Genomic DNA, 57671 nt, shown 5'->3' on the forward strand with positions numbered 1-57671 from the left:
TCTGACTCACCAACCCTGCTTGTGTTTCCTGAGAGACAGTTGCTTGATTAGTGCGAGTCGCCACTTGAGAAACGATTGAGCCATATTGATCATTGAATGAGCGAGAAATCACTGGAGGGCCGGGATTGAGTATCACGGTGGTCTTATCGGTTTGCAAGGCCGCCATGGCCAGTGCATTTTCATTATTACCTACGCCCGGATTGGTGGTAGAGGATGCGGCAATTAATCGCGTATCCGTAATGTTCATACTTATAGTAGCGGCTGTCGTACCAGCAGCATCAAAGAAATCTGTGCCGGCATTGCCGTTTAGATCGATACCATTACCGTGAGCAGTATTAAATGCGGTCACGATCGATTCAGCTAATATGTCCAGTTCGGCACGCGTACTATCCACGACATCCGTTCTTGCCAGTATCGCACCACCTATTTCACCACCACTAAGCTGCTGGGTAATATTAATTTGTGAGGGACCATAACCTATAGCAGTACGGGGGGGATTGGTACTATTGTCGGCAATCGTTGACAGTTCAACCCGACTATTCCCGACCACAAGCCCTTGTCCATTTCCGATAAAAACATTTACTGCTCCATTATCCTGCTCGACTACATTCACCGAGACCAATTCCGACAAGTCGCCAATCAATTTATCGCGTTTATCCAGTAAATCATTGGGATTGTAACCAGCAGCCAAGGACTCGGAAATAGATAGGTTTAAATCCTTTATCCCCTGAGAAAGCACATTGATGTCCTTGATTGACGCCGAGAGAGTGTTATCAATCTGTCTGTCCAACTCGCCCAGTTGACTGTCCATCGTATTAAACCGGTTGGCCAGCAAGTCACCTTGTGTAAGCATCACCTGTCTGGCGGCAATCGACGTTGGATCATTGGCAACTTCCTGAACAGAATTGAAAAACGCTTCCAATCCACCACTGATGCTCAGTGAAGAAGAGCCAAGCAGATCATCAACCTGTTTGGAAAATGTCAAAAAACCGTCTTGCTGAGATTCAGCAGAGGTATAGGTGCGTAGTTGATTGACCAGAAATTGATTGAAGATACGATCAACTCCGGTGACGCCAACACCATTGCCAATGTAGTAACCACCTTCAAAATTGGCTGGCTGTGTACCTTGATCGGTACGCTGACGCGAATACCCCGCCGTATTAACGTTACTGATGTTATGACTGGTGGTCGCTAATGCATTTTGGGCGGCTAATAAAGCCGAACTACCGATATTCAGCATGCTCATTTAGATAATCCTCTGCGAGCTGTTTTCTAGGTTAATACCCCAGGTTCTGAATATTTTTATGCGAAATCTGTGCCAGTGTATCGCCATTCATAATGCGTTTAATCTTGTCAGCATATTGCGGATCGGTTGCATAGCCGGCTTCATGCAATTTTTCTACAAAAGTTTCCGGATCGCCAACATGTTTTAATGCTTCTCGGTAGCGGGGTTGCGACTGGAGGAAGCTGACGTAATCCTCAAAACTTTGAGCATAATCATCGTAAGAACGAAACCGCGATTGCTCAGCTATGGGTTTACCATCACGATATTCAAGCGCATTTTTAGCAACGAATTCCCCATCCCATCGGCTATCCGCTTTAATGTTAAAAAGATTAAAACTGGACTGTCCCTCACCATCTTTTAAGACATATCGTCCCCAGCCGGTTTCAAGTGCCGCCTGAGACAAAATAACTTCAGGTGTCGTCCCCATTTTGTCGGCTGCCTGTTGTGCCAGTGGCCACAGATAGTTAACAAACTCTTCAGGCGTTTTAAAGCGCTGGGGAAATTTTTTGTGTTCCGTGTCGGATAAGAGCTCTTTGCTATCTGCATCCAGAGCATTTTCATGGATTTCTTTCACTGCACGTCGTAAATCCTGACGAATAGTCACCGTATCAATGCTGAACGTTTGCCCGGGCAAGGGCATATTCGCATTAGTATTTGTCTGACCACCTAATTGCCGAACAATGACATCCTGTAATCCAAGTCCCCCGCGTTGTGATAAATCCATTGCCAGTTGCTGATCGGCCATTTCACGATAGGTTTTGCTATGATTGGAATCGAAAATACCTTCTGCCAAACTCGCCTGACGCATACTTTTCAACATCATCGTCGTGAAAAGCGCTTCAAACTGCGCCGCCACCTGCTGCAAAGTATTCGCTTTATTCTCGGATTTTAGGGCCGATTCACGCAGTTGATTCAAACCATGAAAGTCAACTGCATTTTGCGAAATATTAGAAGGAATCGTCATGTCGGATTAGATGATTACCAATTCAGCACGCAAGGCACCAGCCTGTTTCAATGCTTCAAGAATTGCCACTAAATCACCAGGTGCAGCCCCAACCTGATTCACTGCACGGACAATTTCATCCAGCGACACGCCGGGGTTAAACACGAACATCCTGCTGTTTTCTTCGGATATTTCAATATCATAGTTGGGTGTGATAACAGTCTGCCCAGCTGATAAAGCATTGGGTTGGGACACTTCAGGATCTGCTGAAATGGTGACCGATAAACTGCCATGGGTTACCGCAGCAGGACTGACACGAACATTCTGACCAATCACCACGGTACCACTACGAGAGTTGACGACGACTCTAGCTGGAGCCTCACCCGGGCTCAGTTCGAGGTTTTCAATTAAAGATAAAAATGGAATACGTTGATTGGGATCTCTCGGCGCATTGACCCTGACGGATGCTGCATCCATAGAACTGGCTGTGCCTCGTCCCAACGTCTGATTGATAGCATCCGATAATCTGCTCGCTGTGGTGAAATCAGCCCGGTGCAAATTCAGGATAATATGATCACCAACATTTAAGGCATTCTGAACGGTACGCTCGACTGTTGCTCCATTGGGAATCCGCCCTGCAGTAGGTATATTGACGGTGACCCGAGAACCATCCCCCGCTTCAGCACCAAAGCCCCCCACCACCAGGTTACCTTGTGCCATAGCATATATCTCACCATCAGCACCTTTTAACGGCGTCATGATCAAGCTGCCGCCACGCAGACTTTTGGAATCGCCCAGTGATGACACAGTAACATCAATGTTTTGGCCAGGTTTAGCAAAAGGCGGCAAATCAGCATGGACAGAAACTGCCGCTATATTTTTACTTTTCGGATTAACACCAGCGGGTAAGGTCACCCCCATTTCACGCAACATACTCCTCAGCGTCTGCCCGGTAAAAGCAGTCTTGTCACCGGTTCCACTGAGACCAACGACCAAACCATATCCCACCAGCTGGTTATCCCGTACTCCGCCGATAGAGGCCAAGTCCTTAATTCGCTCAGCCTGGGCAGTTGACATTATCAACAGCAAAAAAGCGGCAAAAATTGCATTTAGAAGAGTTTTCATTTTGCTAACCTCAGAAAGGCATTAACGCGCTGATAAAGAACCGGCTAAGCCAGCCCATCGCATTGGAATCATTAGCCGGTCCATCGCCCACATAAGTGATTTGAGCATCGGCAATTCGAATAGACGAAATGGTATTGGTGGCATCAATATCCCGGGGGCTAATCATGCCGGTTAACCGAACATACTCATTGCCCTGGTTAATGGTGACCACTTTTTCACCACGTACAATCATATTGCCGTTTGACAGCACCTCCACCACAGACACACTGATATCACCGGTTAGGAAGTTGTTCTGTTCACTTTCACCCTCCCCTTCAAAACTGCTATTAGCACCGGTACTAAAAGCAAGATTATTGTCATCCGTATTGGCCAAAGGAAGGCCGCTGGGCAGACTGAATTGAGGGGTCGTACCAAATATAGTTGGATTATTAATATTGTTTGAGCTGGTTTTATCAACTGTCGTGGTGGCTTCTTTTTCGGCATCAGTCCGCTCTTGTAAACGTACTGTCAAAATATCGCCTACCCGACGGGCTTTATAATCTTGATACAAGGTAATATTGCTACGCGTGTCAAAGATAGCACCATCGTTTCGTTCTACTGGAGCAGTAGCCACCGGCCGCACTGCAGCATAGGCGGGGTCACGTTTTACTTCATTACTGACGCATGCGGAAAGCAAAATCAGTGAAGTGATTCCCAACAGTCGGTAAATGAATTTCATATGGATCTCCGAAACAAACATATCTATAAAATTGAGCTTGCAGAGTCCATGCCACAATCGTGTTTTAATCCAAGAAAACTGGATCTTCCTACCAGACATAAAAAAGCCCCGAAACATATCAGACGCGTTATCGGGGCACTGTGAATATTTCTATAAATTTTGGCTAGCGTACTGCAGCATTTGATCGGCTGTGGAAATGGCTTTTGAATTCATTTCATACGCCCGTTGGGTTTCGATCATGTTAATCAGTTCGGTCACTACATTGACGTTTGAGGTTTCCAGAGCCCCGCCAATGACTCGTCCCAAACCATCCAGTGTGGGCGTACCGACGATAGGCACACCACTGGCACCGGTTTCTTTAAACAGATTTTCACCAACGGGTTGCAAACCGGCAGGATTCACAAAGTCAGCCAATTCAATTTCGCCAATGACAGTTGGTTCATTATCTCCGGGCTGCGTTACGCTGACAGTACCATCGGCACCAATGGTAATGCTTTGCACGTCATCTGGAATATTAATGCCGGGATCCAGAAGATAGCCGTTAGACATCACCATATCGCCATCGGAATTAATCTGGAATGTCCCATCACGGGTATAGGCGAGATCGCCATCAGGCATCAGGATCTGAAAATAGCCCCGACCATCAATTGCCACATCCAGGGCATTATCTGTTTGGATAATGTTGCCTTGAGTATGCAATTTTTCAGTGGCTACTGTGCGAACACCTGTACCAATCATTAAACCGGAAGGTAGTTGATTATCGGTAGTCGTTTGCGCGCCAGGTTGGCGAATTGTCTGATACAACAAATCTTCAAATACTGCACGATCCTGTTTAAACCCTGTGGTGTTCACGTTCGCCAGATTATTTGAAATCACCGACATCCGTGTTTGCTGAGCATCAAGCCCGGTTTTCGCAATCCATAATGCCTGGTTCATAAAGTTTCTCCTAAAAACACTATTGCTCTGTTACTAACCATTTAACTGCAACAAGCGTGCCGATGCGGCACTGTTTTCTTCTGCAGTGCTCATCATTTTGACTTGCATTTCATATTTACGCTGAAGTTCAATCATATTGACCAAAGCACCCACAGCATTCACATTGCTGCCTTCAATGGTTCCAGAGGCAACCTTAACTGTGGCATCCAACGGTGCTTCGGTGCCATCCGACATACGCAGCAAACCATCCTGATCTTTAAAAACGTTTTGCAGGTCAGGCTTGACCAGCTTGATTCGATCGATAACTGCCAACTCATTTTCAGCACCGCCAATCGGGCGAATGGAAATTGTGCCATCAGCACCGATATCAATTTTTTCTGCCGGAGGAATGGCAACAGGTCCACCCTCGCCCATTACCGGCAAACCCGTGCCGGTAACTAATTGTCCCAGCTCGGTAACATGTAAGTCCCCTGCACGGGTATAACCTTCACGACCATCTTTGCCCATGACAGAAATAAAGCCTTCACCTTGTACAGAAATATCCAGTTCACGACCGGTTGACTGTACGCTGCCTTGCTGATAATCAGTCGCTGGACGCTCTGTCATTGAATAAACACGGGTGGGTAACCCCTCGCCAAACACCGGCATGGAACGGAACTGTTCCAAGTCAGCACGAAAGCCCGTGGTATTAACGTTAGCCAGATTATTGGCATTGGTCGCCTGCGCCAGCATGGTTTGCTGAGCCGCATTCATAGAGATAAACAGCATGCGATCCATAGTTAGCCTCTTTTTTCTATATGCATATCAAACAACTCCGCGAAATTAACGCAGGTTGATAATGGTCTGGGTAATGGCATTATTGGTTTCTATCGCTTTCGAGTTCGCCTGGAAATTACGCTGTGCAGTAATCAAGCCAACCAGCTCTTTAGTCAAATCAACATTTGAGGTTTCCAGTGCACCTGACTGAATCAAACCAAAGCTGCCTGTGCCTGCTTCACCAATCCGCACATCGCCTGAATCCAATGTCGCTTCCCAGGCAGTATTACCAATCTGTTTTAACCCTTGAGGGTTAGGAAAGTCCGCCAATACAATTTTGGCAACGTTAGTGGTTTGACCATTTGAATATTGGGCCTGTACCAAGCCGGTATCATCAATATCCAAGCCTGTCAGCCGGCCGGTAGGAAAACCATTCTGATCGGTATCCAACACGGTAAAGGCCGCTGAGTTCTGTGTAGAACCGGCAAAATTAATTTCAAAACTCAAATCAACTGCACCACTACTCAACCCGGAAAACGTATACGTTTCAGTTGGAGTTACCCCGGCATCCAAAGCCCCACCTAAAGCCGGGTCAAAGGTCAGTGTTTTGGTCGTTTGCCCAGCCCCAAATTCAACTAAAGTCTGACTGCCGGTAGGTTCGTTAATGTACACCTGGACATTCCACTCATTCGGAACATTGGTTTTCTGATAGTAATAGGTCAATGTACTTTCGTTACCCAGCGAATCAAAAATATTACTGGAAGTTGAATTGGTATAGGTCAATGGATCGTTCGGATCGATCGGCGTTGCGACGGGATCAATGTCGGTAGCTGTAGAGGGAAGATTGGCAGCAATATCAACCTCTGTTGTGGCTTGAGGCACACCCGCTGCAACTGGCAAACGAATCGGATTTGTCCCACCCAAAGCAGTAGAAGATACACTGCCATCTGCATTGACGGGAAAACCAAGTAAATATTGCCCAGAACTATTGGTGATGTAGCCATCGCGGTCAATATTAAAAGCACCGGCTCTACTATATAAAACCTGCTCAGTATCCAGAGCGGGTGCCAATGCGTAAAACCCCTGCCCATTGCCACTAATCGCCAAATCCAGCGAATTATTGGTCACTTCCAGGTTTCCCTGATTAAATTGCTGAGCCACATTGTTCAATACAACACCAGTACCAATAGCAGTATTGCTGTTTCCAAAGGTAGACAGGGCGTAAACATCACCGAATTCTGCTCGTGAACCTTTAAAACCAATGGTATTGATATTGGCGATGTTGTTTGATTTCACATTCAAATCGGCAGTGGCGGCATTGAGGCCTGTTAATGCGGTATTAAATGACATGATGTTTACCCCTTAAATAATTTCCTGAACTTCACTAAATGGTACCGAACCGATACCGGCCAGATTCATGGTCAAACCTTGTCCACCAGAGCCAACCAAAACGCTATCTACTTTGGCTATCACCGCGGTAGCAAAGGCGGTGTTTTGCCCATCGACACTACCTGTTGCCATAAACTGATAGGCCCCTTCTGGCATCGCCTCACCCTCATTATTCAATCCATCCCATTCAAAGTTGGTATACCCCGAGGCAGCCCCCATTGGAATGGTTCTTACCAATTCACCAGTGTCGTTATAAATCTTAAGTTCCAGATTAGACACGGGATCTGCTACGTTAATCTGGCCGCGCATTGGGGCATCAGCTGTCATCACACCTATTGAAGAGGGAACCAGTACTGAACGACCAACTAATGACGATCCTTGCAGAGCCTGATCGGACTGCATGGCCTTAGCAAAGCTGCCAAAGGAATCCTGTAAATCACTGATACCACTCACCGTACTGAAGGAGGCAATCTGTCCGAGAAAGTCTCCGCTTTCCATTGGCTTAAGCGGATCTTGATTCATCAGTTGCGTGGTCATCAAGGACATAAAATCCTCCATTTGCAACTTACCAGGATCATTTTTCTCTTCTGTAGTACTTGTTGTACTTTTACTGTTGAGAAAAGCATAGGGATTGTCGCTCACACCATTTATTGCCATTTCTATGACTCCCTGCGGTTATTTGCCAAGCTGCAATGTGGCTAGCAGCAATTGTTTGGAAGTGTTGGCAATCTCAACATTGTTCTGATATGAACGAGAAGCCGACATCATATTTGCCATTTCTGCAATGGCGTCTACGTTTGAGTGATAAACATAACCGTTGTCATCTGCCAGAGGATGTGAAGGGTTGTATTCCTGGCGAACCGGAGCCTGACTTTCTGTTATGCCTAATACTTGAACAGACCCTGATTTATATCCTTGCTGTGCATCGTCCAACACCGTAGAAAACACCGGTTGCCGTGTGCGGTAGGTCTCGTTCACGCTACTACTGACGCTGTCTGCGTTGGCCAGATTACTGGCTGTGGTATTGAGTCGCAGTGATTGCGCACTCATTCCACTGCCTGCAATATCAAAAATATTAAATAAAGACATGGCAGATTATTCCCCTTTGATCGCTTTGGTCAGACCTTTGAAGCGTGAACCTAAAAATTCGAGACTGGCTTGGTACTGAACGGCATTTTGCATAAACTGTGCCTGCTCCACTTGCTCATCCACAGTATTACCGTCCAAAGAGTCTTGCATCGTGGTCCGATACTGGGTGACAGCCTCAAATGGGTTTCCGTTGTTACCGGCAATATGTTTCTGATGAGTCATATTCAAAGCGGCAGATTTTTGTCCTGCTGCCGCCATTTGCAATGCCGATTGAAAATCCATATCTTTCGCTTTGAAGTTTGGCGTGTCTGCATTGGCCAGATTCGTCGCCAGCATTTCTGCCCGCTGCGTCCTGATACGCAAAGCATCGGCATGAATCCCAAGAGCAGAATCAAAATTTATCGGCATGCTGTTTCTCCACAACAATCATTTACTTGAAGTCACCTAAGCATCTTGCATGCCACAATTTATTATCAATATTAATCAATCACTTAAACGTACTGCGGCAAGCTATAAAAACCAAAGCGGCAAGCTGTTGCCACTCCACTGAACCAGCGGAATACTGCTGATATAATCCATGGCTTGTTTAGGTATTAATTGAAGAAAAACCTGTCAGGGACGATACATTTGCCAACTGGCTCACGTATTTAAAAAATAGATGGCGGGCAAGCAGCATAAGTGCTTGACCCACAATAGTTTTAGCGTTAAAAACAAAGACCTACAAGGAGCGTCAACAAGTGAAAAAGTTTGCAGCAAATAATGGTTTCACACTGATCGAATTAATGATCACACTGGTTGTTGTCATTATTTTGATTTCAATTGCTGCCCCAAGTTTTAATGCAATGATTCGTGATAATCGTCTGGCCACTGAAGCCAATAATTTTTTAGGTTCATTACAGCTCGCCAAAAGCGAAGCAATACGTCGGGGAGTTCAGGTCACCATGCTCCGTGATGGCAATGCTGCTGGTGAATGGCACGGTGGCTGGAGAATTTTCACTGACTGGAATCGAAATGAAACATTTGATGGTAACGCAAATGCTACCGACTGCAGTGTAGAGGGACAAGATTGCTACCTGAGAATTTATGATTCTTTGGGAAACAATCTCACCCTTACCGGAGACGCTAAATATCAGGATTGGATAGCCTTCAGCCCCTCTGGAGAGGTTTTAAGCTCTGGTGGAGGATTACCAATGGGAACTTTTACGCTGTGTACTCCAAACGCAAATCAGCGAAATATTGTTTTCAATAATGCGGGCCGCATGCAAGTGCGGGAGGGAGCAGCATGCTGAAAATAAAACAATCTGGCTTTACTTTGTTGGAAGTAATGGTTGCCGTATTTGTGCTATCTGTGGGATTGCTGGGTTTGGCCCATTTACAGATAACCGCTTTAAAAACCAATCAAAGTGCTGATCTTCGTACCCAGGCATCCTTATATGCATCTGATATTCTGAATCGTATGCGAGCAAATCGAGTAGCGAGTCAAAATGGTCTTTATGTCATTGCCACTACAGATGGTATACCCAACGCTGGAGGTAATGTTTCTAACCAGGATCTTCATGAATGGAGAACAAGTCTCTCCAATGCTTTACCTGGAGGTACAGGCGGCATTAACTGTCCAGCATTTAATAACTTAAATGAGTTCATTTGTACTATCACAATTGAGTGGCGTGACATACATCTAGGAGACAACGCCAACAATATCAACTATAACGAATTAGCAACTAAAACATTAACGATGGAAGGGGCTTTATGAATAATCAACGCGGCCTTTCTCTGGTTGAATTAATGGTAGCTATCGTTCTGGGACTGATCTTGGTTGCGGGCGTAATTGAATTGTTCGTTAATAACCGTCAGGTATATCGTGTTCAGGAAGCAAAAGCGCGAATGCAGGAAGATGGACGTTTTGCACTGCACCATATAAGCCGAATAATGCTAAATTCAGGCTATAGGGGATGTGATTCCTTACAAAATCAAAATGCCAATGTGGAACAGGACAAACGCCCCTTAGAAAATGTATTAAATAGTGCTAACGCTTATTTATGGCGTTTGGATATACCCATCGAAGGTAGTGAAGGTACAAGCGGCGCATTTAATCCCGCTCTTGATGCAACGATCAGTGCTAATGCCCTAGCAGGGTCAGATGTCATTACAATTCGCACTGTAAGTTCTGGTCATGCAAATATTATCGATCATGACAGCACTGACTTTACTGCACCACTTGAAACCGGTACCGACAATACTTTTACACCATGTGACCCTGATCCTGCCAGTCCAGACTATGAAGCTACTTGCAGCAATATTGCTTTGGTTACGACCTGTGATAGTGCCGCCATCTTTCAAATTACCAATGATCCTTCTTCAGGAACAATAGAACATGCAGCTGGTGTGGGTTCACCCGGCAATTCTTCAGCTAATTTAGGTGATAACTTTGGTGGTGGTTGGCTAAATACTTATTCTGCAAATACTTTTTATATTCGACAAGGCGTTTCGGGTCCTTCTCTTTATCAAAAAGTGCTGGATAACGCATCTCAGGAGCTTATTGAAGGCGTTGAGAGAATGGAAATTCTCTACGGTGTTGATACTAATCAGGATTTTTCTGTAGATGCATACAGAACAGCAAATGCAGTAGGAAATTGGGCAAACGTAATCAGTGTTCGTATAAGTCTTTTAATGGTGAGTCTGGAAAACAATCTGGTAGTGGATGGACCCCAGGATTATTACTTCAATGGTGCCACTATTACTCCTGCTGCTAATGACCGCCGACTGAGACGCGTCTTTACTCAAACTATTGTTCTACGCAATCGCACATCATGAATAAACTAATGGCAACCAATCAAAAAGGTGCGGCGTTAATCGTCAGCTTAATTATTCTGGTGTTAATGACCTTGTTAGGTCTATCCAGTATTAGCACCAGCTCACTTGAAGAGAAAATGACCGCCAACCTTCGGGATCATGAATTAGCTTTCCAGGCAGCTGAAATTGCACTACGTGATGCTGAGAAAAGAATCTCTGCATTTGTCACTGAACCGATTGCAACCCAAGACGGCAGTAATGAAAACACTTGGAATACAAATGCCATGGATCCTACTCCAACGAATGCAGCACCATGGTGGCTGGAGCGCGATGCAGCCTGGTGGAGCGCCAATGGAGTTGCTTCAGTAAACGTCGCTAACGTAGCTACACCTCCCAGATATATTATTGAAGAATTAGTTTTTGACAATGATGATGAAAACAAAGGAACAGGTTCCCCAGTTGACGGCATTGTCCATTATCGTATTACAGCTCGCGGTACCGGTGGTTCTGACCAGGCCAGAGTTTTATTGCAAAGCACTGTTATTAAGAGGTACTGATAATGAGAAATTTCATCTTAAAATACGCAGTGGGATTTATTTTATTAATAAGTAATGGTGCTTTTGCTACAACATTAAATATCAGCAATGTTCCACTTTATCTGGGTGGTAGTATTGAGCCGAATATCATGTTTACACTTGATGATTCGGGATCTATGCAATGGGAAGTAATGCCTGATGAAAATCGAAATTTCAGCAGCTATATTTTCCCACGACCTAGCAATTTATATGGTGGGGTAACCTACGCAAATCAAATTGCAAATTTTGATGATGATAACGTTCATAACTTTTTTACACGATCGTCAGCTAATAATGCGGTTTTTTATAATCCCGATGTAACCTATGTACCATGGAGTAATGCCGACGGTACCAGCATGGGAAACGCAAATGTCAACAATGCTTTATATAACCCTGCTATTCCAGCCCTTGGGGGCATTGATTTAGTAAATCAACAAACCCAGTTTGCTTGTTGGTTTAGGAATACCAGTGACCTCACACAGGCATTCGGGGATCCATGTAACGGTAATCACAGCTTCTGGCCAATCACTTATTACAAATATAATGGTGGCAGCCGCACAGCTAGAAGCAGCTATACCAGAGTTCAAATTACTACTTCAACCTCATCCTCTACTACTTTCACCAGCCCTAGTGGCATTGTTAGAACCAAAGCAGAAGAAATTCAAAACTTTGCTAATTGGTTCCAATACTATCGCTCGCGAGTTTTGACTGCGAGAGCGGGCGTCGGCAGAGCTTTTGCCAAACAAGGTTCGAATCTACGTGTCGGTTTCGCAGCAATTAATCAGGGCAGCAAAACGATTGACGGTGTTACTAGTAATCGGGCGGTTATTGAAGGGTTGAGACAATTTTCCGGTTCAAACCGAGCAGATTTTTTTGACAACCTTTACGAGCGCGTAATTAACAACTCAGGAACTCCTCTTCGCTCCGCCACCAATAGTGTTGGCCAATATTTCGAAAGAACTGATAACTCCGGTCCGTGGGGAAATACACCGGGTACTAACAATGATGCAGAACATCTTTCATGCCGTCAGAGCTATCATATTTTAACAACTGATGGTTACTGGAATGGCTCTAGCCCAGGGGTTGGCAATACTGATGGTACGAGTGGAGAAGTGATATCAGGTCCAGATAATGATGATTATCAATATACTCCAGTAAATCCATATACAGATGCGTGGGATAACACCTTGGCGGATGTTGCAATGGAATATTGGAAACGCGATCTTCGGGAAGATTTAACTAATAATGTCCCTACAAATCAGGAAGATCCTGCGTTCTGGCAGCATTTAGTGAATTTTACAGTAGGACTAGGGGTTAATGGTACGTTAGATCCTGATACAGATTTCGAAGCATTAGCGTCTGGAAGTATAGGTTGGCCAGAACCCTCGGCAGATGCAGAGGAAAATATCGATGATCTTTGGCACGCTGCTGTTAACAGCCGTGGTTCCTTCTTTAGCGCGACAGACCCTGATACTTTTGCTGATTCTTTAGCAGCTATTCTGTCAAATATTTCATCAAGGACTTCTTCGGCTGCCTCTGTTGCATTAAATTCTGGTTCCGTATCTGGTGACAGTAAAATTTATCAAGCACGATTTGATAGTGGAGACTGGAGCGGTCAGTTGTTAGCCTTTAGCATTAACGATGATGCCACACTTGGGGGCGTTGCTTGGGATGCTGGAACACTGATACCCGCTGCGAATGATCGTGTTATTGCAACTTATGATGGAAATTCTGGACAGCCTTTCCGTTGGGCATCAATTTCAGCTAGCCAACAAACTCAACTTGGTAGTCAATCAATTTTAAATTATATCCGTGGTGACCAATCCAATGAAGCCAGTAATGAAGGTGGTACGCTTAGAAATAGAAATCGTTTACTTGGCGATATTATAAATTCTGCCCCAACTTATGCAGCAGCCCCAGGTTCACGTTATCAAGATAACTGGGGAAATTCTCAACCTGAAACAGCAAGTCCTTATTCAGCTTATGTGGTGGCAAATATTAATCGGCAAGGATTAGTTTTTGTAGGTGCAAATGATGGAATGCTTCATGCTTTTGATGCCGATACTGGGGTTGAAAAATTTGCCTATGTTCCCAATGCGGTTTACAACAATTTAAATAATTTGAGCAATACCAGTTATACACACAAATACTATGTGGATGGCAGCCCGACAATAGTAGATGCCTTTATCAATGGTAGTTGGCGCACCGTGCTCGTTTCAGGACTAGGTGCAGGCGGACAAGGTATGTTTGCATTAGATATAACTGATCCAACAAGCCTTAATACAGAGGCAAATGTTGCTAGTAAAGTTTTATGGGAATTTACAGATCAGGATGAAAGAGATCTTGGGTTTACATTTGGACAAGCAAGTATTGTTCGACTAAATAATGGCGAATGGGCAGCTCTAGTTGGCGGTGGCTATAACAATACTGCAGACAATAATTTAGACAGTAATGATGCTCAAGACAGCCAGACTGGTAATGGAGTCATTTATCTTATAAATCTTGCAGATGGTAGTTTGATTAAGAAGTTTGACACATTGGTTGGTACTAATGATGATCCAACCGGTGCTCAACGACCAAATGGTATCGCTTCCCCAACAGCAATTGATATTAATAATGACAATATAGTAGACGCTATTTATGCTGGGGATTTATTCGGAAACGTTTGGAGTATAAATGTAACCGGCCAGGATGAGGATAATTGGGACTTTACCTATCTTGATTCCGATAATCCTGAACCACTCTACACGGCTTGTGCAGGAGAAACTTGTACAGGGGCGAATATTCAACCTATAACAACTCGCATTCAAGTTGTAAAACACCCTAGGGAAAATGGCTATTTGTTATTATTTGGTACGGGTAAATACTTTGAAGTAGGGGATAATTCTAGTGAAAATCAAGTCACTCAGAGTTTTTATAGTATTTGGGATAAAAGACTGTCAGAGCTGATAGCTTTTGACCGAAGCGATCTTTTACAACAACAAATTCTGCAACAGGTATCTGTAGATGGCTTCAATTATCGTATTACTTCTGATGAGCTGATTAATTGGACAGAACATTCTGGTTGGTACATTGATCTTGTTAATCAGGATGTAAATTCAGGTAACCTGGGAGAAAGACAAGTAAGTAATGCCATTATTCGTAATGGGCGGATTATATTTACTACTTTAATTCCATCAGATGATCCTTGTGCATTCGGTGGATCTGGTTGGTTAATGGAAATGAATTATGCTACGGGTGCAAGATTATCCTATTCGCCCTTTGATGTTAATGGAGATGGCGTTTTTACATCTGAAGACTTCTTTATGATTGATACAGATGGGGATGGTGACCCAGATACTGAAGTTCCATACAGCGGAAAAGAATCAAAAGTAGGTATTATTCCAACGCCAAGTATCGTCAATCAACCCGGTGGACAACAGGAAATTAAATATACCAGTGGTGCTGATGGCAATATTGAAGTAACGATTGAAAATCCTGGTCCAGGATATGAGGGACGTCAATCATGGCGTCAATTGCAGTAATTTACTAAGGTTACCTGTATGAAAATATTTTCTATTCTGGTTTTTATGTTATTTAGTGCAAATGCATTTTCTGGTGCTAACACCAGTTTTACCCAGACTGGAGTTATCAGTGAAGAATCAGGCCATTCAAATACTATAATAATTAATGACACCGCCTATCGGATAGATAGTAATACAAATGTTCATGCATTGGTTCGTCATGGTGAGTTAGGTCCTCAGCTTCCTGCAGGCGAACTAATCGGTTTCAATACAAAAAATGAAGAAAATAGTGAGCTGCCATATGTCACTGAAATTTGGTTACTCAATGCTAATTAACAGGAACTGAGAACATGAACACTACTCCTCAGAGAGGTTTTACGCTAATTGAGTTGATGATAACGGTTGCGATCATTGCTATTATTGCTGCAATTGCTTACCCATCCTACCTGGAGCAAGTTAGAGAGACTCGTAGATCGAATGCACAGGCTGATTTACTTGAACTGGTAAGTTTTATGGAAAGATATTATGGGGAAAACTTCACTTATGCAGGTGCCAATTTACCTTTCATAAATTCACCAAAGCAAGGTAACAGTTTTTATAACTTAAGTTTCACGGCCGCACCATCCGCCACAGCTTATACAATCCAGGCAGCTCCTACAGGGGGGCAAGCAGCTGATCGTTGCGGAACAATGACGATTAACCATAATAATCAAAGAACACCAGCTAATGATTGTTGGTAACTTAGTAAGTTAGCAAGAAGTTTAACCCCATAAAAAAACCCGCGTTATGCGGGTCTTTTATGTATAGAGTTAACTAGTTAACTATCAACATTCACATGACCATCCTGTACGAGCTTGTTAATAATCTCAGCCTGTTGCGTTGAAGTATCAAATCCACCAAGCCCCATATCAGCAAGAGTCGTACCTTGCAAAGTAATAGTTTGTTTGACGTCGCCACCAGCACCCTCGGGCTTGAGCTCGATAACGGTATCAACACCATTATCTTCAATATGAATATAATCAGCTAAATCCCCGGACTCTTCACCAACAAGAATATCTGCAAAATCAAGTACATCACCTTGCTCAACATTAAAATCAGTAACGGTATCCTGGGCGGAGATATTGGAAAGATTAAACTCATCCCCTGCCTGCCATACAAATAAATCAGCCCCATCTCCACCTGTCAGAATATCATTACCAGCTCCACCAATAATGACATCATCTTGATCGGTACCAATCAATTCATTATTTCCACGTCCATCTTTGATAATATTAGGTTCGCCAGAATCAGGGTTTTCCAAAACCGCATCACCTGAAGTAATAACCGCCTTAACAGTATCACTTTCATTGCCAGCCGCATCAGTCACGGAATATTGGAATTCACTATCAGGAATTTCACTTACGGTCACTTTTTGGATGTAGTAATCACTACTGTCTGATGTAGACTTTTTACCATCAACATAATTAGTAGCAGTAAATTCAAGTGAATCAAATATTACACCATCAGGCAGGGTAAAAGTCGCATTACCTGAGGATCCAGCAGGATCAACGGTCAAATTATTCTTTGCCAGAGAAAAATCTACCGGTTCTCCGTTCAGTAATGGATTACCGTTCGCTGTGGTAAATGTCCAAACACCAACTGACTCACCATTCAAAAAAGCTTCGACTTGCCCAACCTCTTTTTCATTGGCAATAAGTCTACTGACAGTTATGGTGGCTGCTAATGATGGATTCTCAAATCTCATTGTTATTTTTTCTGAGGCTCCACCTCGGTGTTCCAGCTGATTTGGTACAATTGTCCCTCCAGCAACGCCAATGCCATCTGAATCAAATGCAATTTTAGCAGACTGACCATTAAGATTAGTCGCTTCAAGAGTAACCCCCTCCCAGGCTGAACTCCCTGTTTTAATACCGCCATAGGATTTCGATGTTAGTTCTGAGTTAAACTCAGCAAGAGTTGCACTCCAAACAATCGAATCGCTTGAATTAAATGTATTGCCTTCATTCAATTCAACCCAATTATCACCATTTTTTATAAAAAGCTGACCGAAACTAGGCGGTGCCTTTAACGTAAAAAGCAATCCTGCCAAGTCGGTTTCATTATCATTCCCCCCCAGGGATGCAATATCCTCAAACGTACTAGGATTGGACTTATCTTCACCGCTATCAACAAAACCATCCACAGAAAATTGTTTAAATACATAAGCATCTTGGGGTAATTCTATTTCAGTCTGACTTGCAAACTCATAACTGGTTAAAACAGGATCCGCAACTGGCTTAAGATCATCTGGCTGATTAGGATCTGTTGGATCTGTTGGATCTGTTGGAATAATGGGATCCAAATCATCCGACTCATCAACTAAAAACTCAAACGGTGGAGGATCAGGGAAAGCAATACCCGGCCCTGTTGTTTCAAAACCTGAATCAGGTGTAATTCGTGGAGCAAGGTAATCTACAACAACCGCTTCGCTGCCACCTTCACTGGTGGGCTGTGCGCCTGGACCAGCAGCAGTAGGATCAGCAACTTGTGTTGGATCTTCACCTGCGAGTAAAGCCTGTTGAATGGCGTCTATATCATCGACCACATCAGCTGCCGGTGGTGTATCAGCTTCTGCAACATCCAATTCAAATGCTTCACTGTCGAGAACAGCTTGAGAATTACGTCCCAGATCCATTACCCCGCCATCTGGAAATTCAATTTCGATAGCACCGGCAATACCCGTGGTAATAATTTCGTTGGGATAAACTTTGTCACCAACTTGTAAATTTCTCACAGTACCGTCGACTGCTGTGGCAGTTGCAGTGCCAATTAAGGCTGAAATAATTCCGGCTTCTGTGGCCATAAAATTCTTCTCCGATGAAATGCTGCTTCCCAAGGCCAACAAAAACCACTTGTGACCATATTTGCAGATAGTCTCCCATGACTACACAAAGCTATCTACTGTACATTGGTACTAAAAAAACAAATATTTTAAAAAATTTATTTTTTTGTTAAGCAAAATTCCAGCCAGATAAAATTAATTCTTGTCCAGGTTTGATTATTGCCCCATATCACCTGCAGCGAAATGATTCAGCATATCGGCGACCAGACGTCTTGGTAACCATGCCTCACCATCATGTACGGCTCGAATAGCTTTGACTAACTTGTCATGCTGTGATGGTGTGATGTAACCCCGTGCTCTGAAGCCAGTTGCTTTGAGTTGATTAAAATCCGGTGTTTTATCCGACATAATCAGGGTCTGATTATGTTCGTAATTTGTCGCCAGAACCAAACATAGAATATCGGCATTAATCCGTTCATTGTTTTGTTCCAACACGGTAATATCAGCTTCAGCAGCGATTATTGCCAAAACTGCTGTATCAACAGTTTCTGGGTCGATAACGGTAATCTTTAAGTCATCATGTTCAGCCAGATTAATTAAACTGGCTATTGTTCGACCAATCAAAACTACGTTAATCACGCGTAGACCTTCAGAATCGTATTGATGAGTTGCCATTGTTGTTCCCATCCCTGAAGCGGTGACTGACGAAATCCACTACGAACAAACTGTTGAAGTCTTCCTTCAACAATACTGAGTAATAAGTTAGCCGTTTCATTCACTGGCCGTCCGCCAGCTTGAGTCAAGGTTAACTCGCGTTCCCGCAGAATTTGTCGGAATTGCGTCTCCAATCGGTCAAAAAATTGACTCACGCGATGACGAAGCCGTTCTGTTTCACCAGTTAACGCTGTTCCAACGAGGACACTGCTAATACCTGGATTTTTGGCACTAAACCCCAGCATTAATGCCATAATTTTTTCACATCGAGAGACCGCATTATCATCTTCATCAACAATTCTACGGATCAAGCCAAAAACGGTATCTTCGGAAAATTCGATAAGCCCCTCAAACATTCTCGCCTTACTGGGAAAATGGCGGTACAAAGCCGCTTCAGATACTCCGAGGCTTTCAGCCAATTGCGCTGTTGTGATTCGCTGTCCGGGATGTTTTTCAAGTTGCGTCGCCAAAGCTTCCAATATCGCTTGATGACGCGACTGTTTATTCTGCGCGCGCGTTGATTGTTGCTCAGTCATCGACCGCCTCCACGAATAAGCGTACCAACGCCCTCATCCGTAAACATTTCCAGTAATACCGCATGCTGTACACGACCATCGATGATGTGTGAGCTGGTCACCCCCGCCTGAACGGCATCTAACGCGCAGCCAATTTTAGGTAACATTCCGCCATAAATGACACCCGAGGCAATCAAATCATTGACTTGTTTCGCATTCAGACCAGTAAGCAACGTCCCGTCAGCATCTAGCAGTCCGGGCGTGTTTGTCAATAGGATCAGTTTTTCTGCCTGCAACACTTCAGCAATTTTACCAGCAACAAGATCGGCATTAATGTTGTAGGACTGTCCATCCTGCCCCACCCCGATAGGTGCAATTACAGGAATGAAGTCACTGTGAATCAACATATCAATCACGCTGGTATCAATACTGGTTACGCGGCCTACATAGCCCAAATCAATCATTTCCGGTGCATCAACGCCAAGTTCTTCCTGTGAAGCAAATTTCATCTTTTCAGCAAATATCAGACTACCGTCTTTCCCCGTCAAGCCGACAGCTCGTCCACCATGGTTATTGATCAGATTAACAATGCTTTTGTTCACTTGGCCGCCGAGCACCATTTCAACAATATCCATGGTCTCGTTGTCTGTGACCCGCATACCATTAATAAATTCGGACTCTTTTCCGATCTTTGCCAAAAGCTGGCCTATTTGCGGACCACCACCATGAACAATGACAGGATTAATACCAACAGCTTTCAACAACACAACATCGCGGGCAAAACTGTTTTTCAACGTTTCATCAATCATGGCATTACCACCATATTTGATGACCAGTGTCTTACCGGAAAAACGTTGGATATAAGGCAACGCTTCAGTCAGAACCTGAGCAATATGTGACGCTTTTTGTGTATTCAAACTCATTAAAAATTTCTTCCTTGTCCCGCACAGTCTGTTTAGTGCAAGCTTTTTTTATTGTTTTTGCTTATGCAAAATAACGACCAACTATAATTCGTTTTTGTCGTTAACAGCGTAAGATTAAAAATTAAGACTTAGATTAGGTTTCACCTGCAGCATCTGCTGAATAAATTGCTGTTTTATCTGTTCCAGATCTTCTTCAGTTTCTGCTTCAAATCGCAACGTGAGACCGGGAACAGTATTTGATGCTCTAACAAGTCCCCAGCCATTGCTAAAATTCACCCGCACACCATCAATGGTGATAACTTCGCCATCATCGAACTGTGCATTTTGTGTAAATTGTGTCATAAACCGACGGCATTCTGCTGTATCTAAATCAATTAAAATTTCTGGAGTGCTAACACTTTGCGGTTGTGCAGCAAAGATTTCTGTTGCGCCACGACGTTGTGGATCATCGGCAATCAGCGCCAGCAGGCGGCAGGCGGCAAATAAAGCATCATCAAAACCATACCAGTTATCGGCAAAAAAGATATGTCCACTCAGCTCACCCGCTAATTTTGCCTCATGTTTGAGCATTTCGGCCCGTATTAATGAATGGCCCGAAGCGCACATCATTGCCTTACCACCTGTCTTGGTAATAACCTGCCTCAACAAGCCCGTACTTTTGACATCATAAACAATGGTCGAACCTTTATGGCGTTTCAGAATATCGCTGGCAAACAACATCAGCAAACGATCCGGCCAGATAATTTCACCCTCTCCGTCAACCACTCCCAGTCTATCGCCATCTCCATCAAACGCCAGTCCAATATCAAGATGTTTCTCACGAACCAGTTTAGAAATATCCTGCATATTTTGCGGTTGGGCCGGGTTGGGATGATGATTGGGAAAGTGACCATCAACTTTGCAAAACAGTTCATGCACCTCACAGCCTAATGCGGTTAGCAACTGCGGAACCACTTTACCAGCAATACCATTTCCACAATCCACACCGACTTTTAGCGGGCGGGATAAAGGAACAGTCTGTTTTACTTTTTCAATATAACTAGCAATGATATCTGCCTGTCGTAACTGGCCCTCCCCACTATAAAGTCGAGAATGCTGTATACGATGATAAATGCCCTGAATAGCATCACCAGACAATGTTTTGTCATTGATAACAATTTTCAGACCATTGTAGCCCTGTGGATTATGACTGCCCGTCACTACTACGCCACAATGTGTCCGCATGTGCTGCGAGGCAAAATAAACAAGAGGGGTTGGTACCGCTCCAATATCAGTAACATCACAACCACTGGCCAGAATACCTTCGATTAATGCATCACTGAAACTCTCACTGGAAAGCCGACCATCCCGCCCGACGATAATCCGGGTCTGCTCCTGATGCTGTGCCTCCGTACCTATGGCAAGCCCCAAGACCCGCATAATGGGTTCACTTAATTGGGTGCCGACAATACCCCGAATATCATAGGCCTTAAAAATAACCGGTTTAATATCTACTGGCCTGACTCTATCTACTGACTCGGTTTTACTCACTTTGGGAGCGGCTGCGCGTATTACCGCAGGAGGCGGCGTATTATCGATATTAACTTCATTTTCTGTATATTCTACTGGCCGTGGGCGTGCTCCAATTTGCGCCTGTTTTTTTGGTTTTAACGTACTGAACCGGTTTATCACCAGCCAGCATAAGGCACAAACAATAATGGCTAACATGAGCAATGCAGGCCAGGCTGCTGTTTTAGCCACCCCTTCAGCAGGCCAGAATGCCAGGCGCCAGTAAGCTCCGGGTAATGCCTGAGTAAAAACAGGACTGGAATGCTGAGCTTTACCATCGCCTTGTTCGATCAAAGTCAGCCAGTTTTGGGCCCCTTGCTGTAATGCCAGACTACCTGTACCAATCGATAAATAACGTTCACGCAGCTTATCCTCCAGCTCAGTCATTTGCAGGCTAAGCACCAGATAGCCTGCTGCATCCAGCTTCTTGGTCAGTAAAATATGCGCCTGGGGCGTATTTGGCTGCATAACAGCAATATCAGCCATACCTTGCATGTCTGCCTGGCGCAGACTATTAATAGTGCCAAAACTGACCGGAATACACGCGTCGGATGTTGGAGCAGCAGGTATAAAGGAAATAACACATGAGGTTGATGCATCAGGCCAGCCAAAAGCTACCGGGTCCTGTGCATTTTCCGCCGACATCTCGTTAAAACGTTGCTGCCAGTCTTGTAGCATATCGATCATACCGGATGCAGCGAGCGCCAGCTTTTCCGTTTGTGTCTGGTTGAATGCTTCTGAAGCTGACTGCTGTTGGTAATCATTAATCCGGATTGCTGCTGCCACCCCGGAAAGAACAATCAAAATCAACAGCAGAATGGCCAGCGAACTCAGCCTTCGGCGAAATAGCTTCAGATTTTGCAGTTTCAGCAGCACGGTTGTGCTCAGCTTCTGCCAGTATGGCCGAAGCCGCCGCTACCACGTTCACTGGCAGTAAACTCGGTGACCTGCTCAAATCCTACTTGCACTACTGGGACGAACAGCATTTGTGCAATACGCTCCCCCACTACGATTTCAAAGGGCGTATCCCCCCGATTCCAACAGGATACAAAAATTTGTCCCTGATAGTCGCTGTCGATAAGGCCCACCAGATTACCTAATACAATGCCGTGTTTATGTCCAAGGCCTGAGCGCGGCAAAATCATCGCAGCCAGAGCGGGATCATCAATATGAATGGCAATTCCGGTCGGTATTAGAATGGTTTCGCCAGGACGTAATATCAGATTTTCATCCAGGCAGGCCCTCAGGTCCATTCCGGCAGAACCCTCGGTGGCATAGTCCGGCAGTTCAATCGATTTGCCCAGTCTCGGATCGAGAATCTTAAATTGAATTTTTTGCATGATAACGCTCTGTTATTAATGTTATGAGTTCGCGTGCAATTTCAAGTTTCGGAGCTTCAGCCAAGGACTTATGCCCACCTTCCCAGAAAATTTCCAGCGCATTGTTATCCTGACCAAAAGCCAGTCCATCCCCCACTTGGTTCGCTGCGATCAAATCCAAACGTTTTTGCTGTAATTTATGTTGTGCATATTGTTGCAAATCATCTGTCTCAGCAGCAAAACCAACGACCAGCTCCGGCCGCTCATCGGCATTGGCAACCGATGTAATAATATCGGGATTCAAACGAAGTTGCAGTGATAAATCATCATCAGCCGTTTTTTTTAATTTAGCTGAAGCAGGATGCGTGGGACGATAATCTGCTACTGCTGCACAACCGATATAAATTGCCGTACCAGCTAAGTTTTGCATAACAGCGTCAAACATTTGTTGAGCCGTTTCAACCATTATACGGCTGCAACCAGACGGGGCTTCCAAAGCCACCGGCCCAGATATCAGGGTGACCTTTGCACCCATCTCAACGGCTGCTTGCGCCAGGGAATAGCCCATTTTCCCTGAGCTGCGATTAGCAATAAAGCGAACCGGATCAATTGGTTCATGCGTAGGTCCTGCAGTAATGACTACCTGTTTTCCTGTCAGAGGACCGGTCTGCAACTTGCGGCTCAGATGCATCACAATATTTTCAACAGCCATTAAGCGACCTTCGCCCTGTTCCCCACAGGCCTGATCACCGCTTTCAGGACCAATAAATTCCACACCGCGTTGTTTTAGCCGTTGGCAGTTTTGCTGGGTTGCGATATGTGACCACATCTTATTATTCATTGCCGGTGCCACCATCAACGGTGCTTCAGAGGCAAGACATACCGTGGAAATCAAATCATCCGCCAGGCCATGAGCCAGTTTCGCCAGACAGTCAGCGGTTGCGGGAGCAATCAGGATCCAGTCTGCCCAACGCGCCAATTTAATATGACCCATTGCAGCTTCTTCATCAGCATCAAAGAAATTCAATGACACGGGATTACCACTGACCGTTTGCAGCGTAAGTGGCGTAATAAACTGCGTTCCACCATCACTCATCATTACCCTTACTTCAGCACCGTATTCTTTTAATCTTCGAATTAAATCTGCTGACTTATAGGCTGCAATACTGCCGGTAACGCCAAGAAGAATACGTTTTCCCTGAAAAGCATTTGTCTCAATCATGCTGTATTTTTGCCTATGGCTAAATCACGTAAACTTAAGTCATCCAACACAGCATTCTGTGCTTCATTAATTTCAGAAAAGAATGCTTCAATACTGGGCTCAGTGTGTTGCTGTAATGTTGAAATACCCACTTCCTCGGCACTACGTAAACAAAACAAAATTTCACTGACTAAAATTTTGCTGACATCGCCGGCCATAGTAAAGGAATCTTTATCTCCAGCCACCTCTACGATAAAGCCACCTTCCTCCAAAATGTCCAATAATTCCTCTAAATTTTCACTACTTAACGTGGTGAGCTTCTCCAGTTCCGAAAGGCTGTATGCCGGCTTTTTTTCACAAAAGCGACGGGCAATAATAGTCATTAACCACAAGCCCTTTTTCTCACGTAATCGTGGACTCAAAACCAGGGTTTTTCCGCCCATCAATACAAATCTTGGATGCTGAAGATAAAAAGCTACCTGAGATCCGGTCAATAAAATATACCAGCCAAGATAAAGCCAGATCATAAAGAAAAATAAAATCGCAAAACTGGAATAGATTGCCGTGTAATTGGATGATGAAGCTACAAAAGTCGCAAACAAAGTTCCCAGTCCAATCCATAGTGCTCCGGCCACCATTGCACCACCCAGAGCCGGCCCAAGTTTCACTTTGGTATTAGGAATGAAGGTATAGAGAAAGGTAAAGGCGAGCACAATCATAAAATAGGGTAACAATTTGCTGAGTATCAGTAGCAATGTTCCAAATGGTTCGATTGATTGTAAGGTCGAGACCACATCATTATCCATCACCGTTGCGGCAATTCCTAAAGCGGAGAAGACCAATACCGGCCCGATCATCACAACGCTCATGTAATCAGTGAATCGACGTGCAAACGACCTTGATCTTTTGACCCGCCACACAAAATTAAAAGCACTTTCAACTTTCTGTACCAAAGCAATAATTGTGTAAAACAACATGCCTAAACCAATCGAACCCAGCACGCCGACTTTGACGTTTTCTACAAACCCAATAATGCTGGAAGTCATTTCCCCGGCTTTTTCACCCAGGGGTGCCATGAAGTTCAGCAGTACGGGTTCTATTTGGTTATGTACTCCAAAAGCCTTGAGCACTGAAAAAGCAACTGCAATTAACGGGACTAAAGATAACAAGGTGGTAAACACCAGACTCATTGCCCGCAGGTTTAATTCTCCGGTCGACAGTTGCCTCGCCATCACATAAACCACACGGCCCGCGTGCCGTGTCAAACGTTTTAGTTTGCTGGCACTTTCAGTCGTTTCCTGCCAAAGCTGAACCTGGAAAAAATGTTTTAACTTGTCTATATAGTCTTTCATGTTGGTTATCATCCTGATGACAGGTTTGTCCATTAAACTGGATTATCAATGTCAATGAAATAGTGTTGCAGGCCGAATTTCAGAGCAACATGCTCTCCCAAGGCTTTAACCCCATAACGCTCAGTGGCATGGTGTCCTGCTGCAATGTAATGAATTCCAAGTTCTCTGGCCAAATGTGTTGTCTGCTCTGAAGCTTCTCCACTAATAAAGGCATCCAGACCTGACTCTGCTGCCTGCTGAATATAACCTTGTGCAGCACCTGTGCACCAGCCAACTGTTTTTATTAAACGATCATGACCGGCAATAATGGTCGGTTTTCGATCCAGTTGACAGGCAATATGGGATGAAAATTCTTCTAAGGTTTGGGGTGTTGTTAGCTTCCCTCGGAAACCGATGGCGGGTTCTCCGGTACCGGCAATAAAACCATCCATTTCTATATTCAGTATTTTTGCCAGTTGTACATTATTGCCAAACTCGGCATGGGCGTCCAAGGGCAGATGATAGCCTATAAGATTGATGCCATTATTGATTAACATTTTCAAACGTTGATATTTAATGCCGGTCACTGCGGGAGCTTCACCACGCCAGAAATACCCATGATGCACTATAAGTGCATCAGCATTATGCTCCACAGCCGCCTCTAACAAAGCCTGACTTGCCGTTACGCCGGTCACCAGAATATTCACCTCTGGTTTACCTTCAACCTGTAAACCATTCGGACAATAGTCCTGAAATCTCGATACTTCCAATTGCTCATCAATATAGGCGATCAGCTCTGTTCGGGTTATCATCCAAATTACTCCACAAAAACTCCAGGGTCTGATGATCTTTCAGACCCACCACTATAACAAACAGGAGTCACTAAATGGATGCTGTGAGTATTATTGCACTGAGTATGGGTGCCGCCTGGGCCAGTGGAATCAATTTATATGCTGCCGTATTTATGCTGGGTTATATGGGCACAACAGGCCATATGGTTTTGCCGACAGAGTTGCAGGTTCTCAGTGACCCGCTGGTGATGACAGCCGCAGCAGTAATGTATTGTGTGGAATTTTTCGCTGATAAAGTGCCAGGCGTCGATACCGGCTGGGATACTCTGCATACCTTTATCCGTATTCCGGCTGGTGCCATGTTGGCGGCAAGTGCAGTTGGAGATGTCAGCCCGGCAATCGAATTAACAGCAGGTCTGCTGGGCGGAAGCCTTGCTGCCGCAACTCATGCCACTAAAGCCGGCAGTCGATTAATGATCAATACCTCACCAGAACCTTTCAGCAACTGGACAGCCTCAATAACCGAAGACTTGCTGGTGATTGCCGGTTTGTGGACGGCCCTCACTCATCCACTGTGGTTTCTTGCGGCACTGTTTATTTTCATCGTGTTAATGATTTGGTTGCTACCGCGTTTATGGCGTTTAATCAAAACGGTCTTACAATACATTGGAAGCTGGCTGGGGTGGTGTGAAAAACCGCAAACGGCGAAAACAGCAACAAGTGACCAATCCGCTGAATCCATAGAGATTAAATCTGTATCCGATAAATCCGAACACTAACGACGGCGATAGACCACACCATGCGGCGTGCGTTGCAAATCAAATGCATCGGTATAACCACTAATCGTTTCCGAGGCACCTAAAAACAGATAGCCACCCGGGTTTAATGCCTGGGCCAGGCGGGTAAGTATGTCTGTCTTGCGTTGCATCGAAAAATAAATCAACACATTACGGCACAGGATGACATCAAACCGACCCAATCCGGTATAGCTTTGCAACAGATTCTGTTCCCTGAACTGCACCCGTTGTTTAACTTCATCGACAATTTGCCAGCGACCTTCAAACGGTTTGAAAAACTGCTGTCGTCTTGCAGGGGAAATACCTCTTATCAGCGCATGTTCTTCATAAACACCGCGCCTTGCCAGTGCCAGCATGCTGTTGGAAATATCTGTGGCAATGATTTGGGTGCTTTTAAGTTTGCTATCCGGCTTTTTACGAATATATTCATTGAGGATCATACTGATGGTATAAGGTTCCTGCCCCGAAGAGCAGGCTGCTGACCAGATTCTGCAGGGAGCTGTAACCCGCGTTTCCAAATCAGCCAACGTCATTTTTTCAAATACTTCAAATGGCCCGCCATCCCTGAACCAAGAGGTTTCATTTGTCGTCATCGCATCGATAACCGCGTCTCGCAAGTGACGCGGGTGGCCACGCTGTATGGCATTTAACAGATCGGCAACTGACGGAATATTTTCATCCCGTAACAGCTTGGTCAGACGGCTGACAATTAAATATTGTTTGCCATCACCCAAAACAATGCCGCAGGCCTGTTCCAAAAAAAGTCGAAACCGTTCGTAATCGGTCTGACTAATATCATTTCCTTGTAACATACCTGAGTTTTGCCCACCTTAATTGTTTCGTTCTATAACATTTAGCGGTCAATATGCTTAAATGTTTAGCCGTTATAATTTAACCATACTCTGATTGCTTATATGCCAAAAAACAAGCCCAACATAATCCGCCGTAATATTTTGATTACTGGATGTTCAAGTGGCATCGGTTTGGAAGCTGCCAGGATATTACATCGGCGGGGGCATAATGTGATTGCGACTGTCAGAAAACCTGTCGATCAAATTATGCTTTCACAAGCAGGCATCAGCAACTTACCTTGCGACCTGACCAACAGTGAATCGATAGGCAGCATGGTTGAGGCAGCAATAAAAGCGTTCGAGGGTAAAGTCGATGTATTATTCAATAATGCTGCCTATGGTCAGCCAGGCGCAGTGGAAGATTTAAGCCGTGATGCGCTTCGTGAACAATTTGAAACCAATGTGTTTGGCACACAGGAACTGACTAATCTGGTGATAAAACAGATGCGCCAACAGGGCTCTGGCAGAATCATCTATAACAGCTCTGTATTAGGGCTCATCGCCTTACCTTATCGGGGCGCATACAACGCCAGTAAATTCGCCATCGAAGGTTTGGCTGATACCTTGCGTTTGGAGTTAAAAGGTACAGGTATTACCATTTCGCTCATTGAACCTGGCCCAATAACCAGTCAGTTCAGGCACAATGCTTTTACCAAATATCAGCAGCATATTAATAAAGATACCAGTGCTCATAAGGCGAGCTATACTGCGATGGAAAAACGCTTGTTAGCACCAGGGCCAGCAGCACCTTTCACCCTTCCAGCCAAAGCAGTAGTTGATAAGTTAGTACATGCCATAGAAGCCGATCGACCAAAGATTCGTTATTACGTTACTTTTCCGACGTATCTGTTTGCGTATCTCAAACGCGTTTTACCTGCCAACGCTCTGGATTGGGTACTGCGCAAAGTTTCTCGTGATGAACAACACTAGGCCTGTGTATCTTTTATAGGCGGCTATGAGAGATAAACAGGCCCTAGTGCACATTATTTTCACTCAGTGATATGCCATAATCGCCGGCATAATGCTTCCCATGGATGAGAGATAAATGGCCAGGATGTCAAAACTTCAATTTCATTGGAAAACAGCCTACAGCATTTTTTTTGGCAGTTGCCTGACCGGCTTCGTCATTCTTAGCCTTATCGGTTATTTAAACTTTCAGCAGGGTCTTTTTGAAAAAACACAGCTGCTGACCATCTATCTCTTCCCCCTTTTATTGATCCTGCTGTTTTCTCTGGCCTTAACGTTATGGGTATTGCGACGTCTATCCCAACCGTTAATTCAGATTGAACAAATATCTCTGGCACTTCCCTTATTATCGGCAAAAAAATATCAGCAGGCACGCCAGCTTTTATCAGAAACAACTGTCAGCAGTATTGATCAGGAAGTTATTGAGCTGTCGAACCTTACCCATCAGCTGATAAATGTGCTTGATCATCTCGATCAGCACAGGCGGCTGCGCAATCAGCAGGTTCAGATTAAAAATCGTGAGCTGCGAAAAGATCGTGACTTCATAAAAAGCCTGCTTGATACCGCCCAGTTAATCGTTTTAACCATTGATAAAAAATTCGATATTTCTCTGTTTAACGATTATGGCGAACAAATCACCGGCTATAACAAAAACGAAGTTATCAATACCAATGTCGCCAGAATGTTTCCTGCCAGTCATTGGACTGAGGCCAATATCCATTTCAATGAATTGCTGGCCGGTCATCAGCGAATTGCCCAACAAGATGCCGAACTCATTGATAAAACCGGCCTTATCCGTCAGATTTCCTGGTTGCATTCACGCCTTGAACATGACAACCAGCAAGCGGTAATTTTATCGGTTGGCCTGGATATGACCGATAAAAAAGAGGCTGAAAAACGCATTGTCTGGATGGCTGAACATGATCCGCTGACCGACTTATGTAATCGGCGTAAATTTATTGAAGAGTTCGAAAAGTCGCTGCGTATGGCGATTCGGTATCACCACCACAACACACTGTTGTATCTCGATTTGGATCAATTCAAGGACATCAACGATACCAGTGGTCACCGGGCCGGTGACGAACTGTTGATTCTGGTTGCCCGAGCTCTGAAACGGATAACTCGTTTTACTGATCTGGTTGCCAGACTGGGAGGCGATGAGTTCGCCATTTTAATGCCTGAAAGCGATCCCGAAGGTGCCATCACCCTGGCAAAAAAAGTAATCCATGAGCTGAGTACCATTCAGCTCGAATATGGTGCAGTTCACCACAAAGTATCAACCAGCATCGGTATTGTGCATTTCCCGTTACAGGACGCCAGTATTCATGAACTGATGGGGTTTGCTGATCTGGCCATGTACCAAGCCAAAGCTTTTAGTAAGGGCAGTTTCCATACCTTTTCACCTGATGATCGTACTAGAGAGCAACTGCAAGCCCGCGTGTTATGGAAACATCGAATTGAACAGGCTCTGGAGCAGGATCTGTTTGTGTTGTTCTATCAGCCGATTCTCGAATTGCAGACCGACAAAATTGAACATTACGAAGTTTTACTGCGAATGAGGGATCCCGGCACTGGTGAGTTGCGGCTACCCGGGAAATTTATTCAGATTGCTGAACAGGTTGGTTTGATTCAGCAGATAGATCATTACGTTATTTACCACGCCCTGCAACAACTGGGGGCATTGCAAAAGCAGGGAAGAAACGTTTGTTTTGCCATAAACCTTTCTGGATTGGTTATTGATACATCCGTGTTATTGCCGTTGCTGGAAAAGACGATTGCCGAACATCAAGTCAATCCCAATGGCATTATTTTTGAGATCACAGAAACGGTAGCAGTCTCTAATCTGCAGCAAGCCAAAGCCATGATGCAGGCAATAAAAGCTTTAGGCTGTCGGTTTTCCCTAGATGATTTTGGCGTCGGGTTTTCATCATTTAACTATATGCGGGAACTGCCCGTCGATATCATCAAAATTGATGGCATCTTTATTAAAAATCTGGATAAAAATGCCGATGACCAGCTTTTTGTCAAAGCTTTAGTCGATGTCGCCAAAGGGCTTAATCGTCAGACCACTGCTGAGTTTGTCGAAAATGCGGAAATATTAGCGTTGTTAAGAGGCTATGGGGTGGATTTTGCTCAGGGTTATCACATTGGCCGCCCACAACCCGCGTTGCTTGATAGTACGACCTGGTCTGAAACGGTTTCTAAATAAAATTTTATTGATAGTGCGCTTCATGCTTGTGCAACAAGGGCGTCACTTCGAATCATCTTGGTGCAAAAAGCCTCTTCTCAAAACCAAACATAAACATTAACTAATTGATATTAAAGCATTAAGTAAGTCAGGCATAAAACATGCAAACTGCTTACCTGTTTACATCAATTCAATCTGGAGCGTTTATGTCTTATCTCATACCAAGCGAATTTACTAAAAAAATGGTCGATGCCGGTGAATCAAAGCTCAAAATGGCTACCCGGGACGTATTAATTCGATCTTATATGGCAGGGGCTATCTTGACCCTGGCCGTGGCATTTGCTGTGACTGCAGCAGTACAGACCGGTTTGCCAATTGTTGGCGCATTAGTCTTCCCTGTCGGATTTGTTTTACTGAATTTATTGGGCTTTGATTTGCTGACAGGGGTATTTGCATTAGTACCATTAGCCCTTCTGGATAAACGCCGCGGTTGTACCTTTAACGGCATGTTAAAAAACTGGTTACTGGTAGGCATTGGCAATCTGTTCGGTGCATTAACAACAGCACTGTTAGTTGGTATCGCCTGGACCTTTGCATTTACCGCTGAACCAGGCGCAGCTGGTCAGGCCATCGCTAAGGCTGCTGAGGCGCGCACGCTAGGATTTGCAGCGCATGGTGGTGCCGGTTGGTTAACGGTCTTTGTCGCTGGCATTCTGTGTAACTGGATGGTCTCTACCGGCGTGGTTGGTGCGATGCTGTCTAATTCAGTTGCCGGCAAAGTGGTGGCAATGTGGTTGCCTATCGCAGTGTTCTTCGGTCTGGTTTTCGAACATGCCGTCGTCAACATGTTCCTGTTCCCGATGGGTATGTTAATGGGCGCAGATATCACCATTGCTGACTGGTTATTGTGGAACGAAATCCCGGTCATCTTCGGTAATCTGGTCGGCGGTTTGGTACTGACTGGTGGCATGTTGTATGCGACGCATTACAAAACCGGTGCACCTACCGCTGAATTTTCAGAAAAAATGAATTGATTTCCTCGTTGGCCTGGCACCGGGTATTGGTGTCAGGTTTTTTATTCGTACAAAAGATTTTGGAGTGACAATGAATAAACTTGCTATGACGCAAGCCATCATGGTGGCAAAAGAAACTAAAGAACTGACCTGGGAAAAAATCGGTGAAGCCATTGGCATGTCACCGGAATGGACAGCATCAGCCTGTCTTGGAATGAACAGCATGCCGGCCGAAACCGCCAAAAAACTGTGTCAGTCACTGGATTTGGGCACTGAAGTGGAACTGGCTCTGCAGAAATATCCGAACAAGCAATGGGACCAAACGGTTCCTACCGATCCATTGCTCTACCGTCTTTATGAAATGATGTCGGTTTATGGTCCAACCATTAAAGAAATTGTGCATGAAAAATGTGGCGATGGCATTGTCAGTGCCATTGATTTTGCCATGAATATCGAGAAAAAACCGGATCCGAAAGGTGATCGGATTGTCATCACCCTGGATGGTAAATTTCTTCCGTATAAATCCTGGTAAGTCTACTGAATAAAGTCAGGTAAAAAAGTAAGCTGCACTGCCTTGCACAGTGCAGCTTAAATTTTATCTATTAGGACGAGCGTAGACATAAACCAAATAGTAAGCCATTGCTACAAATCCAGCTCCACCGACAATATTTCCCAACGTAACGGGGATAATATTACCCATTAAGCCACCAAAATCCAGTGTGGCCAGCTGCGCGGCATCAAAATGACCGGCAGCCACAATGGCTTGATCAGTTGCGGCTATCATCGCAATTGGAATCATGTACATATTCGCCACGCAATGCTCAAACCCCATCGCCACAAAGCCTGAGATGGGAAATAACACGGCCATCACTTTATCCGTCACACTACGTGATGCGTAGACCATCCAGCTGCCTAGACAGACCAGTACATTACAGAATAATCCGCGGACAAAAGCTTCTGTAGTGGTATGGTCAACTTTGGCAAGACCGGTTTTTATCGCAGTAACACCTACCCCCAGATTGCCATCACTTAAATAGCCGGAGAGATAAACCAGATAAACAGTGACTAAAGCACCGACCAGATTACCAACATAGACAATGCCCCAGTTGCGCATTAAAGATTTAAAACTTACCTGCCCTTTGGCGTAAGCCATCACCACCAGTGTATTTCCGGTAAATAACTCTGCCCCGGCTATCACCACCAGAATAAAGCCCAAGGCAAATACCAGACCACCGACCAGTCTGGCCAGACCATATGCAGCACCGGCGTCCGTCATCACCACTGTGTAGTACATGGCGGCAAACGAGATAAACGCCCCCGCCATTAATGAGAGAATCACCAGTGGGATAATGGACATATTGGCCTTATCCACGCCAACGGTTTTGACTTTTTCCGCGACTTCCGCTGGCGTGAAAGCATCGACAAACTTGCCGAAATCAGACATGAGTAGTTACCTGTGAGAGATAAGGACAAAGTCCGGCATTATATCAGTGACTTGCAACGCTTTGCAGGGATTGTATTCCCAACTTCAGTAATGATTATTTAAGCTCAACAGGTAATACAGGCGAAATAATCTTTAACCAAAGTTCTGAATCATGGTTTCATTAAAATATCGAGTTGGGTAAGTTTTACCCAACTCGATAAATGATTCCCGTTTTAACAGGCTCTGTTACTCTTTCAGCGCCGCTTGTTAGACAAAAAAATAGCCTCAAGCAGAGGTGGCTATGAGAGAACAACAGCATCTAGTGCATCAGCTCACTGGTAAAGGTTAATTCTTCATCCTGCACATCTACCTTGATAACCTGTCCGGCCACAAAGCGACCAGACAATAAAGCCTGGGCTAACGGGTTTTCCAACTCATGCTGAATTACCCGTTTTAAAGGTCTGGCACCATAGACCGGATCAAACCCTGCTTCAGACAGCATATCCAGTGCCGCATCAGATAATTCCAGTCCCATTTCTTTTTCTGCAAGACGTTGCCGCAAGTGTGACAGCTGTATATCGGCAATGGCACGAATTTGTGATTTCTGTAACGGATGAAAGACCACCACATCATCCACACGGTTAATAAATTCCGGACGGAAATGTTGTCCGACAATTTCCATTACCGCATTTTTCATGGCGTCATAATTATCTTCACCCGCCATTTCCTGAATCACATTGGAGCCCAGATTGGAGGTCATCACAATAACGGTATTTCTAAAATCAACTGTTCGACCCTGTCCATCTGTCAGCCGACCGTCATCCAATACCTGCAACAGAATATTAAACACATCCGGATGCGCTTTTTCGACCTCATCCAGCAGGATCACTGAATACGGTTTACGGCGCACCGCTTCCGTCAGATAACCGCCTTCTTCGTAGCCGACATAACCGGGAGGTGCGCCGACCAGACGAGCAACCGAATGTTTTTCCATAAACTCGGACATATCAATTCGTACCATCGCTTCTTCGGTATCAAATAAAAATGTTGCCAGCGATTTGCACAGCTCGGTTTTACCCACACCCGTTGGCCCCAAAAACAGGAATGAACCGTTAGGACGATTGGGATCTGATAAACCAGCACGACTGCGGCGGATGGCATTGGCAACTGAATTGACGGCTTCGTCCTGACCGATAACCCGTTTATGCAAAGCTTCATCCATTTTCAACAGTTTATCGCGTTCACCTTCCAGCATTTTGGACACTGGGATCCCGGTCCATTTGGAAACCACTTCAGCAATTTCCTCTTCGCCGACACGATTTCGTAGCAAGGTGAAGTCCTGCATTTCTGCCTGCGTGGCAATATCCAACTGTTTTTCCAACGCAGGAATACGGCCATATTGCAGTTCAGACATTTTTTCCAGATTACCGCTACGATTGGCGGACTCCAGTTCCAGCCGAGCTTTTTCGAGTTCTTCCTTAATATGCTGACTGCCATGTAAAGCCGCTTTTTCTGATTTCCAGACTTCTTCCAGATCGGTGTATTCGCGGGCCAGTTTTTTCATTTCGGTTTCCAGCGTATCCAAACGTTTTTTGGATGCTTCATCCGATTCTTTCTGTAAGGCAACACGCTCAATTTTAAGTTGAATTAACCTTCTTTCAAGACGGTCCAGCACTTCCGGTTTGGAATCAATTTCCATCCGAATGCGGCTGGCGGCTTCATCAATCAGATCAATGGCTTTATCCGGCAGATTGCGGTCGGTGATATAACGATGCGATAAGGTCGCTGCAGCAACGATGGCTGGATCAGTAATATCTACGCCATGATGCACTTCATAACGCTCACTTAAGCCACGCAGGATAGCGATAGTGGACTCTACACTGGGTTCGCCCACCAGCACTTTCTGAAAGCGACGTTCCAGAGCGGCATCTTTTTCAACATATTGGCGATATTCATCCAGCGTAGTCGCGCCAATACAATGCAACTCACCCCGGGCCAAAGCGGGTTTCAGCATATTACCTGCATCCATTGACCCTTCAGCTTTACCAGCACCGACCATGGTGTGAATTTCATCGATAAACAGAATGATCTGACCTTCCTGTTTAGACAGGTCACTGAGTACAGCTTTTAGACGTTCTTCAAATTCACCACGGAATTTGGCACCAGCAATTAACGAGCCCATATCGAGGGAAAGCACTCGTTTGTTTTTCATGCCTTCAGGCACTTCACCGTTAACAATACGCTGGGCTAAACCTTCAACAATCGCCGTTTTACCGACGCCGGGTTCACCGATCAATACCGGATTGTTTTTGGTACGACGTTGCAAGACCTGGATGGTGCGGCGAATTTCATCATCTCGACCAATGACTGGATCCAGCTTACCACTTTCGGCACGAGCAGTTAGATCAATAGTGTATTTTTCCAGCGCCTGACGCTGTTCTTCGGCATTTTGATCAGTCACGCGTTCGCCCCCACGAATTTTGTCTATCACATTATTAATATTGGTTTTGTTGGCTCCATGTTTACGCAGCAATTCACCTGTCTGGCTTTTATCTTCTACCGCTGCCAACACCAATAGCTCGCTGGAAATAAACTGGTCTTGACGTTGCTGCGCCAATTTATCCGTTTGATTTAATAATCGGTTCAAGTCTGAAGATATGCGGACATCCCCATTACCACCTTCAACTTGGGCAAAACGGTTTAACTGGGCTTCCAGATCAGCCTGATAAGCTGGAACGTTAACACCACTTTGTGCCAATAACGGTTTTACCGTGCCCCCTTGTTGATTTAATAACGCCAACAGTAAGTGTGCCGGTTCTATAATTTGATGATCGCGTCCAACAGCCAGACTTTGTGCGGCGCCAAGTGCTTCCTGGAACTTGCTGGTGAGTTTATCGATTTGCATCGTAATATCCCTGTAAAAAATAAGTTAATTACAAAATGGGGGATGCTGTTCAGAAATCAAGTAATCGTCCTCAGAAAAGATCACTATTTTCTGAACTTACTAAGTAATTGAAAGTATTTTAATTGTATATAAATGACAAAATAAACCTTAACTTGACTTGACGCTGACTGGCGTTTCAATTGCTAAGCTAATATCTTGCAGACAGGTCAACATTGTTTCTGGTGAACAGGTTAACGAAGGAGCCATAGTGAGCTGAACTCGACTTGGCACAAAGGGTGCGGTAAACACTTTCCCCTGAGCTCTCACACCATCAATACGTACAGGAAACACTGGTGCACCTGACCAGCTTGCCAGCCGGCCTACGCCCCCCTTAATTTTTCTTGGTGGATCAGTATCCAGATGAATTTTTCCGTGGGGAAACAGCGCGATAATCTCACCTTGTTGCAAAGCTCTTAAGGCCTGTCTCAACGCCTGCTCAGGACGGCCGGAACGATCAACAGGAATACAACCTGCCTTTTTAAAAACCCAACTGACCAAAGGTCGCTCATACTCTTCCCGAGCAATCAAAAAGCGTAACGGACGTTTGCTGGCTGATATCAGTAATAATGGATCGACACCAGATACATGGTTGGCGACTATAATCGCCGGGCCAGTCTCTGGCAGATTTATTTTCTGTTGCGGTAAATGCTGAATATACCGGCAGATTAAGCGGGTCCAGCCATCCAGCCAGTTAACGGACGGTCCGCCCCAATCAGCTTCAGCATGAATAATGCCGATAAGCCAGATGCTGAAAGCGATTAATAGGAATAAACCAAGATATATGATCATTCCACCTCAAACGGTTCAGGATCACCCATACCAACGCGAACCACTTCGGGTAAGTCATTTACAAACTCGACAACGGTCGTCGGCTCACTGCCACATGCTCCGCCATCAATAATCAAATCCACATGTTTACTCAATTGATCGGCTATTTCATCGGCTTCGGTCATCGGCATGGTTTCGCCTGGCAAAATAAGTGTTGAACTCATTAACGGTTCATTCAGTTCTTCTAATAAGGCCAGGGCAATATTGTTAACCGGAATCCGTAAACCAATGGTTTTACGTTTGGGATGCTGCAATCGGCGGGGCACCTCTTTAGTAGCTGGTAATACAAATGTATAGGGGCCTGGGGTATGCGCCTTAATCAAGCGGAAAACGGCATTATTGAATTTGGCGTATACCGATAGCTCAGACAAATCCCGGCACACCAGGGTGAAATTGTGATCAGCATCCAGTTGGCGCAAACGACGTATGCGATCCATAGCCCCTTTATCACCCAAATGGCATCCCAGTGCATAGCCCGAATCAGTTGGATAAACCACCAAACCACCATTCATTATGATCTGACAGGCTTGTTTAATCAGTCGCGGTTGCGGGTTATCCGGGTGAATTTGAAAATACTGGCTCATCTAAAACCTTCATTAGTTCTTTAGTTGGTTAATTACTTGTATATACCATAACCCATGGCACATGACCGTTTTAGTGCCATAAAGACCATACCGGTTTACAGGAGGCCGGCAATGGCAGAAATCGTCCAAGCTCGCTCCAAGTCTGTTCTGGACCATGAAAATCCGATCCACAGGAAGCAAGCAACTCATAATGTTTGGCCAGTGCTGCTACATTTCTCAGTTGATCTGGATGCTGATGGCCGGAACTAACCTCAATGGCTTGTCCGCCCGCTGTTTTAAAATCATCAATCAGTCGTCGCAGCTTGGTACCGGTCATTTTATAACGTAATGGATGAGCAATAACCGCTTGGCCGCCCGCATCGGTTATCCATTCAACTGCGGATTCTAGATCAGTCCACTGTCCCGGCACATATCCGGGTTTACCTCGCACCAGAAAGCGTTTGAAAACGTCTTTAGTATTGGCGGCATGCCCTTGTTCGACCAGAAATTGTGCAAAATGCATTCGTCCTAACATAGTCTTCGACGCATATTTTCCGGCACCTTCAAGTGCACCCGAAATACCGGATTTTTCCAAACGCTGCGCAATTTGTTCAGCTCTTTGCTGCCGATATTGGCGGATATTGGCTAACCCGTTTTGCAATTTAGCATTTTCAATATCTATGTTAAGCCCGACAATATGCACCGTACTGCTATTCCAACTGACCGAAATTTCTACCCCGGGAATTAATATGAGTGGCTGTTCTGTGGCAGCCTCAAGCGCAGCCTTAATGCCCTCTGTACCATCATGATCAGTAAGCGCAAGCACATCGACTCCTTGCTGAACAGCTCGTTCAACCAATGCTTTTGGAGACAGGGCGCCATCAGAGGCGGTGGAATGGCAATGCAGGTCATAGTGCGTCATGGTGTTGATTTTACGTTAGAATGTGGCATCTCTGTAATAACTGAATAAAAAGATGAAACTATTTACTGATTTCCTGCCCATTATCCTGTTTTTCATTGCCTATAAATTTGGCGGTGGCGTCTACCATTGGAATGGTCAGGAATATGAGGTGGCCGGCATCTATGCTGCAACAGCGGTAATGATGGTCGCTACTCTACTTCAGGTTCTCTATGGTTTGCTGCGTCACGGCAAAGTGGAAAGACAGCATTTAATCACCTTCATTCTGGTGATGGTGCTTGGCGGGGCCACGCTCTGGTTACAGAACCCGGAATTTGTGATGTGGAAACCCACTGCGGTGAACTGGTTGTTTGCATTAGCCTTCATTGGTGCCAGAGTGTTTACCGATAAAACCCTGCTTGAGCGTCTCATGGCAGCGCATTTGCAATTGCCAACCGTGGTCTGGTCAAGACTGAACACGGCGTGGATTCTGTTTTTTATCTTTTCCGGATTTCTGAATATTTATATCGCATATTACTACTCGGAAGAAACCTGGGTGAACTTCAAATTATTTGGCTCTTTGGCCATTACAGTGGTATTTATTGCCGGACAGGCCATTTATTTGTCCCGTCATATAAACGAAAATAATTCGAAGGATGCATCCTGATGTTATATGCCATTATCAGCGAAGATAAGCCTGATAGCCTGCAACGGCGTATGGCTGCCCGTCCGGCGCATCTTGGTCGTCTTCAGGCGTTACAGGATGAAGGTCGTTTAGTGTTGGCTGGTCCACATCCGGTAATTGACAGCGAAGATCCCGGTGAAGCCGGATTCAGTGGCAGTTTGGTGGTCGCCGAATTTGACGACTTGCAAAACGCCCTGATTTGGGCCGAGGCCGACCCCTATATTGAGGCCGATGTGTACGCCAAAGTAACTGTTAAACCATTTCGTAAGGTCTTACCTTGAGTTTATCAACACAACAAAAACTGGAGCAGGCATTACAACAACTTGATCCGATTCAGATGCAGATCACCGATGACAGTCATCTGCATGCCGGACATGCAGGCAATACCGGTGGTGGCCACTTCACGGTATTTATTGTCAGTGACGCGTTTGCCGGTTTATCTTTAATCAAGCGTCACCGGCTGGTCTATGACGCTGCTGCTGAATTACTCCCATCTGCTATTCATGCGTTAAGCATTCAAGCTAAAACGCCTGATGAACTGAAATAATTCGGGCAATGGCAACAGAAAACAGCAAAGCTCAAAACCAGGCTTTTCTGGCCCAGCTGGAACGACAAAGACTACAAAAACCCTGTCAACGCATTATTGATTTACGCGGTAAAGTGACCGGTGAATGCCAGCCTTATGAATTTGGCGGTATCAATCATTATCTGGACGACCGTAGTTATTTAATTCTCAAGCAGCTGGTTGATCGCATGGGAGGGCATTACACCGTCGGTGTTTACGAAGCATTAATGCAGGCCGTTCGTCAGTTTCAACAGCAAGCACAACAACAGCAAACCACTCCAATTGAAGACGATGGCGTGTTGCTTATCCGGCTGGATCAACCGGTAAGACGTCAAGCGCCCCGCATGCTATTGACACTACCGGTCACCATTCAAGTGGGTGAACTTAGCTACCATGCAATGACGCTGGATGTCAGCATTGACGCCATCCGTGTCAGCATGAAGCATGTAGCTGCACTGGAAAAAAACGATACCGTTAATGTCAGTTTTGAACATTTTCCCGATACTCATAATACTGAGCCCACTCAAATAGCGTTTGATGTTACCCGGATGCATCATGAGGATCAGCGAACCTTTGCTGTATTACGCTTTCATGACTCAGTCGGTGATGACGTTCGTCAAGCTTGGCAAAACTGGTTAAGCAATCGAAATCAGCACAGTCCGGCTGAACTGAATAATGAAATTCTGAATCTGACACAAAATTGTCTGTTACGTTTATACAGCCAGCTAATGCCCAGCCTGCTCTGCTGGATGGGTGAGCAACAATCGCCCAATGTCACTGCACTCCACAGCAGCACTGTTTGTGATCAGATTTTCATCAACACGCCCGACTTGTTGTCAGTCGTGAAAAGGGTGATCTCTCATATTGAGCAAAACAATTTAAATTATGGGTTTGTGGTGCTTCATGAGGAAAAGCTGGTGGTGATTGATGCCAGTGAAATAGCAAAACTCAGACAATTTTGGCCATGGCCAAAAAACACACAATTATGGCATTTTCATGTATCAGCATTGGAAGTTGATGAAGCAATTTACCATCCGCATTTTGATATCATGGCTCAATCAGACCCGCGCATTGCTGTTGATTTTTCACGCAAAGTTTCACAATTAAAAAATCTGATAGAAATCACTGATATTTCGGCCTGCTTGCAACAGCTGAGTGATAATGAAAAGCAAATTCATGCTGATGAAAATATCGAAAAACCGGCGGTTCTTTTCAATTTACCCCCCGTCAGTTCGCTTAAAGCATTTATTCGACGCCAGCAAAGCCGCTATACCGTACTTACCCCCGTCAATTTATTTGTAAATAGTCAGGAATATTCTTCGCAAACGAACGAGGTTTCGATTAATGGACTGTCGTTGTCTGTCAATGCTGATTTGCCGGTGAAGCTGGGTGCCCGGGTAACCATGCATTTCACCCGTTGGCAATCACAGCGTCCGCAATTAAATTTACGTAGTGTGCCGTATGAAGTTAAGCGAGTGCAGAAGTTTGCTGAACAAACTGAACTTGGTTTGCAACGTCTGGTCACCCAATGCCCATTCGCTGTAAATCAGTTTTTTGAAAAGGCCATTAAAGATAACCAACAGTCATTATCGCGGCGCGAAGATGATTTATTGCAAATGCAGTACAGTCGGGTTTATCTGGATCTGCTGAGTCATGCACCACTCAACACAGCGCTATTTTTTGGCCTGGATATTCAACAAAAACGCGTATTGCAGGCGGTGGCTGGCCATTCTCAACTGTTAAATCAAACCGACAACAAATTATGGCAGGCGATTTCCAATTCCATTCAGCGGATCACATTACAGTTGAAAACCGTTCATACTGAAAATGTGGTAACTCATGGTATGGGTTTGTATTGTTACCGGTCAGGTTATCAACCCTGGCAGATCATCTGTGAACATGAACTGCAATCCGCAGAGGCCAAAAATCTGTTGCTGCACCGACTGTTCAATTCGGAAAGTTATTATATTTTTCATTGTCAGCTGGTCAACAACAAAACCGACTGGCTGCATGATGAGCAGGATTTGATACGTCAAATCAATGCATTACGTAATCAAAGTGCTCATCGCATTAAAAACCTAAGGCAGATGTTATTTTCAATATTTGCTGTGGCCTATTTAACTGATATCACTAGCTTCGTCCGCGATAGCATCGATTCTTAAACTAGGGCTGGTTGATCTTTCATCTCCACCTCGGTTATGAGATGAAAATCAACAAGCCCTAAGCCGCCACCATCATTTTATCTATCCACACCGAACCGCTACGGATATTGCTGCGTAAGTCCACATCATTAGCTACCGCTTGGATACCTTTGAACATATCCTGCAACTGACCGGCAATGGTGAACTCATCAATGGCATATTGAATCTCTCCATTTTCGACCCAGAATCCGGCAGCGCCTTGCGAATAATCACCATTAACAATATTGACGCCCATGCCCATGGTTTCAGTCACTATCACGCCCCGATCCATCGCCTTCAGCATGTCCTTAAATGTTAAATCATTACTATCAACGGTAAGATTATGTACTCCACCCGCATTAGCAGTGGTCGTCATATTCAGACGTCGGGCTGAATAACTGTCCAGCACATAACCCTGCAATACACCGTCGCGGATAATATCCCGATTTTGTGTCGCCACCCCTTCAGCATCAAAAGCCGAACTGCCCAGTGCCTTGAAGAGATGTGGCTGTTCATGGATATGCATAAATGATGGAAAAATCTGTTCACCCAGTTTATCCAGCAGAAAACTGGATTTACGATATAAGGCGCTGCCACGAATCCCGCCCACCAGCTGACCAAATAAAGATGAAGCAATTTCAGCAGCAAAGATCACCGGATAGTGACCAGTTTCAATTTCACGGGCATTTAGTCGTTTTAACGTCTGCTCAGCTGCTTTACGACCCACCGAAACAGCCGAAGCCAGATCATGGCTGTCACGGGCAACGTCATACCAGTAATCACGTTGCATACCAGTCTCATCACGGGCAATTAACGTACAGGACAAACTATGACGAGTGGATTGCGTCTGACCGATAAAACCGTGGCTGTTGGCATAAATCCGCTGACCTTCATGAGACGAAACACTGGCCCCTTCTGAGTTACTGATTAACGAATCAAAATCGCGACCAGCCTGCTCACATTCCATTGCCAGCGCAATAGCCTGTTCCGGAGACAATTCCCAAGGGTAATACAAATGCAGATCCGGAAAAGAGGTAGCCATTAATGCAGCATCGGCCAAACCGGCATATTTATCTTCCTGAGTGTGCTTGGCAATACTGCAGGCCATCGCCACTGTTTCGTGAATGGCTTCAGGTCGCAAATCGGAGGTACTGGCAGAAGCTTTGCTTTGTCCCAGATATACCGTTACGCCAAGCCCGGTGTCTTTATTGTGCTCCAGCGTTTCTATTTCAGCCTGACGCACATTTACCGATAATCCCAGACTTTGGCTGATACCCACTTCAGCAGCAGAGGCCCCCAGCTTTTTAGCCGCATCCAGCGCCTGTTGCGCTGCATTTGTTAATACTGATGCGTCAAGTTTACTCATATGATCAAATTTACCTCTTCGATATTCTGTCCATGTTTTTGAAAGCCCCGCATTTCCAAAACCCCGCGTGTATTCAATGAAATAATCAGGTACAACGCTTGTGGATAGTCTGCAACGTCCTCGTCAATAACTGACGGTAACGCTGGAGCATCGGGATGAGAGTGATAAATCGCGAACAATTCCTGATTACGTTCTTTCATTTCTTTTAATGCGGCTAACTGCTCACTGGCACTTAATGCAAATAACACACTGGCATCGGTTTTAACGCTGTCTACTGGGTAACACATACAGCGTTGCCCATGACGGCCTATTAGCCCGGAAATTTCCTGCTGAGGCGAAAGTTGCGCTTCATGTAATAGCTCATTCACCAATGTTCGCGGTAAACGTATCGTCGTTTTTGCTGTCATTTAGCTATTCTCATTATCGTGACATACCGGGCAGGCCGGATCCTGTTTTAACGTTATTTCTCTTATCTGCATTGACTGCGCATCAATTAATAATAAACGACCATTGAGGGACGTTCCTGTATTGGCAAGCAATTTGAGTGTTTCAATTGCCTGAATGGATCCCATCATGCCCAGTAATGGTGAAAGCACCCCGCTCTCCGCACAGCTTTGCTGAATATCGCCACCACTATCATCGTACAAACAACGATAACACGGTGCATCGGCTTGTCGCGCATCATAAACCGAAACTTGTCCTTCCCATCGAATAGCTGCAGCTGACACCAGCGGTGTTCTGGTTTTCTTGCTCACATGGTTGAGTAAAAAACGACTACTGAAATTATCGGTGCAATCGACAATCACGTCAGCAAGCGTTGCCTGCTGGGTTAACTCGGATTCGTCCAGGCGATGCTCAATGGTTTCAACTTTAATTGTGTCGTTCAAACTTTGCAAAGTCGCCGCAGCTGAATGCGTTTTTGCTTTGCCGACAGACGTTTGTCTATGCACAATTTGCCGCTGCAGATTGGTCAGCTCAACAATGTCATCATCGACCAGCACCAGATGCCCAACACCTGCAGCAGCCAGATACAAAGCTACTGGTGATCCCAGCCCTCCAAGACCAATAACCAGAACGCGGCTTTCCAAAACGCGCTGTTGGCCGGTGATGTCAAAATTCGGCAAAAGAATATGGCGGCTGTAACGCAGCAACTGTTCATCATTCATCAGCAGTATATTACCTGAATTCGCCACTTACGGAACGTTTGCCAATGACCACGCGATCCTGCTGGCCATAATCCTGAAAAGCCTGTATCTCAATGAAGCCGGCTTGCTGGAACAATACCTGAACAGCCTGCGACTGATCATAACCATGCTCTACCATTAACCAGCCATCAGACTTTAAGACCCGAGATGATTGGTGAACCAGTAGCCGGATATCATCCAGACCATCCTCTCCCGAAGCCAGTGCGGATAAGGGTTCAAAGCGTAAATCGCCATTGGTTAAATGAGGATCATCTGAACGGATATAAGGTGGATTTGAAATAATGATGTCCAGAGTCTCAGGCTGAATGGCATCCAACCATTGACCACGAAAAAAATGTACGTCTAGATTATTTTTTACCGCATTATGTTTAGCCTGCTGCAAGGCAGCCTCCGAAAAATCTGTTGCCAGCATCCAGATATCATGGCATTCCGATTTAATCGCCAGTGCAATAGCCCCACTGCCGGTTCCAAGATCGGCAATACACATTCCCGGCTGAATTTTTTCCAGGGCCAGTGACACCAGCAGCTCGGTGTCCGGTCGTGGGATCAGGGTATGCTGATTGACCTCAATATCCAGTGACCAGAAGCCTCGACTGCCGGTCAAGTGTGCAACCGGGATGCCTTGCTGGCGCTGTTCCACCAGTGAAACAAAGTTCTGTTGCTGGGATGATGTAAGTTGTTGTTCCGGATAACTGATCAATCGTGATGGAGTGCACTGCAGTACATGACATAACAGACTTTCAATATCTAGTCGCAGCGTTGGACTCATGACCCGTTGCAATCTGGCCCATTGCAAAGCCTGTTGAATCGTCATTTTCTTGTTAATTCATCAACTCAGAATAAATTGATTTGTAACAACGCCAATACACCAGCCGCCAGCGCGACCATCAATAATGCATTGGTCATACGCTGCCGCTTAATCAGCTGATTTTGTTGGAATTGCAGTTGCGCCAGTTCCTGCTGCAAGGTTTCGGTCGTGGGATCAACTGCGTCAGGCATTACTGCAAGTTGCTCGGTTATTGCTGTTTCAATTCTGGGTTGCAGTGCCGTTATCAATTGTTGTTCAATCGTGTGTTGTTGACTGGCCAACCAGCGCTCAGTTTGCGCCGCTACTTGCTGTTGCCAGTGATTGGACTGATTCAAGTTTTGCATGGCTGTTTCAGCGGCATCAGCGGCTTTTTCCAACAATACCGTCTGCATTTGTTCCGTTTGAGTGTTGAGTTGATGCTGAACCTTTTCCTGTACCGTATTACTGATCTGCTGACTTATTTCTGCAGACAGCCTTGCCGCTAATCCATCCAGTTTTTCATCAATCAACTGCCGGGCGATATTTTCTGCAATCTGCTGACTTTGTTGCTCTGTTTGCTGTTGAGCCTGTTGTAACCAGCTTGATAATAACTGTTGCTCAACCTGCGCAGTAATTTCTTCAATTGATGGAATAGCGGGAATTTCAACAGGCGATAACGGTTCGGGTACAGAGGGTTGTTTTTCTTCTGTGGCCACAGAAGGGGCTGATAAGGCAGCTAAAATCGATTGTAACTGTTGTGCTTCCGGTGGCTTGGACAATAAAGACAATACCCCACTGTCGTGCGCCGACAGTTTATCCGCTTCACTGTCATTACTGGTACAAAGTACCACCGGAATGGATTGCCAGCGGGCATCATTTTTTATCTGACGGGTAGCAGTCAAGCCATCCATGCCAGGCATCATCAAATCCATAAAAATAATTAATGGTGTTTGGTCACTGCTTTCCAGCCACGACAAGGCTTCATCAGCACTACCCTGCTCAACTACTGAAAATCCAGCAGATTGCAGTAGTTTGCACAACATCATGCGGGCAACACGGGAATCATCAACGACTAATGCAAGTTTGGTGGTCATACCTTCTACCTCTGATGACTTAACTGTAACGGTGCGGATCCAGTTGGATCGTCTTGACGCGTTTACCCAACATGACGATTTCACCACGATAACGTTGTTGCATATCACTGGCAAACTCAAAAAAATAGGTACGCTCTAATTGTACTCTGCCGGTCGCACCTCGTTTAAGACGGATTTTTTGCCAGGCCACAGTATCGTTGAGAAAACTCACCCCCATCGACTGACAATATTGACTGGCAACCTTGCTTGCGTGTTCCGCAACGCCGCGGCTGTCCCACCATATCCAGCCTATGAACGCCAGAATCAACAACACAATGGTACTATCATTCACGCGATATCTCCCCAGCCAGCCTGCACCATCGCTAATGCTGCTGCAGAAGCGGTTTCGGTTCTCAGAATTCTCGGCCCTAATGTAATACCACTGAACCCCGCATCATTTGCCCGTTGTACCTCTATTTCACTCAGGCCACCTTCGGGACCAATCAGTAAAGCGATCTGCTGGGCTTTTTTTACACTGGAAAAACTTTTTATCGCCTCTGGATCCAAGACCAGTTTGCAGGCATCGTTCACATTTTCCAAAGCTGAATCTATCGAAGTGATGGGCAATAACTCAGGCAAATAACTTCTGCCACTTTGTTCACAGGCACTGATAATCACTCCCTGCCAATGATTTATTCTTTTCTCGGCACGATCCCCGGAAAGCTGAACATTACAACGCTCGGTCACCACCGGCATAATACGTTTCACGCCAAGCTCAACCGCTTTCTGTATGGCGTAATCCATCCGTTCGCCTCTTGAAATACCCTGCATCAACAGAATATCCAATGGAGACTCATTATCTGTGTGTATTTGCTGTTGCAGGCTGACGGTGGCCTGACGCTTATCAACCTGCTCCAGCTGAGCCTGATATTCCAGGCCTTGCCCATCAAATAAATTCAATAAAGCACCAGGCTTCATGCGAAGCACCTGCACGGCATGGCGGAAAACCTCATCTGGCAACTGCATTGGTGAATTGGCAGGCACTAGAGACGCGCAATAAAAACGGGAAACACGCATAAACAAGCTTCAACTGACAAAATGAATCAGCAGTTTACAGACTGCATCACAGAGTTTGAATAATAAACCGTAAATGGCTGATATACTTTTTGCCATGGATACCGACCTCGCCAAACTTCAAAATTGCCTGACTGACACGGTTCAGCAGCATTTAATGCCATTATTCAATACTGTCAGCCGTCAATATAAACATGATGGCAGCGTGGTAACCGTTGCTGACAAATTGATGCAGCAGACCATCACCGAGGTTTTGCAGCGGGATTTTCCAGATATCAAATTACTTGGCGAGGAAATGACTGCCCTTGAACAAGCTGAATTACTCGGCAGTAATGACGCACTTTGGTGCCTCGATCCAATAGACGGAACCAGTAATTTTGCCGCCGGCATGCCCTTCTTTTCCATTTCCCTTGCCCTTATTGAAAAGGGCGAAGTAACGCTTGGATTAGTTTATGACCCGGTAATGAATGAGTGTTTTGCGGCAAAAAAAGGCGCAGGGGCATGGCTTAACGGTCAGCGATTAAAAGCTGAAATTTCCGGACTTGCACTTAATCAGACCCTGGCCATCATAGATTTCAAACGTTTACCCATATCCCTCTCTAAACGACTGGTTGAAGAAAAACCTTATGGTTCGCAACGCAGTCTGGGCTCAATTGCCTTGGAGCTTTGTTGGCTGGCTGCGGGGCGTGCTCAATTGTATCTGCATGGACGGCAGCAGATTTGGGATTATGCTGCAGCACAGCTGGTTATTCAGGAAGCTGGTGCATTTGCCTGTACTTTGGATAATGAGCCGGTGTTCAGCCGTAGTTTAACTCCCCGTTCAACCTGTGCTGCCAGCGATGAAAACCTGTTTGCCGCCTGGCGTGATTACCTGCATGTACCGCGTAGTGATGGCTGAATTATTTCTCGAAGTAAACTGGCCTGCTCCAAAACATATTAGAGCAATTACCACCACCCGAAACGGTGGACAAAGTCTGGCCCCCTATTTTTCGTTAAATTTGGGCGATCATGTTGGCGATAACCCACAGGCGGTAGCGGCTAACCGACAGAGACTATTTGAAAAGGCTTTATTACCAGCCGAGCCGTTATGGCTTAAGCAAACCCATAGCACCGACGTTATTGATGCAAAACGTTGGCAAGCCGATATTGAAGCCGACGCCATCATCAGTGATTCACCAGACACAGTCTGTACGGTAATGACAGCAGATTGTTTACCGTTATTAATGACGGATAGATCGGGTTCACAAGTGGCTGCTGTTCACGCAGGCTGGCGTGGTTTAAAAAACGGCATTATTGAAAACACATTGGCCCAGTTCAAAGCGCCATCTTCAGAGATCATTGTCTGGCTGGGCCCGGCGATTGGCCCACAGGCTTTTGAAGTTGGCCCGGAAGTTAAAGCTGGATTTGTGGCAATTGATACTGAGGCTGAATCGGCTTTTATTCCAACTCATACCGATCGTTATTTGGCAGATATCTATCTGCTCGCCAGACAACGCCTGATTGCGCAAGACGTAACTGCAATCTATGGAGGTGACAATTGTACCTTCACTGAAAAACAGCGTTTTTTCTCGTTTCGCCGCGATGGTGTAACAGGGCGAATGGCAACACTGATATGGATTGGAGCTGAATAAGGTATGATTTGCGCATTATTTTTGTCGGTCAGGTACATATGGACTTATTAATCTGGATTATCATTTTCAGTATTCTGGGGGGGCTGCTAAGCGTAATAATTGCGTCAAGTTTTCTGCTATTACCCACCAATACTCGCCAACATGCAGTGCCTCATCTGGTCAGTTTTGCTATTGGAGCCTTGCTTGGTGCCTCCTTCCTGGGTTTGCTACCGCACGCCATTGAGCATGAATTTGTGGTTGATCCACATACTATCGGGCTCACGTTACTGATTGGTTTATTGAGTTTTTTCCTGTTGGAAAAAATGGTGTTATGGCGTCACTGTCACAGCCATCATGGTCATGAAAATATTCCAGAACTGGGGGATGATCACCACCACCATCATCAGGAAGATCCCAAAAAAGCCGCTGGCGCTTTAATTTTGATTGGCGATGCCATTCACAACTTTGTTGATGGTGTTTTGATTGCCGCCGCATTTTTAACGGATGTACATCTGGGGATTGTCACCGCATTGGCGATTGCTGCACATGAGATCCCCCAAGAACTAGGTGACTTTGTCATCTTGTTGCACAGTGGTTACTCACGGCGCAAGGCACTCTATTTCAATATGCTTTCCAGTCTGGCAACGGTCGTCGGTGCCGTAGCCGCCTATTTCCTGCTGGCCGATATGCAGCACATTCTTCCGTATATTCTGGTTGTTGCAGCTTCCAGTTTTATTTATATTGCTGTGGCCGATTTGATTCCGGGTCTGCACAGCAAAGTAAAACCTTCCGAAACATTCCAGCAAATCTCCTTGATTGCTGCAGGGGTGGTGTTTATTTATCTGGCGCATAGCACGCTGCATTAATGCCAGCTAAACACGATACATTGATCATTGGCCCATCATGGGTCGGTGATATGGTGATGGCGCAGTCTTTATTTGCTGCGCTTAAACAGCGCTATCCAGATGGCAATATTGATGTGCTGGCACCAGAATGGACCCGTCCATTAGTTGCACGTATGCCGGAAATCCGTGAAGCCATTAGCATGCCGGTAACCCATGGTGTGTTTGGCTGGAAGCAACGCCGGCAAATCGGTATGAGTTTACGCCATAAAAAGTATGATCAATCTATTGTGCTGCCAAACTCCTGGAAGTCAGCACTTATTCCCTGGTTTGCCAAAATACCCACTCGCACCGGCTGGTTAGGCGAAATGCGTTATGGGTTGCTTAACGATCCACGCAAACTCAATAAACAAGCTTTACCGTTAATGGTGCAACGTTTTGTAGCGCTGGCATATCCGGCAAGTCAGGCACATCTCGCACCAGAGTATTTTCCTCCCAAAATGATTGCTGAACCTGTATCCAGTGAACTTGCTCCGGTTAAATCGCCAAATCAGAAACGTCTGGTTTTATGCCCGGGCGCTGAATTTGGGCCGGCAAAACAATGGCCAGCAACTCATTACGCTGAGCTGGGTGAGAGGCTTACGCAGGAAGGCTGGCAAGTTTTGATTATGGGCTCAAAAGCCGATATAGCGGTAGCTGAAGAGATCGTTGAAGGTATAACTGATAAACACAATGTAGTGAACCTATGTGGTAAAACCCAACTGGGCGAAGCCATAGATTTAATTGCCACAGCGGATCAGGTCGTCAGTAATGATTCCGGCTTGATGCATATTGCTGCTGCACTCAATAAGCCTTTAATCGCGATTTACGGCCCGACTTCGCCTGCTTTTACCCCGCCACTCTCCGATAATGCCCAACTGGTGCAGATACCTATTGAGTGTAGCCCTTGTTTTCAGCGGACCTGTCCACTGGGCCACCATAAATGTATGCAGGATATTTCATCTGCCACCATTACCAAAATAGTTCTAACAAATTGATTTTTTATCAACACCATAACAATAGAAAGAGTAAGGGATTAGAATGTGGCAAGGTTACTAAATGTTGAAGAATAAGTCATGACGGATACTGAAGGAAACCATTTTGATAATAATGAAGATACGCATTATATTCTTCAAATTTGTCACTGTTATTACGATCCATTTCTTGATTGTGCCCGTCAATTTTCCGCGATATTTAAAGGGACAAAATATCGGGTAGTAACTGTTTTTATGACAGGTGAACCAGACGATGCTGTGGCAAAAGCAGCAGATTCGGATGAGGTCATTTTCCTGGGGCACTCCAGCAAAAAACTACGGGGCTTAAAACTTCAAGTTATTCGTGAAATTCACCAAATTGCAAAACGATATCCTTTTGAGTTTTGTATCGCACACCGTGCTAAATCTGCTTACGTAGGTTTATTAGCTACAAAATTACCGATTTATAGTATCCGCCATAGCTTTGGGGACTTTGATCGCTCCAGCCGGCGCTGGATGCTCAACCGTTTCCAGCATCGAGTTACAATTCTGGCTGTATCGAATGCAGTTCGAGATGAAATTCGACTTCATTTATCTCATTGGCCTGCGGAGCAGATTGTCACTTTTTATAATCACCTTGATGTTGAAAAAGTTCAAAGTGAACTACTAACTCGTACTCAGGCCAGGGAAGCACTAAATTTATCGGACACCGCCTGGGTAGTAGGAAGTGTTGGCAGGCTCCACCCCGATAAGGATCCCAAAACTTTGATTAGGGGATTTGCCTCAGCGCTTGAAAGGTTACCTGAACAATCGCTATTGGTCATGATTGGTACAGGCCGACTTGAAAATGAGCTCAAAACATTAATCCATTCACTGGGAATTGAAAATAATGTGTTGTTACTCGGCAAAATTCCTCTAGCAAGACAGTATTTCAAAGCTTTCGACTGTTTCGTTTTAGCATCAGATCACGAACCGTTTGGTATGGTTTTATTAGAAGCTATGGCAGCAAACCTGCCGATTATCAGTTCAGATTGTGGCGGTGCACCAGAGGTTGTAGGTGATACAGGTTTATTATTTGAACTGGGAAATGCAGATGAGCTTGCCGATAAGATTGCTGAGCTGGCAAATGATGAGAATAAGCCCAAACGTATGACGCAGCAACGACTTGAAAACTATTTTTCTGATGAATCAGCAAAACATACATTTTTCAGTCAGATACTAAAATCTAATCACTCAGAAATATTGAAATAAATTTAGTTTGAATCGACAATTGGGGTACCTGACCAGTTTATAGTCTTTTTTATTGTTTCTCTTTTGCTTTGCCATTCTTTGGCAAGAATTAAGGCAAAAGGTAACCACAGCATTAACCAAACTTCATCAGGATTATTGATAATACTGTTACTATCAAGCATCAAGGTTAAAACCCCGGCAAAAAGAAATCCACCCCACCAGTTTTTTTGCTGCCATGCCATATTTAAAATACTAAGAATCATGATAGAAAACAGTATTAAGGGCACAATGCCGTAATGATAAAGTAAATTCACAAGTATATTGTGAGTGATAAATACCTCACTTCCATCAGGCTGCCATACCAAGTGAGGAGAGGGAGTTTCTGGATAACCACATCCCAGCATTACTCCACAGTCACGCCACGCTAACAGGTAGCCGTTCCAAATAGCCAAACGATGCGAATCACCACGCTCAATCAGTTCAGTAGATTGGCCAGCCAAATCAAACATTGGAATTGATATAACCATTAATGTCAGTAAACCTGCAACCAGAAATATCAGTCCTTTATAACCGAAACCTCTTACCATACAGATCAACATAAAAGCACACCATACGCCCATTCCAACAAGGCCAGTGCGACTCTGGAGGATTAAAGCAATGGCCAAAAAAGCCAAAACAAAGCCAATAAGTCCTTCCCAAAAATTTCTATCTTTAATCCAGTGCGGACCAACTATAAACAAGCTACAACTAATAAACATACTGATCTGAATAGGACTGTAGAGTCTTGATATACCGGGGTTCAGACGAGTCCCTAAGGGTTCGTTGCCAATTAAATAAAAGGAAATAGCACAAGCAGTAGTGTAAAGAAGCCCCCCCCAGAACAACATTCTGGCAAAGGTTTTACTGCTGAAAAAGTTTGGGTCTACAAAGCGAGATATTGAATAAACAAATACCAGAACATATAGGGCATGAATAATGGCCCTAGTATGATAAAAGGCGGAATAAAAGGTAATTACCGAGCATAAAATCAAAAAAACCCATTCCGTTGAATTTATTGGCTTAAGTAATTTGTAGTTTCTAAGTAAAAGGTAAAGCCCCGGAATTGCAATGAAGATGTAATAAAAATTATTCCCCATTTTACTAGTAGGTAACACTAAAAAAGATGCCACAAATAATGCCAGCATCCAACTAAAATAGGTTCTAACGGTCATTCAAAAGTCTCTCGATTAAAGATAGGTACTCGTTTCGATAACGTTGTAAAGAGAACTGAGCCTGTAAGTATTTAAAGGACTGTTCTCCTAATTCTGCTCTTTGTTCTGGAGTCAACTTCAAACAATCACTCAGTACTTTTGCTAAATCATCAGGGTTTTGAACTTCAAAACACATTCCACCAGCCGGACGAACAATGTAATCCATAGAGGGAATTGATGTTGTCAGTATGGGAAGTTTTGCCGTCATCGCTTCCATTAATGCCAGCGGCAGACCTTCACTATGAGAAGGCATAATCCAAATATCGAAAGCTTTTACATACCTAGCAGCACCATCTACGTTACCTAAAAGAAATACTTTCTCGGATAAGCCTAGGCTCGCAATTTCAGTTTCTAGTGTTTTACGTTCTTTACCTTCACCAATAATTGCTATTAAGACATCGGGGAATTGTTGATGGATCTTGGCAAAACCTCTTATCAGGTCGATATGGCCTTTACGCTTATCAAGCCTTCCAATCGTACCCACTATGGTCTTTGCTGTTGGCAAGTCGAGTGTTTTTCTGGAAACGTCTGCTGGATAGAGCAGCGATAACATTTGTTCTGAATCGATGGCATTTTCAATGACGGTAACGTTATGTTCATTAAAACCACAATTCAGATCAAAGAGTCCTTGTCGGACTGATTCTGAAACCGCAACAAAATGCCATTTATGTGCAATTAACCTGACCATCAATCTTCGCATAAATGGCCGATAATCACTAAGGATGTGCACAACCGAAAGACATTTAGGTCGGCCAATAAGCCAATGTAACCAGACCATTAATGAGGTAGGTTTGAATCGGTTGCAAATTACAACATCAAAGCGATCTTTTCTAAAGATGTTAAATAATTCATAAAGAGCTCGCAGTCTCAAACCTCTTAGATATTTTTTTGGCAGTTCAAGGTAGATGGTTCGTTCCGCACAGCTCTCTTTTTCACCAGGTTTAGGTTTGCCAGTTACAAATAATGTTGTAGTGGAGAATTTTTCAGGTGGAAGCGCTTTGATTACCTGTTCAGCAAGGTCAGCTACATCAATCGGCTTTATGTTGTAGCCTTGATGAAGTTGAAGGACAGAAATATCTCGGTTTGCCATCTAATTTGCTTTGTTGGAAATCCTCAAATTATACAGCATAATTCCCCCTTTGGACTTTCATAAACCAGGCATAAAACTTAGTTCATAGAACAGCAATATGTTTTTACTAATGTCAAATACTTGAACTAGAAAGCATTAATTTTTAGTTGGACTTAATTGAACAATGCAACACCAAAAGATCATCATAATCATTCCATATTTTGGTCAGTGGCCAGAATGGTTCGAGTTGTATATAGAAAGTTGCAAAAATAATCCTCAAATCAATTGGCTTTTTTATACTGACTGCGGTGAGCCGGTGAATCAGTGCTCCAATGTCAGATATATCCACCTGTCTTTTGAAGAATATAAACGCTTGGCAAGCGATCGTTTAGCTATCAATTTTAATCCTTCAAGTCCTTATAAGCTGTGTGATTTGAAACCCGCCTTGGGATTTATCCATGAATCCGATATCAAAGATTATGATTTTTTTGCGGTGGGTGATGTCGATATCATTTATGGTCAGATAAGAGACTTTATTACTGACGAGTTACTGCAAAAATATGATGTTATCGGCACACATAACCGCAGACTTTCCGGTCATCTCGCCATTTTCCGTAATACCGATCGATATCGCCAGGCGTTTCGTAAAATCCCGGATTGGCAGAAGTTAATGGAAAGGGATGAACATATCGGATTGGATGAGTCAAAATTTTCCAAGCTGTTTGTTCGCCATAAAAATCATCCATTATGGTTACGTAAGCTGTGGTCGTACAGTTCACGTTATCAAAGACGGGTTTTATATAAAGAACAATTTAGTACCGTTCTCTCACCAATTAAGTGGCTTGATGGAAGCTCGGATCATCCCCAGCAATGGTTCTGGAAAGATGGTCACCTAACCAATGATAGAGATAACAGGGAATTTATGTATCTTCACTTCATGAACTGGAAATCGAATCGCTGGTTACCCAAAAATCTGCGTGACGCACCAGCAGCATGGAGTTCACTAGATAAATTGGTGCAAATCGATATCGAGCAAGCTCGTAAAAATGGTTTTCAAATCTCCCCGCAAGGCTTTACTCCGATTAATCCTAACTATCTGAAAGGTTAGATGGTCTCTGCCCCCTCACGCTTGATATACTGAACAACATTTTTACGCAACTCGAAGATAATTTATGATCGTTTTAGGCCTTTCCGGCGCAGTAAATCACGACGCCTCAGCTGCTTTATATATCGATGGAAAACTGGTGGCGGCCGCCGAAGAAGAACGCTTCCTCCGTGACAAACATGCCAAGGGCAAAATGGCTTATGAAGCCACCAGATACTGTCTTGAACAAGCGGGCATCCGTCCAGATGAAATCGATATTGTCGCGTTTCCCTATGCGCAGATTGGTCTGCAATCCCCGGCTCGCTGGCATTATGCCAAACGTCACTGGTACGCGCCTGACAGAGCATTAACGGCTTTATTCTCCGGTAATCGTCGTTACTGGCGTAACCACAAAAACGTGATGAAACTGCTGGATGATTTAGGTATTGATTCAAAGCGAGTCAAGTTTGTCCCGGTTGAACATCATCTGGCCCATGCCAGTAGCGCCTATCATCTAAGTGGTTTTCAGGAAAAAACTGCGATTATCGGCATTGATGGGAAAGGCGAATATGCCACGACCTTTTTTGGTTATGGCGAAAATGGCAAAATTCATAAAATCAAAGAATTCTATGACCCCGATTCACTCGGCGGTGTTTATGGCGCGATGACTGAATATCTCGGTTTTGAAATGCTTGATGGCGAGTTTAAAGTCATGGGCATGGCACCTTACGGTGATCCGAACCGTTTTGATTTTTCACGCCTGATTCATTGTGAAAATGGCGAATTCAAGGTTAATACCAAGCTGGTTAATACCGTTGGGTTTCGCCGCTATAAAAAAAATGGCAAAGGCTATTTCTTCAGCCCTGAACTCATTGAATGGTTAGGCCCGATGCGTGAAGGTGATGAAAAGGACGAACCCTATATTGATTATGCTGCCAGCATTCAGGCCTTACTTGAAAAATGTGCTTTGCATCTGATTGATTTTTACCTTGGCGATATTATTCGTGAAACCGGTAAAGTCGCTTATGCAGGCGGTGTAGCTCTCAACGTCAAACTCAATCAACGCATTATTGCCATGCACGGTGTTAAAGAATTGTTTGTACAACCGGCTTCCAGCGATGCGGGTACCGCAATTGGAGCAGCCAGTTATGCTTCACAATTAGCAGGTGTACCGGTAGAGAAAATGGAGCATGTTTATCTCGGTCCTTCCTATACCACTCAACAATGTATTGAGGCCTGTGAGCGTTATACACAGCCGGTTAGCTGGCAATATTTAAATGATGTATGTGCCGACACGGCAAAAATTCTTGCTGATGGTAATCCTGTTGCCTGGTTCCAGGGACGTATGGAGTTTGGGCCTCGTGCCTTGGGTAATCGAAGCATTTTGGGTTCACCAAATCACTCCGGTGTCGCGGATCGTATCAACGCACAGATCAAATACCGTGAACGCTGGCGCCCATTCTGCCCAAGTATGCTGGATAAAGTGGCGCCGGAAATTCTGCAAACAGAGCATCCAAGCCCGTATATGACATTTACCTTTGATGTGGCAGAAAGCTGGAAATCAAGGATTCCGGAAGTGGTCCATGAAGATGGTACCGCCCGGGCACAAATCGTGACCCGCGCAACCAATGCACGTTATTACGAACTGATCGAAGAAATGGAAAAACTGACTGGCAATGCCGTGGTGTTGAATACCTCACTGAATCGCCGTGGTGAACCGATGGTCTGTAGCCCGACCGATGCTCTTAATATGTTCTTCGGTTCCGATCTGCAATATCTGGTGATGGAAGATATTCTGATCACCAAAGTTTAACTATTACGCATAATTTTTTTGGTGATGCTTTCAATTTTTTTAATTGAAATAAATGGTCGCCAGATATGTTCGCCACCAA

58 protein-coding genes (2 of these 58 cut by a window edge) are annotated in these 57671 nt (G+C 44.8%); 23 read left to right on the forward strand and 35 right to left on the reverse strand.

The features are described from left to right. The 10 genes from flgK to flgB all read right to left on the reverse strand — a co-directional run. Positions 1 to 1246: the 5' portion of a flagellar hook-associated protein FlgK gene (flgK, locus tag B3S93_RS15090; RefSeq protein WP_292400875.1), read on the reverse strand. The gene continues 146 nt to the left of window position 1, outside the view; the window shows 1246 of its 1392 coding nt (coding positions 1-1246); it begins with the start codon at positions 1244 to 1246; its stop codon lies beyond the left edge, outside the window. Between the two features lie 31 nt (positions 1247 to 1277). Further along, positions 1278 to 2249 carry a flagellar assembly peptidoglycan hydrolase FlgJ gene (gene flgJ / locus B3S93_RS15095; RefSeq protein ID WP_292400879.1) on the reverse strand — a complete coding sequence of 324 codons (972 nt, stop codon included), beginning with the start codon at positions 2247 to 2249 and terminating at the stop codon, positions 1278 to 1280. 6 nt (positions 2250 to 2255) lie between these two features. Next, positions 2256 to 3353, reverse strand: coding sequence for a flagellar basal body P-ring protein FlgI (locus B3S93_RS15100; protein WP_292400882.1), 1098 nt, complete (start codon positions 3351 to 3353; stop codon positions 2256 to 2258). Positions 3354 to 3363: 10 nt separating this feature from the next. Then, positions 3364 to 4071 (reverse strand): flagellar basal body L-ring protein FlgH, encoded by a 708-nt coding sequence (gene flgH / locus B3S93_RS15105; protein WP_292400884.1) that lies wholly within the window; start codon positions 4069 to 4071, stop codon positions 3364 to 3366. 150 nt (positions 4072 to 4221) lie between these two features. Continuing rightward, positions 4222 to 5007, reverse strand: coding sequence for a flagellar basal-body rod protein FlgG (gene flgG, locus B3S93_RS15110; RefSeq protein WP_292400887.1), 786 nt, complete (start codon positions 5005 to 5007; stop codon positions 4222 to 4224). A gap of 33 nt (positions 5008 to 5040) precedes the next feature. Beyond that, the gene (gene flgF, locus B3S93_RS15115; protein ID WP_292356215.1) at positions 5041 to 5784 is read right to left on the reverse strand and encodes a flagellar basal-body rod protein FlgF; all 744 of its coding nucleotides are present in this window, start codon (positions 5782 to 5784) and stop codon (positions 5041 to 5043) included. Positions 5785 to 5829: 45 nt separating this feature from the next. Further along, positions 5830 to 7113: a flagellar hook protein FlgE gene (flgE, locus tag B3S93_RS15120; RefSeq protein ID WP_292400891.1), complete on the reverse strand. Its 1284-nt coding sequence runs from the start codon at positions 7111 to 7113 to the stop codon at positions 5830 to 5832. A 12-nt stretch (positions 7114 to 7125) separates the two neighbouring features. Further along, positions 7126 to 7809, reverse strand: coding sequence for a flagellar hook assembly protein FlgD (locus B3S93_RS15125; protein WP_292400894.1), 684 nt, complete (start codon positions 7807 to 7809; stop codon positions 7126 to 7128). Between the two features lie 18 nt (positions 7810 to 7827). Continuing rightward, positions 7828 to 8241, reverse strand: a complete 414-nt coding sequence (gene flgC / locus B3S93_RS15130; RefSeq protein ID WP_292400897.1) for a flagellar basal body rod protein FlgC — start codon at positions 8239 to 8241, stop codon at positions 7828 to 7830. A gap of 6 nt (positions 8242 to 8247) precedes the next feature. Further along, the gene (gene flgB, locus B3S93_RS15135) at positions 8248 to 8649 is read right to left on the reverse strand and encodes a flagellar basal body rod protein FlgB (protein WP_292400900.1); all 402 of its coding nucleotides are present in this window, start codon (positions 8647 to 8649) and stop codon (positions 8248 to 8250) included. A gap of 329 nt (positions 8650 to 8978) precedes the next feature. Between flgB and B3S93_RS15140 the strand changes: the two genes are divergently transcribed. Genes B3S93_RS15140 through B3S93_RS15170 form a run of 7 tightly spaced genes read left to right on the forward strand, consistent with a single transcriptional unit; the run spans position 8979 to position 15852 of the window. Then, positions 8979 to 9530, forward strand: a complete 552-nt coding sequence (locus tag B3S93_RS15140) for a GspH/FimT family pseudopilin (RefSeq protein ID WP_292400903.1) — start codon at positions 8979 to 8981, stop codon at positions 9528 to 9530. Then, entirely contained in the window at positions 9524 to 9994 is a 471-nt protein-coding gene (gene pilV / locus B3S93_RS15145) for a type IV pilus modification protein PilV (protein ID WP_292400906.1), read from the forward strand. Before B3S93_RS15140 ends, pilV begins: the two co-directional genes overlap by 7 nt. Next, positions 9991 to 11055 (forward strand): PilW family protein, encoded by a 1065-nt coding sequence (locus B3S93_RS15150; RefSeq protein WP_292400909.1) that lies wholly within the window; start codon positions 9991 to 9993, stop codon positions 11053 to 11055. The genes pilV and B3S93_RS15150 overlap by 4 nt, the downstream gene beginning before the upstream one ends. Positions 11056 to 11063: 8 nt before the next feature. Then, a complete protein-coding gene (locus tag B3S93_RS15155; protein WP_292400911.1) occupies positions 11064 to 11591 on the forward strand; it encodes a pilus assembly PilX family protein in 528 nt (175 codons plus the stop codon). A gap of 2 nt (positions 11592 to 11593) precedes the next feature. Beyond that, a complete protein-coding gene (locus tag B3S93_RS15160; RefSeq protein WP_292400913.1) occupies positions 11594 to 15133 on the forward strand; it encodes a pilus assembly protein in 3540 nt (1179 codons plus the stop codon). Between the two features lie 18 nt (positions 15134 to 15151). Then, positions 15152 to 15448, forward strand: a complete 297-nt coding sequence (locus B3S93_RS15165) for a hypothetical protein (protein ID WP_292356194.1) — start codon at positions 15152 to 15154, stop codon at positions 15446 to 15448. Positions 15449 to 15462: 14 nt separating this feature from the next. Next, the gene (locus tag B3S93_RS15170; RefSeq protein WP_292356192.1) at positions 15463 to 15852 is read left to right on the forward strand and encodes a type IV pilin protein; all 390 of its coding nucleotides are present in this window, start codon (positions 15463 to 15465) and stop codon (positions 15850 to 15852) included. Positions 15853 to 15929: 77 nt separating this feature from the next. Here B3S93_RS15170 and B3S93_RS15175 read toward each other — a convergent pair whose 3' ends face one another. From B3S93_RS15175 to B3S93_RS15215, 9 genes are all read right to left on the reverse strand, one after another. Continuing rightward, a complete protein-coding gene (locus B3S93_RS15175) occupies positions 15930 to 17954 on the reverse strand; it encodes a retention module-containing protein (protein WP_292400915.1) in 2025 nt (674 codons plus the stop codon). Between the two features lie 195 nt (positions 17955 to 18149). Then, complete coding sequence (locus tag B3S93_RS15180) at positions 18150 to 18608, reverse strand: hypothetical protein (protein WP_292356187.1); 459 nt, start codon at positions 18606 to 18608, stop codon at positions 18150 to 18152. Then, positions 18569 to 19183: a nucleoid occlusion factor SlmA gene (gene slmA / locus B3S93_RS15185; RefSeq protein ID WP_292356185.1), complete on the reverse strand. Its 615-nt coding sequence runs from the start codon at positions 19181 to 19183 to the stop codon at positions 18569 to 18571. The genes B3S93_RS15180 and slmA overlap by 40 nt, the downstream gene beginning before the upstream one ends. Next, positions 19180 to 20085 carry an acetylglutamate kinase gene (gene argB, locus B3S93_RS15190; protein WP_292356183.1) on the reverse strand — a complete coding sequence of 302 codons (906 nt, stop codon included), beginning with the start codon at positions 20083 to 20085 and terminating at the stop codon, positions 19180 to 19182. The genes slmA and argB overlap by 4 nt, the downstream gene beginning before the upstream one ends. A gap of 114 nt (positions 20086 to 20199) precedes the next feature. Beyond that, complete coding sequence (locus B3S93_RS15195) at positions 20200 to 22509, reverse strand: phosphomannomutase/phosphoglucomutase (RefSeq protein WP_292400917.1); 2310 nt, start codon at positions 22507 to 22509, stop codon at positions 20200 to 20202. An 8-nt stretch (positions 22510 to 22517) separates the two neighbouring features. Beyond that, on the reverse strand, positions 22518 to 22973 hold the full coding sequence (gene dut, locus B3S93_RS15200) for a dUTP diphosphatase (RefSeq protein ID WP_349677853.1): 456 nt from the start codon (positions 22971 to 22973) through the stop codon (positions 22518 to 22520). Next, positions 22954 to 24174: a bifunctional phosphopantothenoylcysteine decarboxylase/phosphopantothenate--cysteine ligase CoaBC gene (gene coaBC / locus B3S93_RS15205; RefSeq protein ID WP_292400920.1), complete on the reverse strand. Its 1221-nt coding sequence runs from the start codon at positions 24172 to 24174 to the stop codon at positions 22954 to 22956. The genes dut and coaBC overlap by 20 nt, the downstream gene beginning before the upstream one ends. Further along, positions 24171 to 25505: a YihY/virulence factor BrkB family protein gene (locus B3S93_RS15210; RefSeq protein ID WP_292400923.1), complete on the reverse strand. Its 1335-nt coding sequence runs from the start codon at positions 25503 to 25505 to the stop codon at positions 24171 to 24173. The genes coaBC and B3S93_RS15210 overlap by 4 nt, the downstream gene beginning before the upstream one ends. A 32-nt stretch (positions 25506 to 25537) precedes the next feature. After that, a complete protein-coding gene (locus tag B3S93_RS15215; RefSeq protein WP_292400926.1) occupies positions 25538 to 26296 on the reverse strand; it encodes a Nif3-like dinuclear metal center hexameric protein in 759 nt (252 codons plus the stop codon). Positions 26297 to 26370: 74 nt separating this feature from the next. On the opposite strand from B3S93_RS15215, the gene B3S93_RS15220 reads away from it, so the two are divergent. Then, a complete protein-coding gene (locus tag B3S93_RS15220; protein ID WP_292400929.1) occupies positions 26371 to 27054 on the forward strand; it encodes a DUF4126 domain-containing protein in 684 nt (227 codons plus the stop codon). Here the strand turns inward: B3S93_RS15220 and B3S93_RS15225 are convergent. Then, positions 27051 to 27884, reverse strand: a complete 834-nt coding sequence (locus B3S93_RS15225) for a CheR family methyltransferase (RefSeq protein WP_292356170.1) — start codon at positions 27882 to 27884, stop codon at positions 27051 to 27053. The genes B3S93_RS15220 and B3S93_RS15225 overlap by 4 nt on opposite strands. A gap of 102 nt (positions 27885 to 27986) precedes the next feature. Here B3S93_RS15225 and B3S93_RS15230 point away from each other — a divergent pair, with 102 nt between their 5' ends. From B3S93_RS15230 to cynS, 4 genes are all read left to right on the forward strand, one after another. Continuing rightward, positions 27987 to 28853 carry an SDR family NAD(P)-dependent oxidoreductase gene (locus B3S93_RS15230; protein WP_292400933.1) on the forward strand — a complete coding sequence of 289 codons (867 nt, stop codon included), beginning with the start codon at positions 27987 to 27989 and terminating at the stop codon, positions 28851 to 28853. 115 nt (positions 28854 to 28968) lie between these two features. Further along, positions 28969 to 31098 (forward strand): putative bifunctional diguanylate cyclase/phosphodiesterase, encoded by a 2130-nt coding sequence (locus B3S93_RS15235; RefSeq protein ID WP_292400936.1) that lies wholly within the window; start codon positions 28969 to 28971, stop codon positions 31096 to 31098. A gap of 185 nt (positions 31099 to 31283) precedes the next feature. After that, a complete protein-coding gene (locus B3S93_RS15240; RefSeq protein ID WP_292400938.1) occupies positions 31284 to 32111 on the forward strand; it encodes a formate/nitrite transporter family protein in 828 nt (275 codons plus the stop codon). A 70-nt stretch (positions 32112 to 32181) separates the two neighbouring features. Further along, a complete protein-coding gene (gene cynS / locus B3S93_RS15245; RefSeq protein ID WP_292400939.1) occupies positions 32182 to 32622 on the forward strand; it encodes a cyanase in 441 nt (146 codons plus the stop codon). A 63-nt stretch (positions 32623 to 32685) separates the two neighbouring features. Here the strand turns inward: cynS and B3S93_RS15250 are convergent, their stop codons facing one another. The 5 genes from B3S93_RS15250 to B3S93_RS15270 all read right to left on the reverse strand — a co-directional run bounded on the left by B3S93_RS15250 (position 32686) and on the right by B3S93_RS15270 (position 38770). Continuing rightward, on the reverse strand, positions 32686 to 33534 hold the full coding sequence (locus tag B3S93_RS15250; protein ID WP_292400944.1) for a formate/nitrite transporter family protein: 849 nt from the start codon (positions 33532 to 33534) through the stop codon (positions 32686 to 32688). Positions 33535 to 33832: 298 nt separating this feature from the next. Then, positions 33833 to 36418, reverse strand: a complete 2586-nt coding sequence (clpB, locus tag B3S93_RS15255; protein ID WP_292400947.1) for an ATP-dependent chaperone ClpB — start codon at positions 36416 to 36418, stop codon at positions 33833 to 33835. Between the two features lie 147 nt (positions 36419 to 36565). Beyond that, the gene (locus tag B3S93_RS15260) at positions 36566 to 37246 is read right to left on the reverse strand and encodes a lysophospholipid acyltransferase family protein (RefSeq protein ID WP_292400949.1); all 681 of its coding nucleotides are present in this window, start codon (positions 37244 to 37246) and stop codon (positions 36566 to 36568) included. Further along, entirely contained in the window at positions 37243 to 37869 is a 627-nt protein-coding gene (locus B3S93_RS15265) for an L-threonylcarbamoyladenylate synthase (protein WP_292400953.1), read from the reverse strand. Before B3S93_RS15265 ends, B3S93_RS15260 begins: the two co-directional genes overlap by 4 nt. Before the next feature lie 70 nt (positions 37870 to 37939). Further along, positions 37940 to 38770, reverse strand: coding sequence for a PHP domain-containing protein (locus tag B3S93_RS15270; protein WP_292400955.1), 831 nt, complete (start codon positions 38768 to 38770; stop codon positions 37940 to 37942). Between the two features lie 52 nt (positions 38771 to 38822). Here B3S93_RS15270 and B3S93_RS15275 point away from each other — a divergent pair, with 52 nt between their 5' ends. The 4 genes from B3S93_RS15275 to B3S93_RS15290 are packed head-to-tail and all read left to right on the forward strand — an operon-like array spanning position 38823 to position 42158. Further along, the gene (locus B3S93_RS15275; RefSeq protein ID WP_292400959.1) at positions 38823 to 39413 is read left to right on the forward strand and encodes a septation protein A; all 591 of its coding nucleotides are present in this window, start codon (positions 38823 to 38825) and stop codon (positions 39411 to 39413) included. After that, positions 39413 to 39712 carry a YciI family protein gene (locus tag B3S93_RS15280; protein ID WP_292400962.1) on the forward strand — a complete coding sequence of 100 codons (300 nt, stop codon included), beginning with the start codon at positions 39413 to 39415 and terminating at the stop codon, positions 39710 to 39712. Before B3S93_RS15275 ends, B3S93_RS15280 begins: the two co-directional genes overlap by 1 nt. After that, positions 39709 to 39978: a BolA family protein gene (locus B3S93_RS15285; protein WP_292400965.1), complete on the forward strand. Its 270-nt coding sequence runs from the start codon at positions 39709 to 39711 to the stop codon at positions 39976 to 39978. The genes B3S93_RS15280 and B3S93_RS15285 overlap by 4 nt, the downstream gene beginning before the upstream one ends. Before the next feature lie 8 nt (positions 39979 to 39986). Next, positions 39987 to 42158 (forward strand): PilZ domain-containing protein, encoded by a 2172-nt coding sequence (locus B3S93_RS15290; RefSeq protein WP_292400968.1) that lies wholly within the window; start codon positions 39987 to 39989, stop codon positions 42156 to 42158. A 58-nt stretch (positions 42159 to 42216) separates the two neighbouring features. Here the strand turns inward: B3S93_RS15290 and pmbA are convergent, their stop codons facing one another. The 7 genes from pmbA to B3S93_RS15325 are packed head-to-tail and all read right to left on the reverse strand — an operon-like array spanning position 42217 to position 47684. Continuing rightward, positions 42217 to 43542 carry a metalloprotease PmbA gene (gene pmbA, locus B3S93_RS15295; protein WP_292400971.1) on the reverse strand — a complete coding sequence of 442 codons (1326 nt, stop codon included), beginning with the start codon at positions 43540 to 43542 and terminating at the stop codon, positions 42217 to 42219. Then, positions 43539 to 43949, reverse strand: coding sequence for a M67 family metallopeptidase (locus B3S93_RS15300; RefSeq protein WP_292356129.1), 411 nt, complete (start codon positions 43947 to 43949; stop codon positions 43539 to 43541). Before B3S93_RS15300 ends, pmbA begins: the two co-directional genes overlap by 4 nt. Next, positions 43950 to 44708 carry a HesA/MoeB/ThiF family protein gene (locus tag B3S93_RS15305; RefSeq protein WP_292400975.1) on the reverse strand — a complete coding sequence of 253 codons (759 nt, stop codon included), beginning with the start codon at positions 44706 to 44708 and terminating at the stop codon, positions 43950 to 43952. A gap of 10 nt (positions 44709 to 44718) precedes the next feature. Then, positions 44719 to 45561 carry a peptide chain release factor N(5)-glutamine methyltransferase gene (prmC, locus tag B3S93_RS15310; protein ID WP_292400979.1) on the reverse strand — a complete coding sequence of 281 codons (843 nt, stop codon included), beginning with the start codon at positions 45559 to 45561 and terminating at the stop codon, positions 44719 to 44721. 20 nt (positions 45562 to 45581) lie between these two features. Beyond that, positions 45582 to 46628 (reverse strand): response regulator, encoded by a 1047-nt coding sequence (locus tag B3S93_RS15315; RefSeq protein ID WP_292400982.1) that lies wholly within the window; start codon positions 46626 to 46628, stop codon positions 45582 to 45584. A 19-nt stretch (positions 46629 to 46647) separates the two neighbouring features. Then, the gene (locus B3S93_RS15320; protein ID WP_292400984.1) at positions 46648 to 46959 is read right to left on the reverse strand and encodes a DUF3301 domain-containing protein; all 312 of its coding nucleotides are present in this window, start codon (positions 46957 to 46959) and stop codon (positions 46648 to 46650) included. After that, entirely contained in the window at positions 46956 to 47684 is a 729-nt protein-coding gene (locus tag B3S93_RS15325; protein ID WP_292400986.1) for a 16S rRNA (uracil(1498)-N(3))-methyltransferase, read from the reverse strand. The genes B3S93_RS15320 and B3S93_RS15325 overlap by 4 nt, the downstream gene beginning before the upstream one ends. A 73-nt stretch (positions 47685 to 47757) precedes the next feature. On the opposite strand from B3S93_RS15325, the gene B3S93_RS15330 reads away from it, so the two are divergent. The 5 genes from B3S93_RS15330 to B3S93_RS15350 all read left to right on the forward strand — a co-directional run bounded on the left by B3S93_RS15330 (position 47758) and on the right by B3S93_RS15350 (position 52397). Then, the gene (locus B3S93_RS15330; RefSeq protein ID WP_292400989.1) at positions 47758 to 48579 is read left to right on the forward strand and encodes an inositol monophosphatase family protein; all 822 of its coding nucleotides are present in this window, start codon (positions 47758 to 47760) and stop codon (positions 48577 to 48579) included. Then, positions 48557 to 49312, forward strand: coding sequence for a peptidoglycan editing factor PgeF (pgeF, locus tag B3S93_RS15335; RefSeq protein WP_292400992.1), 756 nt, complete (start codon positions 48557 to 48559; stop codon positions 49310 to 49312). The genes B3S93_RS15330 and pgeF overlap by 23 nt, the downstream gene beginning before the upstream one ends. Before the next feature lie 38 nt (positions 49313 to 49350). Further along, entirely contained in the window at positions 49351 to 50157 is an 807-nt protein-coding gene (locus B3S93_RS15340; RefSeq protein WP_292401429.1) for a ZIP family metal transporter, read from the forward strand. Then, complete coding sequence (gene waaF / locus B3S93_RS15345; RefSeq protein ID WP_292400995.1) at positions 50157 to 51170, forward strand: lipopolysaccharide heptosyltransferase II; 1014 nt, start codon at positions 50157 to 50159, stop codon at positions 51168 to 51170. The genes B3S93_RS15340 and waaF overlap by 1 nt, the downstream gene beginning before the upstream one ends. Positions 51171 to 51248: 78 nt before the next feature. After that, on the forward strand, positions 51249 to 52397 hold the full coding sequence (locus tag B3S93_RS15350; protein ID WP_292400998.1) for a glycosyltransferase: 1149 nt from the start codon (positions 51249 to 51251) through the stop codon (positions 52395 to 52397). 2 nt (positions 52398 to 52399) lie between these two features. Here B3S93_RS15350 and B3S93_RS15355 read toward each other — a convergent pair whose 3' ends face one another. Further along, positions 52400 to 53587 carry an O-antigen ligase family protein gene (locus B3S93_RS15355; RefSeq protein WP_292401001.1) on the reverse strand — a complete coding sequence of 396 codons (1188 nt, stop codon included), beginning with the start codon at positions 53585 to 53587 and terminating at the stop codon, positions 52400 to 52402. After that, positions 53577 to 54716 carry a glycosyltransferase gene (locus B3S93_RS15360; RefSeq protein ID WP_292401004.1) on the reverse strand — a complete coding sequence of 380 codons (1140 nt, stop codon included), beginning with the start codon at positions 54714 to 54716 and terminating at the stop codon, positions 53577 to 53579. Before B3S93_RS15360 ends, B3S93_RS15355 begins: the two co-directional genes overlap by 11 nt. Before the next feature lie 163 nt (positions 54717 to 54879). Between B3S93_RS15360 and B3S93_RS15365 the strand changes: the two genes are divergently transcribed. Together B3S93_RS15365 and B3S93_RS15370 are read left to right on the forward strand one after the other, a co-directional pair. Further along, positions 54880 to 55803, forward strand: coding sequence for a DUF6625 family protein (locus B3S93_RS15365; RefSeq protein WP_349677854.1), 924 nt, complete (start codon positions 54880 to 54882; stop codon positions 55801 to 55803). A gap of 64 nt (positions 55804 to 55867) precedes the next feature. Continuing rightward, positions 55868 to 57592, forward strand: a complete 1725-nt coding sequence (locus tag B3S93_RS15370; RefSeq protein ID WP_292401010.1) for a carbamoyltransferase family protein — start codon at positions 55868 to 55870, stop codon at positions 57590 to 57592. Here the strand turns inward: B3S93_RS15370 and B3S93_RS15375 are convergent. Beyond that, positions 57589 to 57671, reverse strand: the 3' end of a protein-coding gene (locus B3S93_RS15375; RefSeq protein WP_292401014.1) for a glycosyltransferase family 9 protein. It continues 877 nt past the right edge of the window; the window shows 83 of its 960 coding nt (coding positions 878-960); its start codon lies beyond the right edge, outside the window — the gene reads right to left on this strand; the stop codon is at positions 57589 to 57591. The two genes, B3S93_RS15370 and B3S93_RS15375, sit on opposite strands and share 4 nt — an antisense overlap.

This window comes from Methylophaga sp. UBA3613, assembly GCF_002375415.1.
Taxonomy (GTDB): domain Bacteria; phylum Pseudomonadota; class Gammaproteobacteria; order Nitrosococcales; family Methylophagaceae; genus Methylophaga.

Bases quoted from the DNA above. Each gene is read 5' to 3' on its own strand.
- flgJ (WP_292400879.1), bottom strand. From the start codon at position 2,249: ATGACGATTCCTTCTAATATTTCGCAAAATGCAGTTGACTTTCATGGT.
- B3S93_RS15100 (WP_292400882.1), bottom strand. From the start codon at position 3,353: ATGAAAACTCTTCTAAATGCAATTTTTGCCGCTTTTTTGCTGTTGATA.
- flgH (WP_292400884.1), bottom strand. From the start codon at position 4,071: ATGAAATTCATTTACCGACTGTTGGGAATCACTTCACTGATTTTGCTT.
- flgG (WP_292400887.1), bottom strand. From the start codon at position 5,007: ATGAACCAGGCATTATGGATTGCGAAAACCGGGCTTGATGCTCAGCAA.
- flgF (WP_292356215.1), bottom strand. From the start codon at position 5,784: ATGGATCGCATGCTGTTTATCTCTATGAATGCGGCTCAGCAAACCATG.
- flgE (WP_292400891.1), bottom strand. From the start codon at position 7,113: ATGTCATTTAATACCGCATTAACAGGCCTCAATGCCGCCACTGCCGAT.
- B3S93_RS15125 (WP_292400894.1), bottom strand. From the start codon at position 7,809: ATGGCAATAAATGGTGTGAGCGACAATCCCTATGCTTTTCTCAACAGT.
- flgC (WP_292400897.1), bottom strand. From the start codon at position 8,241: ATGTCTTTATTTAATATTTTTGATATTGCAGGCAGTGGAATGAGTGCG.
- flgB (WP_292400900.1), bottom strand. From the start codon at position 8,649: ATGCCGATAAATTTTGATTCTGCTCTTGGGATTCATGCCGATGCTTTG.
- pilV (WP_292400906.1), top strand. From the start codon at position 9,524: ATGCTGAAAATAAAACAATCTGGCTTTACTTTGTTGGAAGTAATGGTT.
- B3S93_RS15150 (WP_292400909.1), top strand. From the start codon at position 9,991: ATGAATAATCAACGCGGCCTTTCTCTGGTTGAATTAATGGTAGCTATC.
- B3S93_RS15155 (WP_292400911.1), top strand. From the start codon at position 11,064: ATGGCAACCAATCAAAAAGGTGCGGCGTTAATCGTCAGCTTAATTATT.
- B3S93_RS15160 (WP_292400913.1), top strand. From the start codon at position 11,594: ATGAGAAATTTCATCTTAAAATACGCAGTGGGATTTATTTTATTAATA.
- B3S93_RS15165 (WP_292356194.1), top strand. From the start codon at position 15,152: ATGAAAATATTTTCTATTCTGGTTTTTATGTTATTTAGTGCAAATGCA.
- B3S93_RS15170 (WP_292356192.1), top strand. From the start codon at position 15,463: ATGAACACTACTCCTCAGAGAGGTTTTACGCTAATTGAGTTGATGATA.
- B3S93_RS15175 (WP_292400915.1), bottom strand. From the start codon at position 17,954: ATGGCCACAGAAGCCGGAATTATTTCAGCCTTAATTGGCACTGCAACT.
- B3S93_RS15180 (WP_292356187.1), bottom strand. From the start codon at position 18,608: ATGGCAACTCATCAATACGATTCTGAAGGTCTACGCGTGATTAACGTA.
- slmA (WP_292356185.1), bottom strand. From the start codon at position 19,183: ATGACTGAGCAACAATCAACGCGCGCGCAGAATAAACAGTCGCGTCAT.
- argB (WP_292356183.1), bottom strand. From the start codon at position 20,085: ATGAGTTTGAATACACAAAAAGCGTCACATATTGCTCAGGTTCTGACT.
- dut (WP_349677853.1), bottom strand. From the start codon at position 22,973: ATGCAAAAAATTCAATTTAAGATTCTCGATCCGAGACTGGGCAAATCG.
- coaBC (WP_292400920.1), bottom strand. From the start codon at position 24,174: ATGATTGAGACAAATGCTTTTCAGGGAAAACGTATTCTTCTTGGCGTT.
- B3S93_RS15210 (WP_292400923.1), bottom strand. From the start codon at position 25,505: ATGAAAGACTATATAGACAAGTTAAAACATTTTTTCCAGGTTCAGCTT.
- B3S93_RS15215 (WP_292400926.1), bottom strand. From the start codon at position 26,296: ATGATAACCCGAACAGAGCTGATCGCCTATATTGATGAGCAATTGGAA.
- B3S93_RS15220 (WP_292400929.1), top strand. From the start codon at position 26,371: ATGGATGCTGTGAGTATTATTGCACTGAGTATGGGTGCCGCCTGGGCC.
- B3S93_RS15225 (WP_292356170.1), bottom strand. From the start codon at position 27,884: ATGTTACAAGGAAATGATATTAGTCAGACCGATTACGAACGGTTTCGA.
- B3S93_RS15230 (WP_292400933.1), top strand. From the start codon at position 27,987: ATGCCAAAAAACAAGCCCAACATAATCCGCCGTAATATTTTGATTACT.
- B3S93_RS15235 (WP_292400936.1), top strand. From the start codon at position 28,969: ATGGCCAGGATGTCAAAACTTCAATTTCATTGGAAAACAGCCTACAGC.
- B3S93_RS15240 (WP_292400938.1), top strand. From the start codon at position 31,284: ATGTCTTATCTCATACCAAGCGAATTTACTAAAAAAATGGTCGATGCC.
- cynS (WP_292400939.1), top strand. From the start codon at position 32,182: ATGAATAAACTTGCTATGACGCAAGCCATCATGGTGGCAAAAGAAACT.
- B3S93_RS15250 (WP_292400944.1), bottom strand. From the start codon at position 33,534: ATGTCTGATTTCGGCAAGTTTGTCGATGCTTTCACGCCAGCGGAAGTC.
- clpB (WP_292400947.1), bottom strand. From the start codon at position 36,418: ATGCAAATCGATAAACTCACCAGCAAGTTCCAGGAAGCACTTGGCGCC.
- B3S93_RS15260 (WP_292400949.1), bottom strand. From the start codon at position 37,246: ATGATCATATATCTTGGTTTATTCCTATTAATCGCTTTCAGCATCTGG.
- B3S93_RS15265 (WP_292400953.1), bottom strand. From the start codon at position 37,869: ATGAGCCAGTATTTTCAAATTCACCCGGATAACCCGCAACCGCGACTG.
- B3S93_RS15270 (WP_292400955.1), bottom strand. From the start codon at position 38,770: ATGACGCACTATGACCTGCATTGCCATTCCACCGCCTCTGATGGCGCC.
- B3S93_RS15275 (WP_292400959.1), top strand. From the start codon at position 38,823: ATGAAACTATTTACTGATTTCCTGCCCATTATCCTGTTTTTCATTGCC.
- B3S93_RS15280 (WP_292400962.1), top strand. From the start codon at position 39,413: ATGTTATATGCCATTATCAGCGAAGATAAGCCTGATAGCCTGCAACGG.
- B3S93_RS15290 (WP_292400968.1), top strand. From the start codon at position 39,987: ATGGCAACAGAAAACAGCAAAGCTCAAAACCAGGCTTTTCTGGCCCAG.
- pmbA (WP_292400971.1), bottom strand. From the start codon at position 43,542: ATGAGTAAACTTGACGCATCAGTATTAACAAATGCAGCGCAACAGGCG.
- B3S93_RS15300 (WP_292356129.1), bottom strand. From the start codon at position 43,949: ATGACAGCAAAAACGACGATACGTTTACCGCGAACATTGGTGAATGAG.
- B3S93_RS15305 (WP_292400975.1), bottom strand. From the start codon at position 44,708: ATGAATGATGAACAGTTGCTGCGTTACAGCCGCCATATTCTTTTGCCG.
- prmC (WP_292400979.1), bottom strand. From the start codon at position 45,561: ATGACGATTCAACAGGCTTTGCAATGGGCCAGATTGCAACGGGTCATG.
- B3S93_RS15315 (WP_292400982.1), bottom strand. From the start codon at position 46,628: ATGACCACCAAACTTGCATTAGTCGTTGATGATTCCCGTGTTGCCCGC.
- B3S93_RS15325 (WP_292400986.1), bottom strand. From the start codon at position 47,684: ATGCGTGTTTCCCGTTTTTATTGCGCGTCTCTAGTGCCTGCCAATTCA.
- B3S93_RS15330 (WP_292400989.1), top strand. From the start codon at position 47,758: ATGGCTGATATACTTTTTGCCATGGATACCGACCTCGCCAAACTTCAA.
- pgeF (WP_292400992.1), top strand. From the start codon at position 48,557: ATGTACCGCGTAGTGATGGCTGAATTATTTCTCGAAGTAAACTGGCCT.
- B3S93_RS15340 (WP_292401429.1), top strand. From the start codon at position 49,351: ATGGACTTATTAATCTGGATTATCATTTTCAGTATTCTGGGGGGGCTG.
- waaF (WP_292400995.1), top strand. From the start codon at position 50,157: ATGCCAGCTAAACACGATACATTGATCATTGGCCCATCATGGGTCGGT.
- B3S93_RS15350 (WP_292400998.1), top strand. From the start codon at position 51,249: ATGACGGATACTGAAGGAAACCATTTTGATAATAATGAAGATACGCAT.
- B3S93_RS15355 (WP_292401001.1), bottom strand. From the start codon at position 53,587: ATGACCGTTAGAACCTATTTTAGTTGGATGCTGGCATTATTTGTGGCA.
- B3S93_RS15360 (WP_292401004.1), bottom strand. From the start codon at position 54,716: ATGGCAAACCGAGATATTTCTGTCCTTCAACTTCATCAAGGCTACAAC.
- B3S93_RS15365 (WP_349677854.1), top strand. From the start codon at position 54,880: ATGCAACACCAAAAGATCATCATAATCATTCCATATTTTGGTCAGTGG.
- B3S93_RS15370 (WP_292401010.1), top strand. From the start codon at position 55,868: ATGATCGTTTTAGGCCTTTCCGGCGCAGTAAATCACGACGCCTCAGCT.